Annotated in this window: 47 protein-coding genes and 1 tRNA gene (2 of these 48 cut by a window edge); 35 read left to right on the top strand and 13 right to left on the bottom strand. The window is 42.1% G+C overall.

Translation table 11 applies throughout. The features are described 5' to 3' along the window. From BN3283_RS08395 to BN3283_RS08385, 3 genes are all read right to left on the bottom strand, one after another. Positions 1–1,366, bottom strand: the 5' portion of a protein-coding gene (locus tag BN3283_RS08395) for a nucleoside kinase (RefSeq protein ID WP_059026369.1). It extends 305 nt beyond the left edge of the window; 1,366 of the gene's 1,671 nt are visible here — the first part of the coding sequence; the start codon lies at positions 1,364–1,366; the stop codon falls past the left edge of the window. 72 nt (positions 1,367–1,438) lie between these two features. Continuing rightward, positions 1,439–2,365 carry a lytic transglycosylase domain-containing protein gene (locus tag BN3283_RS08390; RefSeq protein ID WP_041504315.1) on the bottom strand — a complete coding sequence of 309 codons (927 nt, stop codon included), beginning with the start codon at positions 2,363–2,365 and terminating at the stop codon, positions 1,439–1,441. A 102-nt stretch (positions 2,366–2,467) separates the two neighbouring features. Next, entirely contained in the window at positions 2,468–3,799 is a 1,332-nt protein-coding gene (locus BN3283_RS08385) for an MATE family efflux transporter (protein ID WP_041504316.1), read from the bottom strand. A gap of 114 nt (positions 3,800–3,913) precedes the next feature. Here BN3283_RS08385 and BN3283_RS08380 point away from each other — a divergent pair, with 114 nt between their 5' ends. Together BN3283_RS08380 and hydG are read left to right on the top strand one after the other, a co-directional pair. Continuing rightward, a complete protein-coding gene (locus BN3283_RS08380; protein WP_059026368.1) occupies positions 3,914–4,363 on the top strand; it encodes a GatB/YqeY domain-containing protein in 450 nt (149 codons plus the stop codon). Positions 4,364–4,519: 156 nt separating this feature from the next. After that, entirely contained in the window at positions 4,520–6,019 is a 1,500-nt protein-coding gene (hydG, locus tag BN3283_RS08375; RefSeq protein ID WP_082032919.1) for a [FeFe] hydrogenase H-cluster radical SAM maturase HydG, read from the top strand. A 40-nt stretch (positions 6,020–6,059) separates the two neighbouring features. On the opposite strand, the gene BN3283_RS08370 is transcribed toward hydG, so the two are convergent. The 3 genes from BN3283_RS08370 to BN3283_RS08360 all read right to left on the bottom strand — a co-directional run bounded on the left by BN3283_RS08370 (position 6,060) and on the right by BN3283_RS08360 (position 10,328). Further along, positions 6,060–6,809 carry a hypothetical protein gene (locus BN3283_RS08370; protein WP_059026367.1) on the bottom strand — a complete coding sequence of 250 codons (750 nt, stop codon included), beginning with the start codon at positions 6,807–6,809 and terminating at the stop codon, positions 6,060–6,062. A 114-nt stretch (positions 6,810–6,923) separates the two neighbouring features. After that, positions 6,924–8,312, bottom strand: coding sequence for an MltF family protein (locus BN3283_RS08365; protein WP_059026366.1), 1,389 nt, complete (start codon positions 8,310–8,312; stop codon positions 6,924–6,926). Between the two features lie 36 nt (positions 8,313–8,348). Then, the gene (locus BN3283_RS08360) at positions 8,349–10,328 is read right to left on the bottom strand and encodes a putative porin (protein ID WP_041505169.1); all 1,980 of its coding nucleotides are present in this window, start codon (positions 10,326–10,328) and stop codon (positions 8,349–8,351) included. Between the two features lie 78 nt (positions 10,329–10,406). Here BN3283_RS08360 and BN3283_RS08355 point away from each other — a divergent pair, with 78 nt between their 5' ends. The 9 genes from BN3283_RS08355 (at position 10,407) to BN3283_RS08315 (ending at position 18,165) form a co-directional block, all read left to right on the top strand. Next, positions 10,407–12,113 carry a glutamine--tRNA ligase/YqeY domain fusion protein gene (locus BN3283_RS08355; RefSeq protein WP_059027217.1) on the top strand — a complete coding sequence of 569 codons (1,707 nt, stop codon included), beginning with the start codon at positions 10,407–10,409 and terminating at the stop codon, positions 12,111–12,113. An 89-nt stretch (positions 12,114–12,202) separates the two neighbouring features. Further along, a complete protein-coding gene (locus BN3283_RS08350) occupies positions 12,203–13,072 on the top strand; it encodes a YitT family protein (RefSeq protein WP_041504321.1) in 870 nt (289 codons plus the stop codon). A 119-nt stretch (positions 13,073–13,191) separates the two neighbouring features. Beyond that, entirely contained in the window at positions 13,192–13,656 is a 465-nt protein-coding gene (locus BN3283_RS08345) for a hypothetical protein (protein ID WP_147625565.1), read from the top strand. A 149-nt stretch (positions 13,657–13,805) separates the two neighbouring features. Continuing rightward, complete coding sequence (locus BN3283_RS08340; protein WP_059026364.1) at positions 13,806–14,447, top strand: MBL fold metallo-hydrolase; 642 nt, start codon at positions 13,806–13,808, stop codon at positions 14,445–14,447. 1 nt (position 14,448) lies between these two features. Beyond that, entirely contained in the window at positions 14,449–15,156 is a 708-nt protein-coding gene (locus BN3283_RS08335) for a 5'-methylthioadenosine/adenosylhomocysteine nucleosidase (protein ID WP_041504324.1), read from the top strand. A 12-nt stretch (positions 15,157–15,168) separates the two neighbouring features. After that, on the top strand, positions 15,169–15,648 hold the full coding sequence (locus tag BN3283_RS08330) for an S-ribosylhomocysteine lyase (RefSeq protein WP_059026363.1): 480 nt from the start codon (positions 15,169–15,171) through the stop codon (positions 15,646–15,648). Position 15,649: 1 nt separating this feature from the next. Next, the gene (locus BN3283_RS08325) at positions 15,650–16,507 is read left to right on the top strand and encodes a metal ABC transporter solute-binding protein, Zn/Mn family (protein WP_059026362.1); all 858 of its coding nucleotides are present in this window, start codon (positions 15,650–15,652) and stop codon (positions 16,505–16,507) included. Between the two features lies 1 nt (position 16,508). Further along, positions 16,509–17,261 carry a metal ABC transporter ATP-binding protein gene (locus BN3283_RS08320; protein WP_059026361.1) on the top strand — a complete coding sequence of 251 codons (753 nt, stop codon included), beginning with the start codon at positions 16,509–16,511 and terminating at the stop codon, positions 17,259–17,261. Between the two features lie 103 nt (positions 17,262–17,364). Next, positions 17,365–18,165, top strand: a complete 801-nt coding sequence (locus tag BN3283_RS08315) for a metal ABC transporter permease (protein WP_059026360.1) — start codon at positions 17,365–17,367, stop codon at positions 18,163–18,165. A 41-nt stretch (positions 18,166–18,206) separates the two neighbouring features. On the opposite strand, the gene BN3283_RS08310 is transcribed toward BN3283_RS08315, so the two are convergent. Continuing rightward, positions 18,207–18,794, bottom strand: coding sequence for an indolepyruvate oxidoreductase subunit beta (locus tag BN3283_RS08310; protein ID WP_041504329.1), 588 nt, complete (start codon positions 18,792–18,794; stop codon positions 18,207–18,209). 43 nt (positions 18,795–18,837) lie between these two features. Next, on the bottom strand, positions 18,838–20,430 hold the full coding sequence (locus tag BN3283_RS08305) for a thiamine pyrophosphate-dependent enzyme (RefSeq protein ID WP_059026359.1): 1,593 nt from the start codon (positions 20,428–20,430) through the stop codon (positions 18,838–18,840). Between the two features lie 366 nt (positions 20,431–20,796). On the opposite strand from BN3283_RS08305, the gene BN3283_RS08300 reads away from it, so the two are divergent. Next, positions 20,797–22,722 (top strand): SpoIIE family protein phosphatase, encoded by a 1,926-nt coding sequence (locus tag BN3283_RS08300; protein WP_147625564.1) that lies wholly within the window; start codon positions 20,797–20,799, stop codon positions 22,720–22,722. A gap of 40 nt (positions 22,723–22,762) precedes the next feature. Here the strand turns inward: BN3283_RS08300 and BN3283_RS08295 are convergent, their stop codons facing one another. From BN3283_RS08295 to BN3283_RS08285, 3 genes are all read right to left on the bottom strand, one after another. Continuing rightward, positions 22,763–23,683, bottom strand: a complete 921-nt coding sequence (locus BN3283_RS08295) for a DUF368 domain-containing protein (protein ID WP_059026357.1) — start codon at positions 23,681–23,683, stop codon at positions 22,763–22,765. A 27-nt stretch (positions 23,684–23,710) separates the two neighbouring features. Further along, complete coding sequence (locus BN3283_RS08290) at positions 23,711–25,273, bottom strand: DUF4301 family protein (RefSeq protein ID WP_059026356.1); 1,563 nt, start codon at positions 25,271–25,273, stop codon at positions 23,711–23,713. A 113-nt stretch (positions 25,274–25,386) separates the two neighbouring features. Next, on the bottom strand, positions 25,387–25,638 hold the full coding sequence (locus BN3283_RS08285; RefSeq protein ID WP_041504334.1) for a DUF8828 family protein: 252 nt from the start codon (positions 25,636–25,638) through the stop codon (positions 25,387–25,389). Between the two features lie 204 nt (positions 25,639–25,842). On the opposite strand from BN3283_RS08285, the gene BN3283_RS08280 reads away from it, so the two are divergent. From BN3283_RS08280 to BN3283_RS08240, 9 genes are all read left to right on the top strand, one after another. Beyond that, positions 25,843–26,508, top strand: a complete 666-nt coding sequence (locus tag BN3283_RS08280; RefSeq protein WP_059026355.1) for a CBS domain-containing protein — start codon at positions 25,843–25,845, stop codon at positions 26,506–26,508. A 30-nt stretch (positions 26,509–26,538) separates the two neighbouring features. Next, positions 26,539–27,426: an NAD kinase gene (locus tag BN3283_RS08275; protein ID WP_059026354.1), complete on the top strand. Its 888-nt coding sequence runs from the start codon at positions 26,539–26,541 to the stop codon at positions 27,424–27,426. A gap of 69 nt (positions 27,427–27,495) precedes the next feature. After that, positions 27,496–28,239, top strand: a complete 744-nt coding sequence (gene uppS, locus BN3283_RS08270) for an undecaprenyl pyrophosphate synthase (RefSeq protein ID WP_059026353.1) — start codon at positions 27,496–27,498, stop codon at positions 28,237–28,239. 5 nt (positions 28,240–28,244) lie between these two features. After that, on the top strand, positions 28,245–30,800 hold the full coding sequence (locus BN3283_RS08265) for a BamA/OMP85 family outer membrane protein (protein WP_059026352.1): 2,556 nt from the start codon (positions 28,245–28,247) through the stop codon (positions 30,798–30,800). A gap of 107 nt (positions 30,801–30,907) precedes the next feature. After that, positions 30,908–31,423 (top strand): OmpH/Skp family outer membrane protein, encoded by a 516-nt coding sequence (locus BN3283_RS08260; RefSeq protein WP_041504339.1) that lies wholly within the window; start codon positions 30,908–30,910, stop codon positions 31,421–31,423. A gap of 94 nt (positions 31,424–31,517) precedes the next feature. After that, entirely contained in the window at positions 31,518–32,342 is an 825-nt protein-coding gene (murI, locus tag BN3283_RS08255; RefSeq protein ID WP_041504340.1) for a glutamate racemase, read from the top strand. A 23-nt stretch (positions 32,343–32,365) separates the two neighbouring features. After that, on the top strand, positions 32,366–34,576 hold the full coding sequence (locus tag BN3283_RS08250; protein ID WP_059027216.1) for a RelA/SpoT family protein: 2,211 nt from the start codon (positions 32,366–32,368) through the stop codon (positions 34,574–34,576). A gap of 83 nt (positions 34,577–34,659) precedes the next feature. Continuing rightward, the gene (locus tag BN3283_RS08245) at positions 34,660–35,112 is read left to right on the top strand and encodes a Fur family transcriptional regulator (protein WP_041504341.1); all 453 of its coding nucleotides are present in this window, start codon (positions 34,660–34,662) and stop codon (positions 35,110–35,112) included. A 91-nt stretch (positions 35,113–35,203) separates the two neighbouring features. Next, positions 35,204–36,472: an adenylosuccinate synthase gene (locus tag BN3283_RS08240; RefSeq protein ID WP_059026351.1), complete on the top strand. Its 1,269-nt coding sequence runs from the start codon at positions 35,204–35,206 to the stop codon at positions 36,470–36,472. A 30-nt stretch (positions 36,473–36,502) separates the two neighbouring features. Here BN3283_RS08240 and nhaD read toward each other — a convergent pair whose 3' ends face one another. Continuing rightward, positions 36,503–37,909: a sodium:proton antiporter NhaD gene (gene nhaD, locus BN3283_RS08235; RefSeq protein WP_059026350.1), complete on the bottom strand. Its 1,407-nt coding sequence runs from the start codon at positions 37,907–37,909 to the stop codon at positions 36,503–36,505. A 76-nt stretch (positions 37,910–37,985) separates the two neighbouring features. On the opposite strand from nhaD, the gene BN3283_RS08230 reads away from it, so the two are divergent. Then, positions 37,986–38,648, top strand: coding sequence for an MgtC/SapB family protein (locus tag BN3283_RS08230; RefSeq protein ID WP_041504344.1), 663 nt, complete (start codon positions 37,986–37,988; stop codon positions 38,646–38,648). A 37-nt stretch (positions 38,649–38,685) separates the two neighbouring features. Here the strand turns inward: BN3283_RS08230 and recQ are convergent, their stop codons facing one another. Beyond that, positions 38,686–40,860, bottom strand: a complete 2,175-nt coding sequence (recQ, locus tag BN3283_RS08225) for a DNA helicase RecQ (RefSeq protein ID WP_059026349.1) — start codon at positions 40,858–40,860, stop codon at positions 38,686–38,688. A 237-nt stretch (positions 40,861–41,097) separates the two neighbouring features. On the opposite strand from recQ, the gene BN3283_RS08220 reads away from it, so the two are divergent. From BN3283_RS08220 to BN3283_RS08160, 13 genes are all read left to right on the top strand, one after another. Beyond that, entirely contained in the window at positions 41,098–42,063 is a 966-nt protein-coding gene (locus BN3283_RS08220) for a KpsF/GutQ family sugar-phosphate isomerase (protein WP_041504346.1), read from the top strand. Positions 42,064–42,119: 56 nt separating this feature from the next. Further along, entirely contained in the window at positions 42,120–44,615 is a 2,496-nt protein-coding gene (locus BN3283_RS08215; protein ID WP_059026348.1) for a DUF5686 and carboxypeptidase-like regulatory domain-containing protein, read from the top strand. Positions 44,616–44,720: 105 nt separating this feature from the next. Continuing rightward, positions 44,721–45,452 carry an LPS export ABC transporter ATP-binding protein gene (lptB, locus tag BN3283_RS08210; protein WP_041504347.1) on the top strand — a complete coding sequence of 244 codons (732 nt, stop codon included), beginning with the start codon at positions 44,721–44,723 and terminating at the stop codon, positions 45,450–45,452. A 62-nt stretch (positions 45,453–45,514) separates the two neighbouring features. Then, a tRNA-Leu gene (locus tag BN3283_RS08205) sits at positions 45,515–45,596 on the top strand. A 79-nt stretch (positions 45,597–45,675) separates the two neighbouring features. Continuing rightward, positions 45,676–47,028: a trigger factor gene (gene tig / locus BN3283_RS08200; RefSeq protein ID WP_059026347.1), complete on the top strand. Its 1,353-nt coding sequence runs from the start codon at positions 45,676–45,678 to the stop codon at positions 47,026–47,028. A gap of 119 nt (positions 47,029–47,147) precedes the next feature. Then, entirely contained in the window at positions 47,148–50,474 is a 3,327-nt protein-coding gene (locus BN3283_RS08195; protein WP_059026346.1) for a SusC/RagA family TonB-linked outer membrane protein, read from the top strand. Then, positions 50,474–51,928 (top strand): RagB/SusD family nutrient uptake outer membrane protein, encoded by a 1,455-nt coding sequence (locus BN3283_RS08190; RefSeq protein ID WP_059026345.1) that lies wholly within the window; start codon positions 50,474–50,476, stop codon positions 51,926–51,928. Before BN3283_RS08195 ends, BN3283_RS08190 begins: the two co-directional genes overlap by 1 nt. 5 nt (positions 51,929–51,933) lie before the next feature. Further along, the gene (locus BN3283_RS08185; RefSeq protein ID WP_286137604.1) at positions 51,934–52,626 is read left to right on the top strand and encodes a DUF4843 domain-containing protein; all 693 of its coding nucleotides are present in this window, start codon (positions 51,934–51,936) and stop codon (positions 52,624–52,626) included. Beyond that, complete coding sequence (locus BN3283_RS08180; protein WP_059026343.1) at positions 52,626–54,140, top strand: PKD-like family lipoprotein; 1,515 nt, start codon at positions 52,626–52,628, stop codon at positions 54,138–54,140. The genes BN3283_RS08185 and BN3283_RS08180 overlap by 1 nt, the downstream gene beginning before the upstream one ends. A gap of 142 nt (positions 54,141–54,282) precedes the next feature. After that, the gene (locus tag BN3283_RS08175) at positions 54,283–55,176 is read left to right on the top strand and encodes a cation diffusion facilitator family transporter (protein ID WP_041504353.1); all 894 of its coding nucleotides are present in this window, start codon (positions 54,283–54,285) and stop codon (positions 55,174–55,176) included. A 9-nt stretch (positions 55,177–55,185) separates the two neighbouring features. Next, positions 55,186–55,812, top strand: coding sequence for a DUF5715 family protein (locus BN3283_RS08170; RefSeq protein ID WP_059026342.1), 627 nt, complete (start codon positions 55,186–55,188; stop codon positions 55,810–55,812). Positions 55,813–55,995: 183 nt separating this feature from the next. Beyond that, entirely contained in the window at positions 55,996–57,096 is a 1,101-nt protein-coding gene (gene ychF / locus BN3283_RS08165) for a redox-regulated ATPase YchF (RefSeq protein WP_059026341.1), read from the top strand. Between the two features lie 67 nt (positions 57,097–57,163). Beyond that, positions 57,164–57,671: the beginning of an NCS2 family permease gene (locus BN3283_RS08160; RefSeq protein WP_059026340.1), read on the top strand. Its footprint extends 794 nt past the window's final position; the window shows 508 of its 1,302 coding nt (coding positions 1–508); the start codon lies at positions 57,164–57,166; its stop codon lies beyond the right edge, outside the window.

Raw genomic sequence — 57,671 nt, 5'->3', positions numbered from 1 at the left:
GGTATTTATGATCGCGAACCATCCGTCGGATCAAACGATTGTCCTTGGGGTTTATGATATTGTGGTTGTCAATGGATATTGAAGTTAATGCCGAAATAAAGATTTTGAAAAGATTTTCTTGGGGCAGGAACTCCGTCAAACGAGGATTCAGACCATGTATGCCTTCCACTATAATCACGTTATTCTTTGAGATCCTGAGTTTTTCTCCGTCGTAAAAACGTTGTCCCGTTTCAAAGGAGAATTTTGGAATCTCGACCTCATTTCCTTGTAGTAATTGCAGGATATTATCGTTGAACGTGTCGATATCGAGAGCGTCAATGGTTTCGAAATCGTATTCTCCTTTTTCGTCTCTGGGGGTATTTTCCCGGTCGACGAAATAGTTATCTAAGGATAAATTTACGGGTTTGATTCCATTGACCATGAGTTGCACGGCCAATCGTTTGCCAAATGTTGTTTTACCGGAAGATGAAGGACCGGCGATCAGGATTACCTTTACCTTTTTGTGTTTCTTTTTGACTAAATCCGCTATTTGGGAAATTTTTTTCTCGTGGAGAGCTTCACTTATTTTGATCATGGCTCCCACTTGTTTATTTTCTATAATTTGGTTCAGATCTCCGATTTGAGAAATTTCCAGGATTTTTCCCCATCTCTTGTATTCACTGAAAATGTTGAATAATTTCTCTTGTGGGATTAAGGGTGAGATTTCCGTCGGATTGTTTCTGTCGGGTAACATCAACAACATACCGTCTTTATAGGAGATCAGATCGAATACTTTCAGACAACCCGTGGTTGGAGCAAGAGTTCCGTAGAAATAATCCGAGGTCCCGTTAATGGAATATACCGAAGTATACATCTTGCCGCGGGTGGAAAGCAAGAGTTTTTTGTCCTTCAATCCTTCCCGTTGAAAAAGTTTTATAGCTTCTTCCGTGGGGGTCTCCCGGCGTATTATCTCCGTGTTTTGTTCGATGATTCTGGTCATTTCTTCTTTCAGACCCAGGATTGTTTCGGGCGTAAGAACCAGGTCCTTATTTGCGATCCGGCAAAACAGACCGTTGGAGATAGAGTATTCGACAATCAACGTCTTTTTCGGGAAAAGCGTTTTTACGGCTTTATAGAGAACGAAAATAAGAGAACGGATATAGATGCTATAACCGTCGAGAGAGGTAACGTCTATAAAGTTTATCCATTTGGGATTGTAAATCTCGTAATGTAAATCCTGTAATTCGTTATTGACTAACGCACCGAGTATATTTTGATGGTTCTGGGGGAATACGATTTGTTTGAGTTCTTTCAAACTGCATCCTGTGGGTATTATATATTCTTGTTTGTTATTTTCACAATAGATCGTTATTTTATTTTTTTCCATAGCATTGAATATTTTATTTTTTAGGGAACTCATACTTACGAAAACAGTAATGCAAATTGTGTGCCGCTTCGATTATCTGTATTTTTCAGGCTGTCGGGGAATCGCAATATAATAACTTTTCTTTCCGGAAGCATGTAAAGTGTTTGCCCTGAGCCAAGGATTAAAACGTTTTAAAGTTTTGTAAGATATTCCGTGAGTGTTGGCAAAGTGAGCCAGATCTTTGATGTTTTTATTGACTTTGACTTCTTCGCATTTTTCTACTTCATATTTCTCCGATACGTGAAAATCGTATAAATGGGGGTTCTCTATGATTTGTTTCATCGCCATGATCCGGAAGACATATCTTCCCGTCTCTTCTCCTAAAAGAAGGTCATAATAATTGTTCTCTTTTTGAAGATTGATTTGTCTTGTTAACATGTTCATTCCGGCATTGTAGGAAGCAGCGGCCATTACCCAAGTACCGAATTTCTCTTTTGCTTTTTTCAGGTACGCGCACGCTGCCCGCGTCGATTTTTCAATATGATACCGTTCATCTACAATTTTGTTCACTTCCATACCCAGCTCTTTGGCCGTACCGCTCATGAATTGCCATAAGCCGACGGCTCCTGCGGGAGAGACGGCCAAGGGGTTCAGGCTACTTTCGATGACGGCGAGGTATTTGAAGTCATCCGGTATTCCCTCCTCTTCCAATATGGGTTCTATGATGGGAAAATACCGGGAGACATTCTTTAATACCTGAATCGTATGGGAGTGTAAATAGGTGTTGACGATTAGTTCCTTGCGGAATGCTTCTGCAATGTCGGTTCTTTTTAAAGGTACATATTCGCCTGCCAAATCGAATGTTTCCGGACAATAAATATCCGACGGCTTCAACATAGGAACAACCTTGGATACGTGTTGTATCTCTAACGTGACAGGACGGTAAATAAGGTAAATGACGGCAGCCGTATCGAGTAGTACGATAAGGAACAGGATTTTTATAATGGTTTCTTTCTTCACTTCTTTTCTATTTTAATTCTCGAATATAATATATTTATACCTATTTTCCTTGCAGATGTAGTCATTGACAGGTACTTTTTAGGTTAATATAAATTCCCTTAATTATAATTTGTGCTTTTGCCAGCGGAAATGTTTCATATAGAGTAACGAGATAAAGCCGATACACAAGCCGTAAGTGACTTCCACCGTCCATACAGATTCGACTGACGTTTGCAGTACGCTTGCCAAAAACCAAATCTGGGCAGTATACAGGATAAGTACGAAGGTCTCGAGGATGAGAGCGTGAGAGGTATTTCCCGTTCCGGAGATAGCTTCGAAAAAGGTGATGCCGAAACAAAGGGCGAGTGCGGCCAATCCGACGACATACAGGGAGTTGACGGATGCTTGTATCAGTTCGCTGCTATCCGAATAGATGGACAGTACTTGTTGTGGAAATAGATAACAGATGGCTAATATCGGGAGAACACTTAGCATGGAGAGGCGAATGACCTTTGTGAGCATGGGCATAACCTCTTTTTGTCTTTGTTCTCCTATTAGTCTGCTTGTCAATGTATTGGCTGTGGCCCCGAAGCCGAATACCGGAATGACGATGAGCATATAAACGCTTCGGACTACAATGGTAATGGCGATGGGCCGTTCGCCCATATGCTCCACCAGGATGAAAAAAATAAACCAGGTCCCGAAAGAGAGAAGTTTTTGTAGCATGGTGGGAAGAGCTGTCTTTAGAATCGTTCCCATAAGCCATCCTTCTATTTTGTGAAAACTGAACAGGGCATATTGTTTGAGAGGGAGTTTAAGTAGGGTATACAGGGTGAAAAAAAGAAAGGCGGAAATTTCTGCCATAACGGAAGCAAGGGCTGCTCCACCGACTCCCAAGTTTGGAAAACCGAATTTCCCGAAGATCAGAAGGTAATTGAATAGCACGTTTACGGTAGCCATAACGGCTGTCGAATACCCGATGATCTTGGTATTGGATAATCCGATATATAGGGCCCGGTAAAGGAAATTAAAACAAACGAAAATAATACCGTAATGCCGGAATGACATATATTCCATGGCGGCAGCATATATATTGGGTGAGTGGATTGCTGTTTCCAACAGCTCTTTGGTAAAATAATGCTGTACAAGAAAAAGGGACGTACCTAAAAAAGCGACGAAAAATAACCCGTGCTCGAATACGACTCCGATTCGATTAAGCCTTCCTTCTCCGAGACGTCTTGCCACGATAATTTGGATACCGATGGAAAATCCCCAAGCTAAAGTCGAAAAGACGTAATAGTAGATTCCGGCTATGGCTGAAGCTCCGAGAGCTATCTCGCTGACTCTCCCCAGAAAAGCGGTATCGGTAAGTGTAATTAAAGTTTGTGCCAAACTTCCCAATATGATAGGATAGGCGATGTTCCATATGATTTTGTTGCTTATGCTTGTCTTCATCCATGTTTTATTTGAGATACAAAATTACACCTTGTTTACGAAAATTGAAAGCGGGAGATTGAAAATGCGAGAATTTAATAGTAACTTCGTAAGTTCAAAATTAAAAGATATCAGATGACAATAGAAGAAAGAGTTAGCAAGGGCATCATGGAAGCCATGAAAGCTAAGAACACGGTACGTTTGGAAGTATTGAGAAATATAAAGAAAGTGTTTATTGAAGCTAAAGCCGTTCCGGGGGCGGGAGATTCGATTCCCGACAGCGAAAGTGTGAAGATCATACAGAAATTGGCCAAGCAAGGTAGGGACGCCGCGGTTATTTATAAGCAGCAGGGTAGGGAGGATCTGTTTTCCCATGAAATGGCGCAGGTTGAAGTACTGAATGAGTTTTTGCCCCAACCGTTGACGGAGGAAGAGTTGATAGCTGCACTGAAAGGGATTATAGAGAAGACGGGAGCCACGTCGGCTAAAGATATGGGCAAAGTAATGGGAATTGCTACCAAAGAGTTGGCTGGCGTTGCCGAGGGAAAAGTTATTTCGGCAAAAGTCAAAGAGTTGTTGGGTTGATCGCTTACGAGTAAAAAGGCATTGATTTTCTCTATCTCTCCATCGAAAATAAGAATAGGATAATACTGTAATAATATAAAATTAATGCTGATCTTTGTCAACAGGAAAAGAATCTGCGATTTATACTCGTGTGAATCGTAATATAAAAATATAGAGATGGACGTAAAAGATTGGACAAAAAATGTGATTAAACAGGCTGAAATCGATAAATACTTGGTCAATGGAAAAGATTTTATCGATGAAGTCGAGATATTTGAGGAGCTTGAACGCCAAAAAAATCCCGACAAGCAAAAGGTGCGTGATATTATAAAAAAGTCGTTGGAGATTAAGATTCTGACTCCTGCCGAAACGGCTACTTTGTTGAACGTGGAGGATCCGGAGTTATTGCTGGAGATGCAGGAAGCGGCCTTGGAAGTTAAAAGACGGGTATACGATAATCGTATCGTTTTTTTCGCTCCCCTGTATCTGTCGAATCTGTGTGTAAATAGTTGTGTGTATTGTGGTTTCCGTGCAGAGAATAAGGAGGAGAAACGGCATGTTTTGACTATGGATGAGGTACGCGAGGAGACGGCAGCCGTTATTGACGAGGGACATAAGAGGATGATAGCCGTCTACGGAGAACACCCGAAAAATAGTGCCGATTATATGGCTGATTCCATTTCAACGATCTATGCAACTAAACGGACGACTCCTACCGGGAACGGGTTTAATAATATTCGTCGGGTGAATGTGAATGCGGCGCCCATGGAGATAGCGGATTTAAAAAAGTTGTGGCGTGCCGGTATCGGTACCTATCAGGTATTTCAAGAAACTTACCACCGTGGACGTTATGCCGAACTACATCCGGCTCATACGATTAAAGGAAATTACGGGTGGAGGCTTTACGCGATGCACCGGGCTATGGAGGCCGGTATCGATGACGTTGCTATTGGAGCCTTGTTCGGTTTATACGATTGGCGTTTTGAAGTGATGGGGTTATTGTATCATGCTTTGGATCTGGAACGGCAATTCGGTATAGGACCTCATACGGTTTCCTTCCCTCGAATGCAGCCTGCTCCTGGATCTTTTATCAGTGAACATTCACCATATTTGGTAACGGATGAGGCTACAAAGCGGTTGGTAACTGTTATACGTCTGGCTATTCCTTACACGGGATTGATCGTGACGGCCAGAGAGAATCCCGAGTTCAGGAGAGAGTTGATTCATATGGGATGTACGCAGACTGATGCTTCTTCTAAAATAGGTATTGGAGCCTATTCGAAGAAATTGCGTCAAGAGGAGAATTCGGATAAAGTCCAGTTTATGCTGGGAGACCAGCGAAGCTTGGATGAGGTGATTCGGGAATTGGCCCAGGATGGAATGATTACCTCTTTCTGTACGGCCGGTTATCGTTGCGGGCGTACGGGGGACAAGATTATGAATTTGTTGGAAAAAGGTGTGGAGGGAAAATTTTGTAAGCTGAATGCCGTCTTGACGTTCCGGGAATATCTGAATGATTATGCTTCTCCTGAAACCAAAGCGATCGGAGAACAATTGATTGAAAGGGAATTGCAGGAGATAGAACACACCTCTTTCTTTACGGATAAGAAGTTGTTACCCACGTTCAAATCCTATTACGATCGTATAGCTAAAGGGGAACGTGACTTATACATGTAGTAAAGGACTCTTTAATATTAAAATTGCCTTTTTGATTCATTCAAAAAGGCAATTTTAATGTAATGCGTTCGGCTTCTTTTTGTCTTTTAATCCTCTCTTTTTCTCCTCGCCGGAAAACATATACTAAACCGTAATATTCACATTTCTTACGACGTTCCTCCTCGTCCTCTATTTCCATGTAATAGTTTTCTATTTCATTCCATAAGGTTAAAATATACTCATCCGCTTCACTACGGAATTGAGCTACTTCTGCGCAACAACGTGCCGAGTTCTGTTGGAATTGTTTTTGAGAAGCATATCCCTGTTTAAAATTTTCATAATTGACTTTTACTAAAGCGATGGAAGGGCTATAGACAGGATTACCTCCTCCGTTACGGGTCCGTTCCTGTTCTCCGTTGATAATCTTGGCTCCCCATTCCAATAAATCCTGTTCGCTAATCAGGGGAGGGAGTTTCGAATTGTTTTCATCTAACCCGTAAAAGGTTCTGGCCGAGGATTTCAATTCTCCGCGGGCAATAGTAAAATTCAATACCTGTAAAAAATGGGATATGTATAATTTTGCTTTTCTGGTGTATTCAGCGTATTTTCGGCTGTTAACGTTTTGTTTGTCTCTCGCGACCTGTGAATTGGTAATGGCCGTTTTGAATTTGGGTAAAAAGAACTCTATTTTTTGTTTCAACGAAGGAGAAAAAGGCAAATCGTTGAAATCCGAGGATGCTTCGTTCTTCAATGCTGTTTCCAAAGCACGTATCCTGGCCGCATCCGTATTGGGTAATCTTCTGTAAGGCATGATATTCCTATAATTATAAAGTATGACAAGTTCTAAATGCGAAGGTATGAAAAAAAGATGTGGGAATCAATAATTCGTACAATGAGTTTTGTTAAATTTGACTGAGTTTCAATTTTATTCCGGAATTGTGTTTTTGTAATGGGAATAATTTTCGAGGATATTATTTACAAAATCATAAGCTTGTTTGCCGTCACAATACCCATGCCGGATTAATGTATCCCGATAGAACTCGGGATTAGACTTGTGGAGTAGAAAGTAATCGACATTATTATTCCATACATAGGGATTCTTATTGTACGCTTCGGCTAATTTCATCGCATCTATGACATGTCCGGGGCCGGCATTATACGCGGCTAACGTGAATTTGATCAGGTCTTCTTTTTTCAACGGGTATTTGGAAAATATTTTTTCCAAGCGTTTGAGATAAGTTGTTCCTGCGCGGACATTATCCTTAGGATTGGTATAATCTTCGATACCGAGAGTGAGGGCTGTTTCCGGCATGACTTGCATTAATCCTACGGCTCCTAACCATGAGACGGCTTCCGGATTAAATCCGGATTCTTGGAAAATAACAGCGGCCAATAATCGCCAATCCCATCCCATCGTTTGGGCTGCTTTTTTTATGATGGGATCAAAACTCGATATCTTGCCGTTTTTTAATTTGTAGTATTTGGAATTGTGCAGGGAGGTCACGTAGCTACTATTGAAATATCGGTTGTATAGAACATTGAATTTGCCGCTTTTTTTAATGTTGTTTAACCACGCGTTTAGTTCGTCGGTAAGGAGAATTCCGTTTAGTGCAGTCCCCCAGGCAATGGGAAATTCGTCGGATAGGCCCAGGCTGTAATCCAGATAAGGCATGTAATGTGCGGCTATTTTGGCAATATTATGGTCTGTAACGGTGAATTCCGCTTCCATGTTTTCTACCATGACCAGAATGTCTTCATACGTCGCCTCCGTTAGGGGAGAGATATTGAATTCCGAATGTAACGAGTCTTTCAACTGTTGTAAAAATTCTTCATAGAAAGTACCTTTTTGGATGTAAATGTCTTTACCCGATAGTTGCGATAGCGAATCGACGTGTTCCTTTCGTTTTTTATTTTGTACAAGTACACTATGGGTTTTGAATAGAGGATTCGTGAAAAGGATTCTTTTCTTCCGGTTTTCGGTGACGGATAGACTCATGGCAATCAGATCGTATTTCCCTTCGTTCAATTCCTGAATGCACTCTTCCATGTCCGAGTTTACTTCGACATGCAGCTTTACTCCGAGATATTCGGCAAAATCTTTGACGAGTTCGTAATGAAAGCCTTTTGTGACACCTTTGTAAACATAGTAGTCGGTCGTGTTATAGTAAGTGCAGACATTCAATACGCCTCGCTTCGTGATTTCTTCCAATAGACCCGACCGGGGAAATACAAAAGGCTCCTTTTGTTTTACTTTGCAAGCGTTTAAGCAGCATAAGAAAAACAAGATGTATGTAATCTTTTTTACAACGTACATACAACAAATATAGGAAATGATCTGTAAATTATCAAATTAGTCAAAGAAATTCCATCTTAAACCAAATTTTACGGTTGCCGGTCCGATGGCGTAATTGGTAGCCGAAAGGTAGTTCCGGTTGCCGAAGAATTCATTGAAATGATCGTATTTGACAAAAATATCCGCCCGTTTTATATTTAACGTGAGGAATACGTCCATCTTGGGATAATTGCCGATTTTCTCTTTCCTTTGGTTATAAAATTGCATGATGGAGGGCATATAGGCGTCTGCATAGAACTTGGTCGTGTAGAAAACATCGATACCGAATTGCAGGCCTAACACCCTTTTGAATAGACGATTTTGATAATAGTTGTGGGAATATAGGGCAATCTGGGGAAGTGCAAGTATATCTTCCTTATTGCTGACCTGATAGTAGACTTTTTGATCGAAATAAAAATTGCCTAACCTGAAATTTTGTTTTACCCAAGCCGTGAATACCATTAAGTTCCCGTCGTATTGCCGGGGCATGGCAGTCGTATCCAGATAGATGTATCCTTTGGTATTGTTTAAGGCGATGCCGACTTCTGTACGGCGACGAATATTCCGGTATTTTCCTTGTAGTTGGTAGGAATGAATTTTTCCGAAGTTATTTTTCCAGATGTTATGATTTCCCATGTAAAGCTCATAAAATGGGTTGGGGGTTTTATTTTCCAATGATGCATTGATCGTTACCGACGAATTTTTTCCCCGGTTCAGGTATTGTGTGATCTCTCCCTGTAAGTTATAATCCGTATTGTAGTCGCCGAATAAACAGTAGGCGGCCCATATGTCGAAATTAAACAGGGAGTTGGTGTCTACGTTAAAGGTTCCGGCTGTCAAATAAGTCCCCGTGTACTTACTGCTTCCGAAATCGTTCGTTGTCGTATCCTGATCTATATTGATTCGTTGGTGATAATTCAGGTACTTGAAATTTAATCCGGCGTATATACCCGGTAAGTATTTGTACTTGGGATGTTCATTCACGATGAGTTTGGTCGTGATCTCGAACCGTTTGTTGTTGACGATATCCGCATTGGACATGCTGTCGATATAAGTGTTCGGGAAAAAGGATGTTTCTACGGATTTCTCCTTGAATTTGTACTGGTTATCTTGAACATTAAAGGATAATACCGCTTTCATCGGATAGACGATGGTCGTGTCCGTACGGGCGGAGTCCCGTTGGGTAACGATCTCTTTTCCCTTCCCGATGTTGTATTGGCCTAAAGTATAAAGATTGAAATTATAAAAATTGTTTCGAGGTTCACTGACGAGATTCGTCGGGATTAATTGCGAATCCAAGGTCGTATCCCGTAAAAAGTAGAGATCCTGAATTCCTCCGTTTTCAGTATAGTGGCCGACATTTTGGTTGATGAAAAAAGATATGGCTACCCGTTTTAGCTCGTAAGAAGAAAAGAACGAGAGATTGTAGGTTTTGGACTTTTGGTAAGAGTAAGCCCCGAGTCCCGATATGATATTGTAGCGGAAACCGGCACTCCAATAAGGACGGATGTTTTGGACGTGCCATACGTCTAACAGGTCTTCTGATTTGGTACGGCCTCCTCCGTTGAAGTAGTTGAGTTGGGTGAAAGGGGTTGTCGTGTTGTATTCCAAGGCGTCTTCCGGTTTGAAGATATAAGCTCTTACCCGGTTCAGAGGGAAAAAATCTTCGCTTTCGATCCGGTTGATAAAGATATTGGATTCATAGGCCGAAGGTAAATTGCCCAAGTAGGTATTGGAAACGCTTTGTTTAAATATGGGATTGAAGTTTTGGATTCCATCCGTAAGAGTGTCCAAAGGGATGAATTTTTTATAAACACCGTTGTGCATCCATCTCCAAGTCATACGATAATGTTTGACATCGGGCTTTTCTACGGAATCTTGTTCCATTCTTCTGTCCCGGGGATCTCTTTCCTCCTCGTTGTCATAGTCATAATCGCTCTGTGCCAGCGATATGATAGAGCTTAGACAAAATATGATGATATAAAATAATTTTTTCATGGCCTGCAAATATACAGAAACTTTTAAAACTCTCATAAATTAATTACCTTTGCGACTCGTATGTTAAATAATTTTAGTATGGATAAGAATCATCTCGTATCAGAAGAAGAGAATGAAGTGAAATCATTGAATTTCATAGAACAGATCATAGAAGAGGAGCTGGCAGAGGGCAAGAACGGAGGACGGGTGCACACGCGTTTTCCGCCGGAACCTAACGGTTATTTACATATCGGCCACGCGACGTCGATTTGTCTGAACTTCGGTTTGGCGGCCAAATACAACGGGAAATGCAATTTACGTTTCGATGATACCAACCCGTCGAAGGAGGATGTGGAGTATATTGATTCGATATTGGGGGATATCCGGTGGCTGGGATTTCAATGGGAAGGAGAACCTCATTACGCTTCTGATTATTTCCAACAATTGTATGATTGGGCGGAAAAGATGATTATGGAGGGAAAGGCTTATGTGGACGATCAACCGGCAGAAGTAATCAGCGCCCAACGGATGACGCCTACCGAACCGGGAGTAAACAGTCCTTACAGAGACCGGACTCCGGAAGAAAATCTGGATTTGTTCCGGAGAATGAAAAGCGGAGAGTTTCAGGCCGGAGAGAAAGTGTTGCGGGCCAAAATAGATATGGCCTCTTCTAATATGTTGATGCGCGACCCGATCATGTATCGTATTATGCACGTGGCTCACCATCGTACCGGCGATCAATGGTGTATTTATCCCATGTATGATTTTACGCACGGGCAAAGCGATTACCTGGAAGGGATCACTCATTCCATATGTACCTTGGAATTTGAAGTACATCGACCGTTATACAATTGGTTTTTGGATCAGTTGATCGAAACCGAATATCGTCCCCGGCAGATCGAATTCGCTCGTCGCAATCTGAGTTATACGGTGATGAGTAAACGTCGTTTGTTGGAGCTGGTGCAGAAGGGAATCGTGGCCGGATGGGACGATCCCCGCATGCCGACTATCTCCGGTTTGCGTCGGGCCGGGTATACTCCCGAATCCATTCGTAATTTTGCCGAAAAAGTGGGCGTTGCCCGCCGGGAAATAGTCGTGGATATGGCCTTGTTGGAGTTTTGTATACGGGAGCATTTGAATAAGGTGGCCCCTCGGGTAATGGCCGTGTTGGACCCCGTGAAGGTAGTTATCGATAATTATCCGCAAGGACAGACTGAATACGTGGAGATCGAAAATAACCCGGAAGACGAGAGTGCCGGAACACGGGCAGTCCCTTTCTCCGGAGAACTCTATATCGAGCGGGATGATTTTATGGAGAATGCTCCGAAAAAGTTTTTCCGTATGACGATCGGAAATGAGGTCCGTTTAAAGGGAGCTTATATCGTAAAATGCGAAAGCGTGGAAAAAGATGAGGAGGGAAACGTGACGACAATCCATTGTACGTATGACCCGGATACGCGGAGTGGTAGCGGGATCAATAGCAACCGGAAAGTAAAGGGGACTTTGCATTGGGTTTCCGCGGCGGAAGCTATCGATGCGGAGGTGCGATTGTACGATCGCCTGTTCAAGGATCCGGATCCTGCCGGGCATAAAGATATTGATTTTAAGGAATTTTTGAATGAAAACTCTTTGAAGGTGCTTACTCGTTGTAAGCTGGAACCGAGTTTGAAAGAGGTGAAGGAGGGAGATCGTTTCCAATTCCAGCGACTGGGATATTTTTGTGTGGACAAGGATTCGCAGCCGGGGAAATTGGTGTTTAACCGTACCGTGGGATTGAAGGATACTTGGGCAAAACAGAATAGTTAATTACTTGATATTAATGAGATGTACGATTTGCAATGCCGGCTTTTTCCGGCGATTGTAAATCGTAATTTGTACTTTAAAATTAAAACTAAATGTTGTCGAAAAAGAAAGTTGTATCGGAAGTCAGGGCATATGTATTGATTACGATAGGTCTGATGATGTATGCTTTTGCCGTGACCGCCTTTTTAGCTCCTCAAAAGATTGTAGGAGGCGGGGTGACGGGTATAGCTACGATTATTTATTTTTTATCGAATGAGTTGATTCCTATCGGTGTCAGCTATTTCGTCATCAATTTCTTGTTGGTGGCTATCGCCATGAAGATATTGGGTCCCAAGTTCGGAATTAAGACGATCTACGCGATATTCATGAGTTCTTTTCTATTGGGAATACTGCAGAGTTATATCCGGGAACCTCTGTTGGAAGATCGTTTCATGTGTGCCATCATCGCCGGTATCATGTGCGGTGCCGGAATCGGAATTTCTCTGGTAAACGGGGGAAGTACGGCAGGAACGGATATCATAGCCATGATCATAAATAAATACCGGAATATCAGTCCGGGTAAGATTATCATGTATATCGATGTGGTAATCATCGGTTGCAGTTATTTTATCGAAGGGAGTTTTCAGGATATTATGTACGGTTACGTGGTCATGGGAGTGGTTTCTTATACCATCGATATGGTATTTACCGGGCAGATGCAATCCGTGCAATTCCTTATTTTTTCGGATAAATACGAGGAGGTGGCTAATTCCATTACCCATGATCTGAAGCGGGGGGTGACTGTTTTGGATTGTTTGGGCTGGTACACGGGATCGGCCCGAAAAATGTTGGTAGTGGTGGTCCGTAAAAGCGAGATGCAAAATATCATGCGGGTGACCAAATTGGTCGATCCGGAGGCATTTTTAACCATGAACACGGTAATGGGGGTTTACGGTAAGGGATTCGATACCTTAAGACCTTAACCCTGAATATTATTTTAGAAAATCCTCCCCGGTTTGCAATAACAGATCGGGGAGGATTTTTATGACTGTTTATGTTTGCGGAAGTGGTTATTGGATGTAAAGATTAATGTAAAAATAGTATGATAAGGTTTTTTGTAATGGTTATTTTCTTTTTCCCTTTGCTTTTGTTGCAAAGTAAAGAGGAAGGAAGTATTCCGGTGTATGTTTTAATAGGAAAAAATTCTGAAAAAATACAATACATGAAAGAATGTAGGGAAAATTATGGCTACATAGTTTATAGTTTTACTTTTAGAGATGTATCTGATTTGGAATGTATTTTTATTAGGCATACCAATATGCGGGAAGATTATTTAAATGATACATTAATCAAATCCCGTTCTTTTTTGGATAGTATCTCTTATTATGATGAAAAATGGTTGTTGTCTTCCCCCAAAGTCGATATTTTAGATAATTGGAGGAACCGGATTTATGTGATTGATACAACCAGCTTAGGACGAGACTCGATTGTTTTGCGCCGATTTGATTTTTCGGCAGAAGAACCTACGGATGATGTCATCATGGAGGAGGAATTTAAATTTAATTAGATAATTTATTTTTTCTTTGGATCGTCCTTGGTTGTACTTAAGCGATGCGGGAAGATTTTTGTTTTATGATTTTTTGATTTTCATCAAGTCATCCTCCGTTATAAATCGTAAATCGTATTATCTTTGTAAGAGATATAAAATGGAGAGAGATGGAAATAAAGGTATTTGTAAATAATCCGTGGCAAGAGAACACGGTCGTATTGTATGATGAGACGGGTGAGGCCGTGGTAATAGATTGCGGATGTTTTTCGGAAGAAGAACGTCTGCGGGTGAAGGATTTTTTAGCGGATCATCATTTGAAACCGGTTGCGTTGCTGGATACCCACTTGCATATAGATCATATTTTCGGGAACGATTTTATGTTTAATGAATACGGTTTGTCGGCTCAAGCTCATCCCGCGGATGCTTTTTGGGTAGAGGATGCGGAAAAGTATGCGGCCATGTTGGGGGTACGGGGGATTACTCCGCCACCGGCCTTGGGTGATCTTTTGGAAGACGGCCAGATCGTTCGTTTCGGTCATTCGGAATTGGAAGTCATTCATGTCCCCGGTCACTCTCCGGGTGGCGTTTGTTTTTATAGCAAAAAGGATAAGTTGTTGATTTCCGGTGATGTGCTATTTGAGGGGAGTGTCGGACGGGCGGATTTACCGGGTGGCAATATGGCGGAACTTTTGGATGGGATACGTGCTAAATTGTTTGTTTTACCCGATGATGTACGGGTAATTCCGGGACATGGAAGGGAGACAACGATCGGAGCGGAAAAGAGATATAACCCTTTTTTTCAGGTTTGAGATGAAAACGATTGGAATTATGGTGGCCATGAGTTCGGAATACGAGCTGGTCAGGTCGCTTTTAACGGGAAAGCAAGAGAAAGAGCATCATGGGATATGTTTTTTGGAAGGACAGGTAGAGGGGTGTCGGGTTGTTTTGGTGAAGTCGGGGATCGGTAAAGTATGCTCGGCCGTGGGAACGGTTCTGTTAATTCGGGATTATGTTCCGGATGTCATTATCAATACCGGGGTGGCCGGGGGAATCGATCCGCTTACTCGGGTGATGGATATTGTGGTCGGAAAGCAGATGGTATATCACGATGTTTGGTGCGGAGAAGGAAATGAATACGGGCAAGTACAAGGATTACCGTCCCGGTTTGTATCGGATGAGGAGCTTTATCGGGTTGCGTTGGATATTCCTCATGAAGGACAGGTATATGGCGGGTTGATTTGTAGTGGGGATCAGTTTATTACGGATCAGGCGGCTTTAGCTAAAATAAAAAAGAGATTTCCGGAGGGTTTGGCCGTGGACATGGAATCCTGTTCTATCGCTCAGGTCTGTTATTTGATGGATATTCCTTTTTTAAGTTACCGTATCATTAGCGATACCCCTGGAGTGGAGAATCATTCCGGACAATATCGAAACTTTTGGGAAGAGGCCCCTAAACGTTCTTTCGCAATGTTGAAAGAGTTGATTACGCGTGTCGGAAAAATGAAAGCAAGGATATAAAATGGAAGAATAATGAAAAAGATACCGAGTTTTACCATAGATCATATTCGTTTGTTAAGAGGAATATATGTTTCTCGGAAGGATGCAGTCGGAAACGAGCTGGTTACGACCTTCGATATCCGAATGAAAGAGCCGAACCGGGAACCGGTATTGGGCCAAGGAGAGTTGCATACTATCGAACATTTGGCAGCCACTTATTTGAGAAATGACCCGCAATGGAGAGATAAAATTATTTTCTGGGGTCCGATGGGTTGTTGTACCGGAAACTATTTTTTGGTAAAAGGGGATTTGCATCCTCAAGACATAGTGGAGCTGATGCGTGAAACGTTCCGTTTTATCCGGGATTTTGAGGGTGAGATTCCGGGAGCGGCACCTAAGGATTGCGGAAATTATTTGTTACATAATTTACCTATGGCCCGATATGAAGCGGCTAAATACCTGACGGAGGTCTTGGATGTGATTGAAGAAAAAAATATGGTATATCCGGAATAGTATGAAATGGATTTGGGGAATAGTGCTGCTGTTATGTATTGTCGCTTGCGGTACAAAGCAGGATAAATCCAAAAATATCAGTGTGAGCATATTGCCGCAAAAATATTTTGTAGAGCGTATCGCGGGGGATTTCGTACGAGTGAACGTGATGATTCCGCCCGGCGCCAATCCTGCTATAAGCGATTTGACATCCGAGCAGTTGAAAATGCTGAATAATAGTTCTCTCTATTTTGCAGTCGGGTATTTGCCGTTCGAGCTTACTCATATTTACTCCTTATTGAAAAACAGGAGGGATATTCAACTGATAAAACATACTGACGCTATCGAGCTTCCGGAAAAGGAGTTTCCGGCGCATAAACATGGAGACGTGGAAAGTTTGGACCCGCATATTTGGATGTCGCCAACTTACGCCAAACAGATGGCTCGAACCATACGGGACGTTTTGAGTGATAAGTTTCCGGAAAAAAAGAATCTTTTTTCGGAAAATTGCGATCGCTTTATGCAGGAGATAGATAGTGTGGATCGGGAAGCCCGTCGGATTATTTTATCCAAACGCAATAAATTGTTTTTGATATATCATCCGGCTTTAACTTACTTTGCCCGGGATTACGGAATGGAACAAATAGCGATAGAAGACGAGGGTAAAGAGCCTAATCCGGTTCATGTGAGGACGATTATTGATCGTAGCCGGGAAAAGGGAGTGCGGGTTGTTTTTATTCAGAGTCAGTTCGATGAGGCTAATGCGCGTGCTATCGCTACGGAGATCGGGGGAGAGGTAATCTCTATAGATCCTTTGAATCCGGATTGGAAGGAAGAGATGAATGCTTTATTGAAGATTATTGATCTGAAAATGGATTGATATGGACGATATTATAGAATTGAGAGGAATAAGTGCCGGTTACGAAGGGCGTGTGGTTTTGCAAGGAGTGAATTTAGCCGTTCGTAAAAACGATTTTATCGGTATTATCGGTCCTAACGGAGGGGGTAAAACCACTTTGTTAAAAATTATTTTGGGTTTGATAAAGCCGTTTTCCGGGGAGATTATTTATCATACCTCCAAGCAATCATTATTTGGTTATCTGCCGCAAAACAGTCGTTTTGACACCCGTTTTCCCATTCAGGTGGAGGAGGTGGTGTTGTCGGGGCTTATGTCGGAAAAAGGAATATGGAAATCTTATTCGAAAGAGGACCGTTTGAAAGTGGATGCATTATTGGAGACCTACGGTATGTCGGCTTACCGGAAAACTCCCATCGGTGATTTGTCGGGCGGACAGATGCAACGTGTTTTTTTATGTCGGGCCATTATTTCGTCACCTAAAATCCTGATATTGGATGAACCTTCAACCTATGTCGATACGAATTTCGAAAAGGAGTTTTACGGATTATTGGAAGAGTTGAATAAAAAGATGAGTATCGTGATGGTTTCCCATGATTTGGGGATGATATGTTCTTACGTGAAAACGATTGCCTGTGTGAATGGGGGCTTACATTATCATGAGTCGAATCTGATTTCTCAGGAACAGTTGAAGATGTATAATTGCCCGATAGAGTTGATCTCTCACGGGACGGTGCCTCATCGGGTGTTATTGAAACACGAGAAAGACGGGGAGTAAAAATTAGAGATGGGGAATGATATGAAATACAACTTATTAATAATCATGAAAATATCATATTTTTAGAATCTAAAATCTACAATTGTAAATTTAAAATTAGAAGATGTTCGATTTATTGGAGTACGGATTTTTTCAGAATGCCTTAGCCGGAACGATATTAATCGGGATAAGCTGCGGTTTGATAGGAACTTATATCGTGGCTAAGCGAATGGTTTTTATTAGTGGGGGAATCACTCATGCTTCCTTCGGAGGTTTGGGATTAGCTTATTTTTTGGGTATCTCACCCCTTTTGGGCGCTGCTGTATTTGCTTTGATTGCCGCTTTCTGCATTTTGTATTTATCCGATAACAAGCGTTTCAAAGAAGACTCTTTAATCGGTATATTTTGGTCGGCCGGAATGGCTATCGGAGTACTGTTTATCTACTTGACACCGGGCTATGCTCCGAATCTTCTTTCTTATCTTTTCGGTAATATATTGACTATTACCGGGGATCAACTTATGATGGCATTGTTGCTCTGTGTAATGATTTTTCTTTTTTTTATGAAGTTTTATCGTCCGCTTTTTTATATCGCTTTCGATAAAGAGTACAGTCGGACCCATTATATCGCTCTTTCTTCGATAGAGATCGGAATTACGGCCTTAATTGCTCTTTGTATCGTTCTTTGCATGAAGTTGGCGGGAATCATTCTTGTTATCTCTTACCTGACCATGCCCCAGGCTATCGGAGGTATGTTTTATAAAAATTTCAAACAACAGTTGATACTCTCTACCTTAATTAGTTGTTTAGGATCTGTCGTGGGACTTTTTCTTTCCGCTTTTTTGGAGATCCCTTCCGGGGCTGCTATTGTCCTCTGCTTTTTAGTCGTTTTTCTGTTCTGCTATTTGATTAGACGCAAAAAGTGAATCCCGGGCACGGTTCTCAAGCGTACCCGGGGTATTGTTATTTACTTGATGTAGTTTTGTGCGAATTGGCGTCCGGCACGTAAGGCTTTTAGATTCATTTCCACGATATCGGCTCCTTTCCGTTCGAAGATTGCTGCAATTCCTTTTTCGAGGTATTCGAAAGGAATCTCTATAAAGGGTGATGCGGCTCCTAACATGACAAAATTACTGGCTCTGACATTTCCGGCTGCTTCTTTTGCGATGGTATCGGCATCGATGATTACCTGGTGAGGTAATGCCTTTAATGTTTTCATCAGCTCTTCGGTATCCGGGTAGTTCGGAATATTGATGAACGGCGTGGAGTTGGTTACCACGTATCCGCCTTGTTTCAGGTAAGGCAAATAACGTAAAGCTTCCATAGGTTCAACCGAAAGAATGATGTCAGCTGAGCCTTTGGCAATCAGATCGGAGAAGATCGGTTGATCCGATATTCTCATATAGGATTGAACATCCCCGCCCCGTTGGCTCATCCCGTGGGTTTCGGCCTGTTTCATGTATAAGTTATTGGTGAGGGCTGCGGAACCTAAAGCGGCAGCGATTGACAATATACCTTGTCCTCCTACACCGGCTAATATGATATCTGTCTTCATAATTTTTAATTTTAAAATGGATTTCCAATTGATCCGTTATCTTTTATTTTTTCTTTTTCTTGGCATCGCGGGAAGCTTTTTGGATACAAACTCTTCTCGGAATGATCACGGATACACCCTTGTATTCTATCTCGTCGCGAATAATCTTACAAAGTTCATCGTGGTTTTTCGGAACAGGAAGCAAAACCCGGATGTGTTCCGGCTCTACTCCAATACCGCGACAGATGGCTTCAAGATGTCCTAAGGCGGAGGATTCCTGTCCTCCAGTCATAGAGATGGATTCGTTGTCTGAAATAATGATGGTAATGTTGGATTTTTCATTTACGGCGTCCAAAAGCCCCGTCATCCCCGAGTGGGTAAAAGTAGAGTCTCCGATAACAGATACGGCGGGATATAATCCGGCGTCCGCGGCACCTTTGGCCATAGTGATAGAGGCTCCCATATCTACGCAGGAGTTAATGGCTTGGAAAGGAGGAAGGGCACCTAAGGTATAACATCCGATGTCCGAGAAAACCCGTGCGTTGGGATATTCGGCCACGACTGCATTTAACGCGTTATATACATCCCGATGGCTGCAACCTACGCATAAGGCGGGAGGGCGGGGGGCTACTATTTCCGGTACGGGAGCTCCTTCCGTTACGGGTATTCCGAAAGCCTTGGCGATCCAATCCGGATTCAATTCTCCGTCGCGGGGAAGCGTGCCGTCCAAGCGTCCGTGTACTTCTTCTTTTTCCAGGTATCCTTTTAGTAATTCTTCCATGATGGGATATCCCTCCTCGATTACCAGAAGTTTTTCACAGCTTTCAGCCAATCGGGTAATCATTTTTCTGGGGAGGGGATACTGACTAACCTTAACTACCGGATAAGGGCATTTTCCTTTAAATACTTCCATCAGGTAATTGTAACCGATACCGCAGGCAATAATCCCCATGGATTTGTCGGCCCCGTCGATGTAGCGGTTGAATGCGGAACGGTCGGATTCTTCTTCGAAAGCGGTTTGTTTTTCTAATAATATCTTGTATCTTTTTTTTGCGATGGCAGGTAATAATACGAATTGGCGTTTGTCTTCCGGCAGGTGCAAGTCGTTTTCCTTGACGGCCTCTCGGGTTTCGACTCCGGCACGGGAGTGAGCCAGGCGGGTAGTGATACGCATCATTACGGGGGTTCCCATTTTTTCGGAAAGTTCAAAACCGTAGCGGGTCATTTCGTATGCTTCCTGTTGGTTGGAGGGTTCTAACATGGGAATGAGTGCGAACTTTCCGTAAGCGCGGGAGTCTTGCTCGTTTTGAGAAGAGTGCATGGACGGATCGTCGGCAGCCGTGACCACCATTCCGCCGTTTGCCCCGGTAATAGCCGAGTTCATGAAACAATCGGCAGCGACGTTCATTCCCACGTGTTTCATACAAACCAATACTCTTTTACCGGCGTAAGACATACCCAAAGCAGCCTCCATGGCTGTTTTTTCGTTAGCGGACCACATCCTGTGAACGTTACGGGCGATAGCCTGTTTGGATTCTTGAATGTACTCAGTGATCTCTGTTGATGGGGTTCCGGGGTAAGCATATACTCCGGAGATTCCTCCGTCTATAGCACCTTGTGCAATAGCTTCAACACCTAATAATAGTTGTTTTTGCATAGTGATAAGATTATGATATTAAGTTTTTGTCGATTTTTATAATGGAAAAACGGTTTCACGATCTACAATCGTGAGACAATGGGGCGTTCGGTTTATAGTCCTCCGAACAGTTTAAGAACACCTACAATGTAAGCTAATACGAAATAATACTCTGACGGACGATACATCACGCGTTATTTAAAACGTTTTCAATACTCATTTCGGTGCTAATGTAGCATTATTATTTAACAAGAGCAAATTTTTATATCGTTTTACCTGATAACTCTATTTTAAGCATCCAACGAGTCTGAAAAATAAAAAAATAGAGTCAAATACCTGTTTTTCTTGAGGGAATTCGTTAATTTCGACCAATTAATCACTGAGATCATGTTTAAACGTATAGAGAGGTCATTTTCGGCTAAGTTGAGTTTTTATTTGATAGCCTCTATGACTGTTTGGGCGATTGTTATGTTTAGTGTTTTTTATCACTATGCCGTGTTGAAGTTGGAGCGGGATGTAGACGAGCGTATATGGAATATTGCTGAAAAATCAGATTTGCGATTGACCACTCTTTTGCGAGGGGTGGAGAAAATTCCGAAAAATATGGCTTGGATGATATCCAATGGGTTCTTGGATGCGGATTCTATCTTCAGTGTTACTCGCCGGGTGGTGGAAGACAACGATGAAGTTTTTGGTTGTGCCATTGCTTTTGAGCCGAATTATTTCAAGTCTAAAGGATATTATTTTGCTCCTTATTCTTACATGAGCCGGGATTCGGTGATAACCGTTCAGTTGGGAGATGTCGCCTATAACTATTTTGAAAAGAGATGGTATGCCCGTTCCAAGAAATTCGGTATATCGCGATGGAGTCAGCCTTATAGGGAGTTTGGGGATCATGATATAATTACATCCACGTATTCCGTTCCGATGTACGATAGTAAGAGACGTTTTATCGGTATTTTCTCTGTCGATTTGTCGACTAATTGGTTGACCGATCTGGTGGATTCTATTAAGCCGTACCCGAGTAGTTATGCTATTGTTATTGATAGCTTAGGGAATTATATTGTTCATAAGAGGGAGAAAAATATGGTGGAAAGGACCATTTTCGACGTGGCCGAAGCGATGTCCGATACGACGGCAATGTTGGTTGCCAAGCGGCTTGCGGCGGGTAAAAAAGGGAAGATGCGGATGTTGGATAACGATGAAGATGCCTATGTATATTATATGCCTTTAAATGCGACCGAATGGTACATGGCAATCGTTTGTCCCTACCAGGAGATCTATCGCGAATTTTTTCAGTTTAATGTTATCTTATGGGTGGCTTTTTTGATTATTATATTGATGCTTTACATCATAAGTTCCGGAACGATTAGGCGTCTGACTGCTCCGTTGAAAGATTTCGCTCAATCGGCCCGGACGATAGCCTTAGGAAGGTTTGATACGCCTTTGCCCGTCATCCATTCGAGGGATGAGATGGCAGAGTTGCGGGATTCGTTTGAATACATGCAGCAACAGTTGACGATGTTTATCGAGCGCTTACAGCAGACCACTTCGGCAAAAGAAAAGATAGAGAGTGAATTGCGTATTGCTCACGATATTCAGATGGGGTTACTTCCTAAACCGGCTGTTGCCTGTCCCAAATGGGAAGGGGTGGAACTTTATGCCGTTCTGAACCCCGCGCGACAGGTCGGAGGTGATTTTTATGATTACTTTGTAATTGGAGACGAACTTTGTTTTGCGATAGGGGATGTGTCGGGAAAAGGAGTTCCGGCTTCTTTATTGATGGCTACTACATTGAGTTTGATGCGTTCCATCTCCTTTTCGAATTTCGAACCTCAATACGTGACGAATTTTATCAATCAGGGGTTATTGCGTTCGGGACAGCCGGATCGGTTTGTCACTTTTTTCGTCGGAATGCTTCATTTGAAGAGCGGGAAGTTTAAATTTTGCAATGCAGGTCACTCTTTACCCGTTATGATCCAACCGGACCATTCGGTTCGGATTATGGAGATGGAACCGAGTCTTCCTTTAGGCATATTGAAGGAGTACGAGTATAAGGAGTACAATTGTTCATGGGAGCCGGGAGCAAAGATGTTGCTCTATACGGACGGAATTACGGAAGCGGAGAATGTCGGACATAAGCTTTATTCGCCAGAGCGACTGTTGGAAACGATTCGAAACCATGCTTCTTCCTCTTCGAAAGGAATGATCGAAGCTATTCTGATCGATGTCAATGAGTTTGTTTCGGGAGCCCTTCAATCTGACGACCAGACCTTGTTAAGTATATCTTTTTATCCGGAAACAGAAGAATAGACGACCTTGTTCGTGCATGAATAAGGTCGCCTGTCCCATGTCATTTTTTTAACGCTACGGCCATTCTTTCGATCCCCCAAATCAGTAAGAACCCGAGGACGCACATGAGTATGGCTTGCCATGTATAAGGATCGCTTACCTGCATTTGTTCGAAGGTATGGGGCAGAACATTTTTTTCCGTTTCGAATATCTCTCCGTTGATGAATTCCGGATTGTTGATTTTCCAGGGCCATATTTTATTCAAAGATCCGATCATAAACCCGATCAATAACGCAACCGTCAGTCCGTGATAATTTTTTAATAGCCAAGAAAGTAAATGAGAAAATGCGATTAATCCGGAAACGGCTCCTACTAAAAAAATAAGTAGTATACCGATATTGAAATTACTAACGGCGGTGATGATATATTCGTATTTCCCGAGTAAAAGGAGAATGAACGCTCCGGATATTCCGGGTAGGATCATGGCACAAATGGCTATAGCTCCCGAGAGTAAGATAAACCACCAGGTCTCCGGTGTCGTGGTTGGGGTAAGTACCGTGATCGTGTAGGCTATTACACCTCCTGCTAATAACGAGAGTACGGTAAAGGTGTTCCAGTTTTTAACTTCTTTAAAAACTAAAAAGGCGGAGGCTATGATTAGTCCGAAGAAAAAAGACCAGACATGAATAGGATATGTTTCTAACAGGAATTTCATTAGTTTGGCTAAGGAGAATATGGATATAGCTATTCCGGCAACCACGGAAAATAAGAAATTACCGTTTATATGTTTCCATAATTCTTGCCATCTGAAGGTGAACAGAAGTCGTAAAGCTTGTAAATTAATGGAGCGAATGGAGTTGATTAATTCTTCATATATTCCGGTAATAAAAGCAATGGTGCCTCCGGATACTCCCGGTATGACATCAGCCGCACCCATCGCACATCCCCGCAAGACAAGTAATAGATAGTTTCTTTTTTGCATATATTTAAATTAAAAATGTTTTTTCGCTTATACGCTGAACACGTTGCGATGTTCAAAGCGCAGCAAGTCAAATACGGTTTTTACCGGGGTAAAAGTTGACAAGGGAACTTCGACGAAGAGCGTGTTCCAGTTTGCCATGGCTCCATTCCAAAGTCCGGGTAATTCCTGAACTTCGATTTCCTGGCCTTCATAAGATTTTTTGGAGATGAATCCTTGTGTCGCATCGATGAACTCATTTAAATCGAATTTTTTTCCGCGATAATTATAAGTACTGCATACGATATCTACCGGATTGAAATGAGTCGCTTTGGAAAATATTTTTTTCTGTTCCTTATCCTTTAGATCGATTTGGGCACTTTCCAAGATCATTAGGCGGCTTCCCGTATCGCCGCCGACCCAGAAAGGTCCTCCTCCGGGTTCTCCTTCATTTTTAACCATACCACATACGCGAATGGGGCGATCCAGTAAATGTTTCAGGTATTTGATTCGCTCTTTGGCAGAGGAGAATGTAAATCCTTCCTTTAGTTTGTATCCTAAATTCTCACTTATGAAGTTTTCGATCTCGTTCAATTTTTCTTCCGTTAAATTATTCCTGTTTTTAGTCAGAATCTTCAGGTAACCGAATACTTTTTCCTGGACATCGAGCAATAGTCCGGCTAAGATCTTTTTGTATTTGATCGTGTCGGCTTTGTTCCTGTCCGGAGCTACGTTGTCGATATTTTTGATAAAGATCAACTCTTCTTTCAAATCGTTCAGGTTATGGATTAAGGCTCCGTGTCCTCCCGGCCGGAAAACGATGTTTCCCTGGGCATCGCGTAAAATATTTCCATCTGCATCCAAACTAATCGTATCCGTTGAGGGCTTTTGAAGGGAAAAAGAGATCTTGTATTTTATGTTGTACTCTTTTTGGTAATCCTTTAGAATGTTTTTTAACAGTAGTTTGAATTTACCGAGGTGCTCTTCGGAAACTGTAAAGTGCAGATTGGCTGTTTTCCCGTTGTTACAATACAATGCGGCTTCCACGAGATGCTCTTCCAATGCGGTTCGGATATGATCCTGATAAATATGAAAATCAATAAGGCCCTTGGGAGTCGAATTGTAATTCAACCCTTTTTCTGTCAACAGATACTCTAAGATTTCAGAGAATTGATTTTTCCACAAAAGCTTATCGACATCTAACATGTCTTTATAAAGGGCTTCCTTCAGATGAGGATAGAAGGGGAATTCTTTTAGTTTCTCGAAGAAGGAGAATATGGTTCCCGGCTCTTTGTTTTGTCGGAAATTCAGGTAATCTTCGTCGCTTCCCGTGTAGGTATTATAGAATGTGTTTAAGGTTTTGAACATTCGCGAAGCGGAACCCGAAGCCGGAACCATTTTAACCATATCGAGAGCGTCTTTTTTATTTTCGAAAATTGAAATATAATTGTTTTCCTCTTCTTCTGTTAAACTTTTTATCCCGTTCCGAAGAGTGGCCGCATCTTGAAGTTTGACAAATCCGAAACCTTTCTTGAAATTTTCGATTTGTTTATCAATTTGTACGAGTTTGATGCCCCGGTGTCTAAATTGTTTAATATCGTTCTTTGTATACATAAATTTCAAATTTGAAAGGTTAGTAATAGTTCCGTAATGTACGAATGAATTGTGAAATAGTATGCGATTAATTGTTAAATTAAACAAAAAGCACGGCGGGGCCGCGCTTTTATTTAATTTTCATCTTCATCGTATAGGTCTTCTTGGTTGTCCAGCTCTTTTTCAAAGAAATCTTCTGCTTCTTCCAATAGACTTTCTACATCATCGATGCAAAGAGGCTCTTCGTCAATCCAGTAAATACGTTGATTACTATAGAAGCCGTCCATATCGCATTGTATGATACAACGAGGTTTTTCTGTATGTACAACATACAATAGATCAGATGCTTCCTGTGAATTGTCTGCGATGAGAAACTTCGGTAACATAATGTTTATTGTTTTAAAAATTCAAAGGCAAATATAAAGAATAATTGAAAATTGAAAATTGAAACCCGAAAATTATTTTCGGGTGAACAGGAAGTAGAGAAAAAAGCGTATCTTTAGGGCATAAAAAAGAGATAGAATTTAAAGTTCAAGAAGGGAGGAACGAATGCTCTTTTGGGGTAACGTCATATATTCAAGGAGTTAACAATGATTGCATTAAAAATATTATCACAGGTTATTCCCGTATTGAACCGGGAAGATCGTTGTTCTCAAGCATTGGGGTGGATGGAAATTTTTAGAGTTTCTCATTTGCCTGTTGTTGAGGGAGATGAATATTTGGGGTTATTAGAGGATGAGACAATATATGCTCATGGAAATTTGGAAGACCCTATCGCATCTTTGGAGATTCGTAGGGAGTCGACGTTTGTATATGAGGATACTTATATTTATGATATTGTCGGTGTGGCTTCAGCCGGAATGTTGTCCGTTATCCCCGTGTTGAGCCGGAGTGGAAAATACAGAGGAGTTATCCTGCCTGCTGATATTTTGTATCAGGTTGATCGTTTGTTAGGTGCTAATTTACCCGGTGGGATTATTGTTTTGGAGGTAAATAATATTGACTATTCTTTAGCGGAGATCGCTCAAATTGTCGAGTATAATGAAGCGAAAGTCGTCAGTTGCTGTGTAACGGGAGGTGGGGATACTAACAAAGTGTATGTCGTCTTAAAAGTGAATACTTCTAATTTGGAACCTATACTGGAGACTTTCAACCGATACCAGTATTCGATAAAAATTACCTTTGTGAACGGCGAGGAGTACGGCGAAGAGTTGAGGGAGCGTTATGGTCAATTGATGAGATATATGGAGATGTGAAGAAGCATCTGATTAAATTTTGTAGGTGATATGAAAATAGCAATATTCGGGAGGGTGGTGGAAACTCATTTTTTCCCTTTTTTGGAGAGCATGTTGGAAGATTTAAGAAGGAGAGGAGCCATGTTGAGTTGTTACCGTCCTTTTTATTCTTTTTTGGAGCGGCGGAACGGGGATATGGCGAAGTATTTCGACTCCACTTTCGACTGGGTTTTGTCTAAAGGGGAGGTCGATGTGTTATTTAGCGTGGGAGGAGACGGAACATTCCTGAACTCCGTTATCTATGTAAGGGATAGCGGTATACCTATTTTAGGCATTAACAGCGGACGATTAGGTTTTTTGGCCAATATCGCTCAGGAGGAAATTTCTCGGGCCGTGGCAATGCTTTGCGCTGGAGATTTTGAAATCGAACGGCGGGATCTGATCCACCTGGATATAGAAGAAAATCCGTTTTCAGATTTCAATTATGCATTGAACGAGGTTAGCGTGTTGAAAACGGAGCGATCTTCTCTTTTGAAAGTACACGCTTATATAGAAGGTGAATATTTGACCACTTATTGGGCCGATGGTCTGATTGTAGCGACTCCGACCGGTTCTACCGCTTACTCTTTGAGTGGCGGGGGGCCCATCGTGTCTCCTGCCTGCGACAATTTAATTCTGACTCCGGTAAGTCCTCATAATCTGAGCATCCGTCCCTTGATTTTACCGGGAAACGTGAGGGTCAAGCTACAAGTGGAAAGCAGGTCTGCAGACTTCATGCTGAGTTTGGATTCCAGGATGCATAAGATATCGAATATTCGTGAATTGTACATATCTTCAGGGAATTTTAAATTGAATGTGGTTAAAATGCCGGATCACAGTTATTATGAAACACTGAGGAATAAATTGCGGTGGGGTGAGGATTTGCGAAACGAAAAGTGAAAAATAGTAAAAAGTGTGAGAGGATATGGAGAACTCTTGTAAATTTGCAATCTCATCTGGTGAAAAATTATGATAGAAGAAATCAAACACAAAAGGAACGTGCCGGATCATGTGGCCATTATCATGGACGGTAACGGAAGATGGGCCAAGAGTCGGGGGTTGGAACGATGGCAAGGACATAAAGAGGGGGTGGATACGGTAAAAAGAGTTGTGGAGGCAAGTGGGGAAATCGGACTGAAATACTTGACTCTTTATACCTTTTCGATAGAAAATTGGAATCGGCCTAAGGAAGAGATAAGTATGTTGATGGGATTGATGGTTGATGCCATTCTTGCCGAGACGGACAACCTGATGAAGCAACAAGTACGGGTAATGGCTATCGGTAACCTGTCGGATTTGCCTGAAGCGGTATATCGGAAATTGAAAAATTTGATCGCTCTGACGTCGGAAAATACAGGGGTGACGCTGGTACTGGCATTGAGTTACGGAGCCCGATGGGAGCTTTTGGAGGCGGCGAAACATTTGGCTAAGGATTATAAGAACGGAAAAATATCTGATTTAGAGAGTATTGACGATGAGAACTTCGCGTCATATTTGACAACGGCCGGGATTCCGGATCCGGATTTGTTAATTCGGACAAGCGGTGAATGTCGGTTAAGTAATTTCCTTTTGTGGCAATTGGCGTACACGGAACTATATTTTATTGACAAATTTTGGCCTGATTTTGAAAAAGAAGATTTATATTTGGCCATTCGTAATTTTCAAAAACGAGAGAGACGCTTCGGAAAAACCGGAGAACAACTAAAAAAGTGAGTCAGATGATAGGAAAAACAGCGTTTGTACTGATATTTATATTTTGTTTTAATTGGGTTGAGGCCCAAGTTGCGGATTCGACAAAAAAAGAAATCGAGATTTATTATTCTGATCCTAAATCGTACGAGTTGGCCGGGGTGGAGATAACCGGTACGGGCGGAGGTTATGATAAGGATATTTTATTGCAGATGTCCGGATTGACTGTCGGACAAAGGATTACCATACCCGGAGATGCGATAACAAAAGCTATACGGAGATTATATGATCAGGGGATTTTTTCTGATATCTCTATCTCCGTGGACCGGATCGAAGGAGATAAAGTATATCTGAATTTGTATATTCAAGGAAGTTATAGGCTTTCGAAAGTACTGTATGTCGGTTTGAAAAAATCGGAAGAGACAAAAGTACGGGAAAAATTAGCTCTTATGCCGGGTATCCAGGTAACAGAGAACACGAAAGTCAATATAAAAAGAGGTATTGAGAAATATTTAAAAGAGAAAGGGTATTACAATTCCTCTATCAAGATTATTCAAAGAGATGATCCTGCCGTGGAGGGGAGTGTGATATTGGATGTTATTGTCGAGAAGAATAGCAAAATTAAAATTTCCGATATTATTATTACGGGGAATAAAGAGATTAAAGCCCGGAAATTAAAAGCGGCGATGAAAAAAACAAAAGAAAAATCTTTTGTTAATTTCTTTAAATCCGCTAACTTTATAGAGAAAAATTATGACGAAGACAAATTTAATCTTCTGAGCAGATACAATGAAAAAGGGTATCGAGATGCCGTTATCCTGTCGGACTCGATCGTTCCGGTTTCGCCGAACAGGGTGAAGATTTATATTAATCTGGAAGAAGGGAATAAATATTATTTTAACGATATTACTTGGGTGGGTAATACCAAATACGAATCGTGGCGTTTATCTTCACTCTTGAATATCAAGAAGGGAGATGTCTACAATAGCAAGTACCTCCAAGAACGGTTGTATATGGATGAGGATGCAGTAAGTAATATATACCAGAATAACGGTTATCTTTTTTCGAGACTGGATCCTATTGAAACGATTGTCGGCAATGATTCGATCAACTTGGAAATTCGTGTGATTGAAGGACCTCAGGCCACTATTAACAAGTTAATGATAAGGGGTAATACCCGTACGCATGAACATGTGATTCGTCGGGAATTATACACGTATCCGGGTGAGCTGTACAGTCGGCAAGATGTTATTCGGAGTATTCGGGAGTTGGCTAACATGGGACACTTCGATCCGGAAAAGATCGATCCTAAATTCGAACCGCATCCGGAAGCCGGAACAACGGATATTATTTACAATGTATCAGAAAAACCCAATGATAAGATCGAGTTATCCGGAGGTTGGGGGGCCGGAATGATCATCGGTTCGTTAGGATTGACATTCAACAACTTCTCTATCCGGAATATTTTTAATTGGGATTCCTATCGTCCTTTACCGCAAGGAGATGGACAAACATTCAGTTTGAAAGCTCAAACGAACGGTAAGTATTATACCTCGTTCAGTATCTCGTTCCGGGAACCGTGGTTAGGAGGGAAGCGTCCGAACTCGCTGAGTGTTTCGGCCTATTTTTCCCGCCAGACAGGTTATTCCCGTAATTATTATAATTCTTATTACGTGAACTCCAATAAATCCAAGGATTTTTATAATTCGAGCGAGTTGATGTTGACTTACGGTATTAGTGTCGGGCTGGGACGGAGAATTACCTGGCCGGACGATTGGTTTACAATGTATAACGAGATCTCTTATCAACGTTACGAGTTGAAGAATTGGCCCTATTATATTTTTAGTGACGGAAATTCCAATAATCTATCTTTTGCAACCGTGTTGAAGCGGAGTTCGATAGATAACCCTTTGTATACGAAACAGGGAAGTGAATTTACCTTGTCCTTGGCTTTTACTCCTCCTTACTCTTGGTTTGATAATCGTGATTACGCGACGGAGAAGGACCGGATAAGGTATAAATGGATCGAATATCATAAATGGAAGTTTAGCGGGAAAGTTTATGTCCCTTTGACGGATGTGAACAAACCTCGTCCTTTGGTCCTTTATGCGTCCGTTCAATACGGTTACCTGGGACATTACGATAGTGATAAAAAATCCCCGTTCGAAGGATTCGAAATGGGTGGAGACGGAATGTCGGGATATAGCTTGTACGGCCGTGAATATATCGGGTTGAGAGGATACGAGAACGGATCGTTGACGAATGCGGGGTCGAGCTTTATTGCACCGAATGCCGCGGATGCGAGTCTTTATTCCAAGATTACCATGGAGATCCGTTATCCTATTTCGTTGGCACAATCGGCGACTATTTACGCGTTGGGATTTTTGGAGGCGGGAAACTCATGGTATAAATTAAAGGATTTTGAGCCTTTTAACCTGTATCGTTCTGCCGGGGTCGGTCTACGCGTATTTTTGCCTATGTTCGGTTTGTTGGGTATAGACTGGGGGTATGGATTTGATGAAGTGCCCGGTCGTCCGGGAGCCGCCGGATCGCAAATACACTTTGTACTCGGTCAGGAATTTTAGTTGACATAATCTTTTTTTTTGTAATTTGTTAGGTTAGATTAATAAGATAAAAGAGTGAAAAAGCAATTAATTTATTACTTTTGTAAATCATCAAATAGACAAACATTATGAGGAATACAATGAAATTTTTTGTTTTTGTAGCATTTATTTTTGCTGCACTTACAGCTTCAGCTCAGACGAGTCCTATAAAGTTAGGGCATTTAGATACGGATAAGCTGTTAAGTATAATGCCGGAATTTAAGGATGTACAGACGAAAATACAACAGAAATTTGAGGCTGCAAGGAAAGAGTCTGAGGATATGCGTGCGGAGTTTGCCAAAAAGTATCAAGAGTATCAGCAAAATGCGAAAACGTGGACTGATATTATCAGAGAAACGAAAGAGCAGGAATTGCAACAAATGAATCAAAGAATACAGGATTTTGATACGAATGCAGGTGAAAGATTGGATAGAGAGAGAAACGAGTTGATGGCTCCGCTTCTTGAAAAGATTAAAAAAGCGATTACCGAAGTGGGAAAAGAGAATGGGTATACCTATATCTTTGCAGCCGGTGCATTGCTGTTTGCAGCTGATAATAGCGATGATGTATTGCCTTTGATTAAGAAGAAACTCGGGATTCTATAAAGTCGATCCGATATAAAAAGCCGCCGATGGCGGCTTTTTTTTTGTTTAATATCTCGAAAAAGGTTATATTAGCACCTATATATAGAAAAGAAGTATGAGTTGTCCAATAGGGGTTTTTGATTCTGGTTATGGAGGGCTTACGATATTGAAAGATATTGTGAAAGAGATGCCTGGATACGATTATATTTATTTGGGCGATAATGCTCGGACACCGTACGGAACCCGATCCTTTGATGTCGTTTATGAATATACCCGCCAGGCGGTTTTTAAATTATTCGAAATGAATTGCCGGTTGGTCATTCTTGCCTGTAATACCGCATCGGCCAAGGCTCTTCGTACGATTCAGCAGGTGGATTTACCTTTGATTGACCCGGAAAGAAGGGTGCTGGGGGTTATCCGTCCCAGCGTGGAGGCTGTTCCCCGTTTTACGACGAACGGGCATATCGGGGTATTGGGGACCAAGGGTACCGTGGCTTCCGGTTCCTATCTTATGGAAATTGCCAAGATACATTCGGAAAAGGGACTCCGGGTTACGCAACAGGCATGTCCCATGTGGGTTCCTCTGGTGGAGAATGACGAAATAGATTCGCCGGGGACGGATTATTTTGTAAGAAAATATGTTCAGGAGCTAATGGAAAAAGACCCGATGATAGATACGATTATATTGGCCTGTACCCATTATCCGCTGTTAAGAGAGAAAATAGATGAGATTATACCCGAGGGCGTGACTGTCGTTGAGCAGGGGGGCTTGGTGGCCCGAAGTTTAAAAGATTATTTGGAACGTCATCCTGAAATTGACGGGCGGCTTTCCAAAGAGGGGAAAATCATATATTATACTACTGAAAAAGGGGGTATGTTTGACCGGATGGCGGCTTTATTCCTGCAATCGGACGTAACTTCCCGGCATATAGAGATATAACCGTGACCTAAATCATGATGGATATGACAGAGCAGGAAATAATAGAGGCAGCTTTCGAGGATTTATTGAATTCCATGCGGAAGGGGACCACTGAAGAGAATAAGAAGTTAATTCGGGTGGCGTTTGAGTTTGCCAACGAGGCGCATCAGGGGGTTCGGAGAAAATCCGGAGAACCTTATATTCTTCATCCGATTGCTGTGGCCAAAATTGCGACGAAAGAGATCGGTTTGGGAACGAAGTCGGTGATCGCCGCTTTGCTGCATGATGTCGTGGAAGATACGGACTACACGGTAGAAGATATATCCAATCTGTTTGGGCCTAAAATCGCTTCTCTCGTGGATGGATTGACGAAAATCAGTGAGGTGATGGGATCGAATACCACGAAGCAGGCCGAAAGTTTTCGAAAAATGATCCTTACTTTGGCTGATGATGTTCGTGTGATTCTGATTAAGATTGCCGATCGTTTGCATAATATGCGCACGTTAGACTCCATGCCCGAACATAAGCAGGTGAAAATAGCGGGAGAGACGTTGTATATTTATGCTCCTTTGGCTCATCGTATGGGACTGCATGCGATAAAAACCGAATTGGAGGATTTAAGTTTGAAATATGAAAATCCGGAAGAGTATAAAGCTTTAGAAAAACGGATTCAAGCCTATAAAACCGAAAATACGAATCTTTTTCAGCAGTTTATTATTCCTATACGGGAGCGTTTGGCGGAGAATGGTTACCGGTTTGAGATTACGGCACGTACCAAGAGCGTCTATTCTGTTTGGTCTAAGATGCAACGTCGCCATATCTCGTTTGAGGAAATATACGATTTGCTGGCGGTACGTATTGTTTTCGTTCCCAAAAGTAATCAACCCGAAAAATGGCAGTGCTGGAACATATACTCCCTGATTACGGATTTGTACAGTCCCAAACCCGAGCGTATACGGGATTGGGTCAGTGTTCCGAAAGCGAATGGATATGAGGCATTGCATCTGACGGTAATGGGACCGGGGGGACGGTGGATTGAGGTTCAGATTCGTTCGGAACGTATGGACGAAATCGCGGAACGGGGATTAGCCGCCCATTGGAAATATAAGGGCGATACGGATGCTAATTCCGAATTGGATAAATGGCTGGCTGGGATCAAAGAGATGCTGGAACAACCGGGGACGGACGCTTTAGAGTTTCTGGATGAATTCAAAATGAATTTATACGCGAAAGAGATCCGGGTGTTTACTCCTAAGGGAGATATGAAAACTCTCCCCAAAGGAGCAACGGCTTTGGATTTTGCTTATGATATCCATACCGAAATCGGAAATTCCTGTATCGGGGCAAAGGTCAATCATAAGTTGGTTCCCATGAGTCATGTTTTACAAAGCGGAGATCAGGTGGAGGTATTGACGAGTGATAAGCAAAAGCCTCAGGGCGATTGGCTTGATTTCGTGGTTACGGCCAAGGCGAAAACGAATATAAGTGCGGCTTGCAGGAAGGAAAAGAAAGAGCAGATCCGGAATGGCGGAATGATTTTTGAGAAATTGCTGGAGGATATGCGTCTACCCGATTCCCCAGAGACGATGAGGAAAGCACTCAATCATTTGAAATTGAATGCAAAAGAGGATTTGTTTGTTAGCTTGGCTAAAGGGCATCTGGATGTGGAAGAGGTGAAGAGGGCATTGAAAAGAAAATCGGAAAATAAATTTGTAAAATACTGGAAATTACAGTTTTTCAAAAACGACAGATCAGATGCGGCGAAAGAAGGGGGAGCGGGAGATAAAAAGAAAAAGGATGAAAAGGTCTTTAATGATGTCGTGGAGGATGCCTCCGATTTTATTATTGCCCCTTGCTGTAATCCTATTCCGGGCGATGATGTCGTCGGAATGAAGATCGACGATAAGATTACCGTTCATAAACGTAAATGTCCCGAAGCCATTCGTTTAATGTCCCGTTACGGGGATCGAATTGTGCCTGTCAAGTGGGTTAGTCATAAGATTATGTCTTTTTTAGCCGTGATTAAATTGAACGGTATTGATAGTATGGGGATCGTGAGTGATATTACAATGATTATTTCTAAGGAGAATAACGTGAATATGCGCACGGTGCATTTTGAAACGAAAGACGGAATATTCGAAGGAATGATTCATTTATACGTACATAATACGGCGGATTTAAACAATCTGATGATGAAAATAGCTTCGTTGAAAGGAGTGGAAAACGTATCTCGAGTGGAGAATATAGACCTTTAATTAAAATTCTTCTAAATTAGATGAGCATGTTTTCGAGATTTGTTGTAATTTAGCAAAGTCATAAATCAAGTGCTTTGGACTCAATGGAAAAAATAAAGGAGACGGTAAAAGAGATTTTTACTACTTACTTGCAGCAAAAGGGACATCGTAAAACACCGGAACGATATGCTATTTTAGATGAGATCTATTCTCATACAGGACATTTCGATATCGAATCTTTGTATGTTTTTATGAAGAATAAAAATTACAGGGTAAGTCGGGCAACTTTGTATAATACGATTGATTTGCTGTTGGAGTGCAAACTGGTGATAAAACATCAGTTCGGAAATAATATTGCCCAGTTTGAAAAAGCTTACAACAACAGGAAACACGAACATATTGTATGTAAGGTATGCGGAAAGGTGGAAGAGTTTGCAGACCCTCGATTGGAGGAGATCGTTGAGCACGTGGAGGATAAATATGATTTTTCGGTTCATCATCATATGCTTTATATATATGGTGTCTGTCACGACTGCAAGTTGGCTGCTTCGAAATAAATATTACCTTTGTACGTTTGTTTTTTTAGTAATTGTTTTATAATCCAAAATCGTTGTGCTTACGCGGCGATTATAATTAAAATAGTATCAAATGAAAGTAGATGTATTGCTGGGGTTACAGTGGGGAGATGAGGGAAAAGGAAAGGTCGTTGATGTTTTGACGCCTCATTACGATGTGATTGCTCGTTTCCAAGGAGGTCCTAACGCGGGACATACGCTGGAATTTAACGGTGAAAAATATATTCTTCGTTCTATCCCTTCCGGAATTTTTCAGGGGGATAAAATAAATATTATCGGGAATGGTGTCGTGTTGGACCCTGCTTTATTTAAAGCGGAAGCAGAGGCACTCGAGGCGTCCGGCCATGATTTGAAGAAGAGATTGCATATATCTAAGAAAGCCCATTTGATCCTTCCTACACATCGTTTCTTGGATGCTGCCTATGAGGTGGCTAAAGGAGATGCCAAAGTGGGGACGACAGGGAAGGGAATCGGACCGACTTATACGGATAAGATCAGTCGTAATGGCGTTCGCGTAGGGGATATTTTACATGACTTCGATACTAAATACGCGAAAGCAAAGGCTCGTCATGAACAGATATTGAAGAGTTTGAATTTTTCATACGATTTGTCTGCCGTTGAAAAAGAGTGGTTTGAGGGAATCGAATATTTGAAACAATTTCAATTGGTAGATAGCGAACATGAGGTCAATCATTCGTTGAAAGCCGGAAAGTCTATTTTGGCGGAAGGGGCACAGGGAACGATGTTGGATATCGATTTCGGTTCTTATCCTTTTGTGACCTCGTCCAATACCGTTTGTGCCGGAGCTTGTACCGGGCTGGGGGTGGCCCCGAGCCGTATAGGAGAGGTTTACGGTATTTTTAAAGCCTATTGTACCCGTGTCGGAAGCGGTCCTTTCCCCACGGAGCTGAAAAACGAGGTGGGAGATCGGTTGTGCGACCTGGGACATGAGTTCGGATCCGTTACTGGAAGACGTCGTCGTTGCGGTTGGATTGATTTGGTTGCGTTAAAATATGCCATTATGATAAATGGTGTCACGCAACTCATTATGATGAAAAGTGACGTGTTGGATTCTTTCGATACCATCAAAGCCTGTGTAGCTTACGAAATTGACGGAAAAGAGGTAGAGGATTTCCCTTTCGAAATCAATGATAACATCAAACCGGTTTATGTGGAACTTCCCGGTTGGAAAACCGATATGACCCGGGTGAGTTCGGAAGATGAATTTCCTGAAGAGTTTAATAACTATTTGACTTTTCTCGAAGAAGAGACGGGAGTGCCGATCAAGATCGTTTCCGTCGGACCGGATCGGGAACAAACGATCGTCCGTTATCAGGAGTAATATAAAATGGAGTGTCCTCCGACACTCCATTTATATTTTCTGTAAGATATAAACGGCGATACCACCGAGATAACCGAGGAGGGCGATCCATGTGATATGTTTGAGATACCAAACGAAATTGATACGTTCTAACCCCATGACCACAACACCGGCTGCGGAGCCGATGATGAGGATGCTGCCCCCGACTCCCGCGCAATAGGCCAGGAGTTCCCAAAAGGTACCGTTCGTGACGAAATTCATTAAATAGGGCGTGAGGGGTTGTGTTTCCGGGGTAACGAGAGGATACATGCCCATGGCGGCAGCCACTAAAGGAACATTATCGATGATGGAAGACAGTAATCCGATGATACCGTCGATAAGGTAGACATTGTCCAGTTTTTCGTTCAGGAAGGTGGCCATATGATTTAATATTCCTACTGTTTCTATTGCGGCAACGGCCAAAAGGATGCCAAGGAAAAAGAGGAGGGTCGAGTAATCTACTTTGGGGAGTATGGCCGAGACTCGGTAAGGGAAAGTCGTAGCGGGTGTTTTTTTGCGGTTGTAAAGAATCTCAAGGTATATCCATAACATGCCTAAAGCTAATAGGATGCCGACAAAAGGCGGTAAATGGGTTATGGATTTGAAAACGGGGACAAACAGCAAACCGACGATTCCCAGTAAAAGAATAATAAATTGCTCGCGATGGGAGACGGGTAAATTGTTGCCGGTAGTTGATGATGCGTTGGAAACGGTAGCCGTATCTCCTTTGATTTGAAAAGAGACGATGATCAGGGGTATCACGATAGAGATCAGGCTGGGAAGTAGAAGTTGTTTCATAATGCGAGCGGCGGTTATGTTGTCGTGTATCCAGAGCATAATAGTGGTGACGTCTCCTATGGGAGTCCAGGTTCCGCCTGCGTTAGCGGCGAGGATGACGATGCTTCCGAATATCCATCGTTCCGTTCGATCCGTAATCAGGCGACGTAACAACATGACCATCACCATGGCTGTCGTCAAATTGTCTAATACGGCCGACATGAAAAAAGTAAGAAAGGCGATAAGCCACAATAACTTTCTTTTACTTTTTGTTTTTATCTGCTTGGTAATGATGTCGAAGCCATGATGCGTATCGATGATCTCGACGATTGTCATGGCCCCGAGTAAATAAAATAAAATTTCGGCAATATTCCCTAAATGGTCTATTATTTGCAGGTTAATAAGATACTGAATGGCTTGTTCCCGGAGAGAGAGAGAATGCAGAGAGGGATTTGCCGTAACGTATTCATGGAAAGAAGTGTTGTTGGCCGAGATAATGATTTCCGGGCCTGCAAAGATACAAAGGGTCCAGAGTAGCATTCCTAACACTAAGGCCGTAGCGGTTTTATTAACCCCAAGGGAATGTTCGAGGGCAATAAACGTGTAACCTATGATGAATAGTAAGATAGCAATTGTGATCATATTCTTTTGTTTCTGATAAACATCATACGTTATTTTGCGTAAATTTGTTGGTATTCATAAATAGAAAAGAGAGGATATGATTTGGGATTTTATTTTTAGATTATTTGTCGCGGGTGTTTTAGGTGCGATTATCGGTTTGGATCGGGAATACCGGGCCAAAGAGGCTGGTTTTAGAACACATTTCTTGGTCGCTTGCGGTAGCGCTTTGTTTATGATTGTTTCAAAATATGGTTTTGAAGATGTTTTGGGAGATAAGGGTATAGGTTTGGACCCCAGTCGTATAGCTGCACAGGTGGTGAGCGGGATAGGTTTTCTGGGGGCCGGTACTATTATTATTCAGAAACAGTTTGTACGCGGCCTGACGACCGCGGCAGGGGTATGGGCAACAGCAGCTATCGGACTTGCCGTGGGAGGCGGAATGTATTGGCTGGGTGTCGGGGCTATGGTTTTGACTTTGCTGGGACTTGAAGGGTTGGGGTATTTGTTTAAGAGGATAGGGTTACGGAGTGTATTGTTGGTGTTCACGACAAGCGCGCGTGAAAATATTAAATTGGTCACGGATGAGATCGAACGCAAAGGACATACTATCGCGAGTTATTCGACGGAAACCGGACAATTAGGTGATTCTTCGACTTACCGGGTGACTTTAATTATAAAAACGAGAAGGGCAGGGGATGAAAGTTTGTTATTTCAGTATATGCAACATCTTCCGGATATGATGATAGACCGTATGGAATGAAAAAAAACTGCCTTACAGGGCAGTTTTTTCTATTGGTTTAATTTCCATGTTTGGAATGGAATTTCAAACGCATCAACCTCAGGTCTTCTTCCGCATAGTCCCCGTCGAACTCATCATAAGCATCTCCGATATTGTCGCTCTTGGCTTCCATGAAATAATCGAATATTTCCTGTTGCTGCTCTTCATCGAGGATTTTGTTAATATAGTAGTCGATGTTCAATTTGGTACCTGAAAATACAATAGCCTCCATCTCTTTGATTAATTCCTCAAAAGATAATCCTTCTGCGGAAGCGATGTCTTCCAGATCGATTTGGCGGTCGATATTTTGTATGATGTATACCTTAAATTTGGATTTATTGGCGACGGTTTTAACTACCATATCTTGAGCCCGTTCGATTTCGTTGTCATCCACGTATTGTTTGATCACCTCGACGAACTCCTTACCATATTTTTGAGCCTTTCCTGTTCCAACTCCTTGTATGTTAGCTAACTCTTCGAGGGTAATCGGATAGTTGATACACATGTCTTCCAGTGACGGGTCCTGGAAAATAACATAAGGGGGCAGATTGTTTTTCTTGGCTATCTTTTTTCTTAAATCTTTCAGTATGGCAAATAATGTGCTGTCTAACGCTGAAACACCCCCCTTTTCCTGAAGTTTCTCTTCAGATTCTTCAAAATTATGATCTTCCATCAGCATAAAATCTTTAGGTTCTTTTAAAAATTCGTGTCCTTTTTGAGTTAATTTAATGACACCGTATTGTTCAATATCTTTTTCTATATAACAGCTAACTAAGGCTCTTCTGAAAACCATATTCCAGAATTGGGGAGTTTTTTCAGAACCGATACCGAAAGATTCCAGTTCGTCGTGATGATACGATTTTATAGTAGAATCGGTTTCTCCCATCAGAATATTTACCAGATGCTCGACCTTGAATTTCTCTTTAACTTCCAGAATCGTATTTAAAGCGTCGATCAAATATTCTTTCCCTTCGAATTCTTTTTTGGGGAACAGGCAATTATCGCAGGAACCACAATTTTCTTCCTCGTAGGTTTCACCGAAATAGTGTAACAGGACTTTTCGCCTGCATAGGGAAGATTCCGCGTAAGAGACGGTTTCTAACAAAAGTTGTTTACCTATCTCTTGCTCCGCAATGGGTTTCCCCTGCATGAATTTTTCTAATTTCTGAATATCTTTATAACTATAAAAAGTCAGGCAATAACCTTCTCCTCCGTCTCTTCCCGCGCGTCCGGTTTCCTGGTAGTATCCTTCCAGACTTTTGGGTATATCGTAGTGGATAACGAATCTGACATCCGGTTTGTCAATGCCCATACCGAAAGCGATCGTTGCGACAATGACGTTTACCTCTTCCATTAAGAATTTATCCTGATTCATACTCCGGGTTGCCGCATCCATCCCCGCGTGATAAGCGGCTGCTTTGATGCCGTTCACACATAAGACTTCTGTCAGTTCTTCTACCTTTTTTCGGCTCAGGCAATAAATAATGCCTGATTTACCCTCGTTGTTTTTAATAAATTTGATGATGTCTTTTGTCGGATCGATCTTCGGTCGTACTTCGTAATATAGATTAGGACGGTTAAAAGAAGATTTGAATACTTGGGCATCCAGCATATCTAAGTTTTTCTGAATATCGTGTTGTACCTTCGGTGTTGCCGTTGCCGTTAAGGCGATTATGGGAGCTTTCCCTATTTGTTCCACGATAGGACGGATTTTCCGGTATTCCGTACGGAAGTCATGCCCCCATTCGGAGATACAATGTGCTTCGTCCACGGCAAAGAAAGAGATATTGACTTTACGGAGGAATTCGATATTACTTTCTTTGGTTAATGACTCCGGAGCTACATACAATAATTTTGTTTTGCCGTTGAGTACGTCTTCTTTTACGCTTAATATGTCGTTTTTACTGAGAGAAGAGTTCATGAAATGAGCTACGCCTTCAGATTCGCTAAAGGAGCGCATTGCATCCACCTGGTTTTTCATTAAAGCAATCAGCGGAGAGATTACAATCGCTGTCCCTTCCAGAATGAGAGCGGGCAGTTGATAACATAAAGATTTTCCCCCTCCCGTAGGCATCAAAACAAAAGTATTGTTTCCTGCCAGTACATTCTTAATAATCTGCTCCTGATTCCCTTTAAAATTATCAAAACCGAAATACTCTTTTAATTTAGCATGTAAATCAATTTGCAATCCCATGATTTTATTAAAAATTTCTACACACCTCCATAGGAGGGAGTGCAAATTTATAACTTAATTTTTTTGTACAAACAAAATAGGCGATAATAAATCTATTCCTACACATTTTTGGGGCAATCGTAAAAAAATAATACTTTTGCCCTTAGTAAAGTTATAGACAAAAACCGAGTGTGCAATAAATTTTGATTTTTTTTTTGCTGAAACTCGTTTTTTTGAAATTAATAAACGAAAAGGAGCATGGTAGACATAAAATCAATCGCCTTGAATGTGATTCGGGATGAGGCCGAAGCTATTCAGAATCTGTCCCGATACATAGATAAAGACTTTGAGGCTGTCGTAAAATTGATTTACGAGAGCAAAGGACGCGTCATTGTTACCGGTATCGGTAAAAGTGCCATCATAGCGACGAAAATTGTAGCGACCCTAAACTCAACGGGTACTCAGGCTATATTTATGCATGCCGCTGATGCTATTCACGGTGATTTGGGAATGATCCGGGAGGAGGATGTGGTTATCTGCGTTTCAAAAAGTGGAAATACTCCGGAGATAAAGGTACTCGTCCCGTTGATACGGAATATAGGTAATCATAACATCATAGCCATGGTCTCTAATACCGATTCTTTTTTGGCACAAAATGCGATGTATGTTTTGAAGGCAAAAGTGGAAAAAGAGGCCGGTCCTTTAAATTTAGCCCCGACAAATTCAACTACGGCACAATTAGTGTTAGGAGATGCATTAGCAATGTGTCTGATCGGTTGCAGAAGTTTTTCTAGTCGGGATTTTGCTAAATATCATCCGGGAGGTTCTTTGGGAAAACGTTTGTATTTAAGGGTCGCAGATGTTTTTGATAAAAATAATCGTCCTTGTATCAAGAAGGAAGCGGGAATTCGTCCGGTGATTTTAGCGATGTCGAAAGGAAGATTGGGAGCTGTTGCTATTGTGGACGAAAACGAGAAACTAATAGGGATTATTACAGACGGTGATTTACGGAGAATGATGGAGAAATATGAAGATGTCGACGGATTGACGGCAAACGATATTATGTCGAAGTCTCCGAAGACTATTTTTGAAGAGGAGTTGGCTTATAACGCCTATCGGTTGATGGAAAAAAATAGTATTACTCAACTGGTCGTTGTTGACGAGAAGTTACGTTATAAGGGAATCGTTCATTTACATGACATATTGCGCGAAGGGGTGGTTTGATGGGATCATGATTTTAAAGGTGGCAATGAAAAATTTAAAAGTGGGAGATTTTGAATATGATAAAACGCGCAAAATTCATTCTATTTTTATTTTTGTCTTTATGGATTACCGAATTATCGGCACAAACAACTAAAGTACGCGGACGGGTGACCGATGCCAAAACGGGAGAGCCTTTACCTTTGGTAAGTATCTCTTTTGTCGGAACTACGATCGGAATTACCACGGATTTTGACGGATATTATACAATTGAAACCCGCGCTGAAGTGTCGGAGATTATGGCGGCTTATCTTTCTTACGAGCGGCAGGTGGTAAAGATAAAGCCGGGGGCATTCAATACGGTGGACTTTAAACTGGTACCGGTTGTTACGGATTTAGAAGAAGTGATGGTGACTCCGGGGGAGAATCCTGCTCACGCTATTTTGCGTAATATCTCTAAAAATAAGAGACGAAACAACCCGGCCGAGAAGGACTCTTATCATTGTTCCACTTATACCAAAATGGAACTGGACGTGGCCAATATAAAACCGGAGTTTAAAAATAAAAAACTGCAAAAGAATTTCGGCTTTATATTTCAATATATCGATACCTCTGTTATAACGGGTAAAGCTTATCTGCCCGTTATGATTTCGGAAGCTTCAGCTGACTATTATTATCGGAAAAATCCCCGCTTAAGCAGGGAAATTGTAAAAGCCAGTCGTATATCGGGCATAGAAGAAGATTATACCCTGGCCCAATTCACGGGACATCTGCACGTGAACGTGAACCTGTATGATAATTATATTAATATTTTTGAAGTAAACTTTGCCAGTCCTTTAAGTGAACACGGATTGATGTATTATAAATATTTTTTGGTGGATAGTGTTCAAAAGGAAGGGAGAAAGATATATAAGATTCGTTTCCATCCCAAGGGAAAATCGATTCCGGTTTTCGACGGAGAGATCAATATCGATTCTTTGACCTGGGCTTTGGAGTCCGCTACCTTGCGTATGGTAAAGGGATTAAATGTAAACTGGATTCGAGATTTGGTGATTGAAAATACCAACGAGCTGGTGAATGATTCGACCTGGTTTTTGAAACAGGACAAAATCATGGCGGATTTTACCGTGCAAATGAAGGATTCCTCTAAGTTGATATCTTTTATGGGACACCGGCAAATCGACTATTCAGATGTAAGGATTAACGAGGATATTCCGCCGGAAATTGCCAGGTTGGATAATGATATGATATTGAGTGAGGATGTGTTGAAGAATGATGAGAGTTATTGGCAGTCGGTGCGTCCTTATCAGTTGAGCGAACGGGAACAGAATATCTATAATATGGTAGACTCGATAAAGAATGTGCCTTTGTATCAAAACATATATGATTTGATCAATACGGTGCTGTTCGGTTATTATCCGGTGAAAAAAGTGGAGTTGGGACCTTATTATAAGTTATTCAGTTTTAATAAGCTGGAAGGTGCAAGATTCCAGCTGGGAGCCCGTACCACGAGTGAATTCAGCAAGAAAATACGCCTGAGCGGTTACGGTGCTTACAGTACGAAAGACAATGAATTTAAAGGTGGGGGGAGTGTGGAGATCGTATTCAATACGTTGCCGACTTCCAAAATGACGATCGGGGGTAAACATGATGTGCTTCAATTGGGTGCGAGCGAAAATGCTTTCACTACCGGAAATATTTTAAGTTCTATTTTCTCCCGGGGTAATAATGAAAAATTGACGCTTATCAATCAATTTGATTTACGGTATGAAAAAGAGTGGTGGTCGTGGTTTACCAATACTTTTGCCTATGAGTACAGACAGATGTTTCCTACCCCTTATGTGGATTTTTTCCGTCCGGATAGTATGGAGGTAAGCCAGATCCGTACCTCACAATTCCGCTTGGGATTGCGTTTTTCTAAAAATGAGGTAGTGGTACGTAAGACTTTCGACAAGATGTCTATGGGGTCTAAATACCCTATTGTCAGTATGGATTTGATCGCGGGTGTAAAAGGGGTTTTTAACAGTCAATACAATTATCAACGTTTGGAGCTTTCCGTTAAACATGATTTTACGATTGCTCCGATAGGTTACAGCGACGTTATGTTGTCCGGAGGGAAAATATTCGGAAAAGTTCCCTATCCTTTGTTGAAATTGCATGAAGGAAATGCGACCTATTTTTATGATCCTTATGCTTTTTCTTGTATGAATTTCTACGAGTTTGCCTCGGATTTGTGGGGAGCTGTTTTCTGGGAACATCATTTCCGGGGATTTTTCTTGAGTAAAATTCCGTTAATGAAGCGGTTGAAGTGGCGCGAGGTGGCGACGGTAAAAGCGTTGTGGGGATCTTTGTCCGATAAAAATAACGGAAGCCGACCCGACACGGAAGCTTTGTTGCTCTTTCCCCAAGGAATGTCTTCGGTTTCGAAACCTTATATAGAGGCTGGGTTCGGTGTTGAAAATATATTTCGATTTATTCGTATCGATGCCATGTGGAGAATAACTCATCGGAAGGATAAAGATAGGCAGGACGTGGATAATTTTGCCATTAATTTTTCCTTGCATTTGAATTTCTGACGGAGAGTTATCGTATAGGCAAATTGTCACTTTTGATCATTTTTGGGTGACGGCTTTTACTTTTACGTCGAAAAGAATTATCTTAGCGCGATAAAACTGAATAATATGAAATTAAGGGCTGAGGATCTGGTAAAAAAATACAAAAGCAGAACCGTCGTAAAAGGAGTTTCGGTAAACGTGGAGCAAGGGGAGATCGTGGGGTTGTTAGGGCCGAACGGGGCAGGAAAGACGACCTCTTTTTATATGATCGTAGGTTTGATCAAACCGAATGGCGGACGTATTTTTTTGGACGATACGGAAATTACGACGGAGCCGGTGTACCGGAGAGCTCAACTGGGAGTCGGTTATCTGGCGCAGGAAGCTTCCGTGTTCAGACAACTGAGCGTGGAAGATAATATCAAAGCCGTACTGGAGATGAGTAAGTTCCCGAAAGATTATCAAAAGCAACGTTTGGAAGAGATGTTGGATGAGTTCGGGTTGCAGCATATTCGAAAAAGCAAAGGTATCCAATTGTCGGGGGGAGAACGTCGGCGTACGGAGATTGCGCGGGCTTTATCCATTTCTCCGAAATTTATTTTGTTGGATGAACCGTTTGCCGGTGTCGATCCCATTGCCGTGGAAGACATTCAGAGCATAGTACAGAAATTGAAAGAGAAGAATATCGGTATTTTGATTACGGACCATAACGTACAGGAGACCTTGTGTATTACCGACCGGGCTTATCTGCTGTATGACGGACGTATATTGCAATCGGGTTCAGCGGAACAATTGGCGGAAGATCCGGAAGTGAGACGCGTCTACTTGGGAAAGAATTTTGAACTAAGAAGGAAAAAATAAAAAAAGGTTTAAAAATTTTGGAACTGATAAAAAAGCACTATATTTGCACCGCAAATTAGCAAGCGGGCGTGGCGAAATTGGTAGACGCACTAGACTTAGGATCTAGTGCCGCAAGGCGTGGGGGTTCGAGTCCCTTCGCCCGCACTTGAGAAAGAGCTGGCCGCCTTCATTTAGGTGGCTTTTTTGTTTGTTTTATCATTATTATCATTTATCATAGAGAAGTATGAATATAACACAAACCCAGATCGATGACCTTAACGCAACTCTTAAGGTTCAATTAGATAAGGATGACTACGCTACCCGCGTGAACGATGCATTGAAGGAGTATCAGAAGAAAGCAGTAATTGACGGTTTTCGTAAAGGTAAAACTCCCTTTGGGATCATAAGGAAGATGTACGGTAAGGCCGTGTTGATAGAGGAGATCAATAAATTGATAGGAGAAGGGCTGACCAAATATATTCAAGACAATACACTGAATTTGCTTGGGGAACCGCTTCCTAACGAAACGGAAGGACAGGATTTGAATTTGGATCAGGAGAATTTCGAATTTACTTATGATATTGCATTGGCTCCCGTGATGAATGTGAAGTTGAGCAAGCGTGAGAAAGTACCTTATTATACGATAAAGATTGATGATGAAATGATAGACAAACAGGTCGAGAGTATCTGTAAAAATAGCGGAAGTCTTGAGGTCGTTGATGTTGTTGAAGGGACAGAGTATTTGAAAGGTGAGCTGATCGAATTGGACGAAAACGGGAAACCGAAAGAGGGAGGAATTCGCAATGAGGATGCTTCTGTTTCCGTGTATCATATGAAGGACGAAGAGGCTCGTAATGCTTTTATCGGGGCAAAAGCGGGAAGTGAAGTTATTTTCAATCCGGCAAAAGCTTATCCGAATAAGACTGATTTTGCCGCCATGTTGGGAGTAAGCAAGGAGGAGGCCGAGAAAGTTAAGTCTGATTTCTGTTTGATTGTCAGTGAGATAAAAAGATATGTCGATGCGGAAGTTAATCAGGCATTGTTTGATAAATTATATGGAGAGGGTGCGGTAAAGAGTGTGGAGGAGTTTCACGCTAAAGTAAAAGAAGATTTAGGAAACCAGTTTAAGGGACATAGTGAATATCGTTTCTCTGTGGATGCTCGCGATAAAATGCTGAAAAAGAATGAGGATGTTGTTTTGCCGGAAGCTTTTTTGAAACGTTGGATGGTGGCTACGAACAGGGAGATGACACCCGAATCGGTAGAGAAGGACTTCGATTCTTATCGGGAGGAGTTCAAGTGGCAGTTGATTAAGACTGCTATGGTTAAGGAGTACGAAATAAAGGTAGAGGATGAGGATATGAAAGGAATGGCTCGTGAGATTGCGGCAGCTCAATTGCAACAATACGGATTGTACGGTCTGACCAATGAACAGTTGGACGGTTTTGCCGTTCGTTTGTTGGAAGATCAAAAGCAACGTGCCAATATGTACGAGAGAGCTTTGGAGAACAAAATCTTCGCTACCGTGAAAGAAGGTGTAAAATTGGAGGAGCAGTTGGTAACGATGGATGAATTCGGGAAATTGTTTGAGAAGTAATTTTTTTTCAATGATAGAAAAAACTGCCGGAAAATTTTTTCCGGCAGTTTTTTTATGTTTCCTATTGTTTTTAACATGTTTTGTTTTTAAAATGGAATAGATTACTCTATTTTTGCTGTATGAATAAAGTCTTGTATCTGATCTTGTTATTGCAATTTGTTTCGTGTTTTACTTTTGCTCAAGCTCGGCATCCCGCTAATATAAGAATAAGTGCAGATTTTAAAGATACCCCCATTTTAAAGGTATTGGAAGAGATAAAGCAAAAGAGCGGAATCAGTTTTTTATGTAATCACGAACAAGTTCGGGAACTTCCTCCCGTTACCAAACGTTTCCGGTCGGAGACGATAGAGAATATATTGAAATTTTGCCTGAAAGATTCCGGACTTGATTTTCAGTTTGTCAATCGTGTTATTATTATTACTCCCATGGAGCCTGAGATGATAAAAAAAATGGAGATTTCCGGTCGGGTATACGATATCTCCGGACTTCCTTTACCCGGAGTAACCGTGAAGTTGGATGGGACTGTTGTCGGGGTCTCCACGGATCGAGAGGGGCGATTTCGGTTGGATATTTACCCTCGTGAAGCGGGAGTTCTTCTTTTTTCTTTTGTCGGGATGAAACCGCGAAGGATTCCGATTATTCAGGGGCGGACAACGGGTATAAGTGTCTTTCTGGAAGATGATCCGGAATTGATAGATGAAGTGGTGATTACCGGTTATTCTAATTATGCGAAAGGTAGTTTTACCGGAAACTCCACAACTATTTCCGGAGATAAATTGCTGAGGGTTTCAAAAACCAATCTTTTGAGTGCCATTCAGACGTTTGAACCTTCTTTCCGAATCCATGGGAATAATGAATGGGGATCAGACCCGAATACCTTGCCGGAACTTTACGTGAGGGGACGGTCGGGTATAGGAGTCACGGAGTTAAGTAAGGAGGATTTGACGAAGTCGGCCTTGGAAAATAATTCCAATTTGCCGACGTTTATTTTGGACGGTTTTCAGATTGATATTCAGAAAGTGTACGATATGGATATGGATCGGGTGGAGAGTATCACGATTTTGAAAGATGCGGCGGCAACGGCGATGTATGGTTCCAGGGCCGCCAATGGTGTTATCGTTATTACCACTCGGGGAATACGGCCGGGAAAATTGCATGTCGGCTATCGTATGAATGGGGAGGTGGCGTTTCCTGATTTGTCTGATTATAATCTGATGCATGCGGCAGAAAAAATTGAAACCGAACGGTTGGCAGGTTTGTTCGAACCGGATAATGCCTCTTCTGAGGTAGCGGGACTTGCAGAGTATAATAGTAAGTTGAAACAATTGGCTAAAGGAGTCGATACCTATTGGCTGTCGAAACCGGTACGTGCGGTTTTCAATCATAAACACTCGCTGGTTGTGGAGGGGGAGACCGGAAACCTGCGGGTGGGGGTGGACTTTCTTTATCACCAACAGAACGGTGTTATGAAAGGTTCTTTCCGGACCCGGACCGGTGGAGGTTTAAACCTCGATTTTCGTTATCGTTCTTTGCAACTTCGGAACAGGATATCTTATTACGCTGTCCGGTCGGAGGATTCCCCTTATGGGGTATTTAGCGATTATACGAAACAGCTGCCTTACGACGAATATCGGGATGATAAAGGAGACGATCTGCCTTATTTACAAAATTGGCATTCCGGCCCCTTGAAACTGAATCCTCTTTATGAAGCCGGTTTAAAGAGTTTTGCTTATTCGAATTATGATCAATGGATCAATAATTTCGATATAAACTGGTACGTGAATGATTACCTCTCTTTTAAAGGAGGAATCAGTGTGAGTCACCGGACTTCGGAGCGGGAGGAGTTCACGGATCCGCGTTCCTTGAAACCGGTAAATCTGGAGAGTACATTGAAAGGCTATTTGGACATAAGAAAGGGAAAAGCTCCGGAGTGGAATACGAATGCTTTGGTAACCTATGACAGGTCGGTGGGGGTACATTATATTCATATGACGGTAGGAATAAATATTCGTTCTTCCCGGACTGAGTATATATCTTCTGCTTACCGGGGATTTGCTTCAGGGGATTTACATTCTCCCAATTATGCCATGGAAGTCGTTGTAAAACCGACGTTGGGAGAGGTGACCAAAAGACTTTTGGGTGTATTCGGGAGTCTGAATTATGCTTATCGCTCGATCTATTTGTTTGATGTTGCCGGGCGTGTGGACGGTTCTTCCGAATTCGGAAAAAATAGACGGTTCGCCCCTTTTTGGTCGTTGGGTGCGGGAATCAATCTGCACCATTGCTCTTTTATGAAAAAATGGTCTGCTGTGGATCGTCTGAAGGTAAGGATGAGTTACGGGCAGACGGGGAAAGTGGATTTTCCCGCCTATTGTGCCATCTCCACTTACGAGGTGACCTTGGATGACCTGTATAAAACGGGTTCCGGGGTTTTGATGAAGACTTTGGGAAACCCTAATTTGAAATGGGAACGGACCAATACGATGGATATCGGAATGGAACTGGAACTGTTTAAGGGGGTGTTGGCTTGTAATCTGAGTTATTACGATAGTCGCACGCGCGATTTGATTACGGATGTGACGATTGCTGCCTCTTCCGGCTTTCCCTCTTACAAAGATAATTTGGGAGAGGTACGGAATCGGGGAATCGAATTGTCATTGAGTGGAAACTTGATAAATAAATCCGATATTCATTTGAATGTGTACGGTAATTTGTCGCATAATCGGAATCGAATAATGAAGATTTCCGATGCCTTGAGAGAGTATAATCGAAAAGTTGACGGGTACTATGGAGACTATCACGAGGGGCTGAGTGATTTAAAATATACCCGTCCATTGTTGAAATACGTGGAGGGGGGATCTTTAACCGCCATTTGGGGAATGCGCTCTTTGGGAATCGATCCTTCCACGGGGAAGGAGCTGTTTCTTGGTCGACAAGGAACGATGACCCAGGAGTGGAAGTCCGGAGAACAAGTTGTCATTGGAGATTACGAACCGGATGTTCGCGGAGCTTTCGGGTTTAATGTAAAATACAAGGGATGGACATTATTCGCCTCTTTTCTTTATGAGTTCGGAGGACAGCGATACAACGAGACCTTGGTTCGAAAGGTGGAAAATGTAGATATTGCCGAAGAGAATGCAGATCGTAGGGTTTTGTTGGAAAGATGGCGTAAACCGGGGGATAAAACATTTTTAAAAGATATTCGGAATAGGGAGTTAACCCGGCCGACTTCCCGTTTCTGTCAGGATTATAATGTACTCTCTTGGGATGCGGTGTCGTTGGGATATGATTTGGATCGAATAGGGACGGAACGTTTGGGAATAGAAACCATGAGACTGGAATGGAGTATGAATGATGTGTTTCGTTTCTCCTCCATAAAAGAAGAGAGAGGTATCTCTTATCCTTTTGCCCGGAATATGAGTCTTACTTTAAAAATATCTTTTTAATGAAATCGGTATTGTGGATAATAGCTGTTTTGATCGTATTTGCGTTTACCTCTTGTGAAAAATGGTTCGAGGTAACTCCGGCCGGAGAGGTGGCGGAGGATGATCTGTTTCGGAATGCAGAAGGATTTCGGAACTCTCTGAACGGAATATATCAGGGTATGAGCAGGGCTTCACTTTACGGCCAGGAGTTGTCCTGGGGTTTCATCGATGTGTTGGCACAGTATTATGACGTGAAAAATTGCAATGATATCGGTTATCGGGTAGTTATTGATGCGGATGATTACAATTATTCTCACGCGACCGTTCGGCCGAGATTGGATACGCTATGGATAAATGCCTATCATTTGATAGCCAATTGCAACACCCTTCTAAAACGGGTAGAAAAGGCAGATTCATCTTTGTTTAGGGATGGAGGCGGGGAGTTGGAGAGGCGATTGATAGAGGGAGAAGCATTGGCTATTCGGGCTTTTCTTCATTTCGATATATTACGGCTTTTTGCTCCGGCTCCTCTCGTTCATAGTGGAGAAAAGCGGGTGCCTTATTGTGATCAGGCCCCCTCTGTTAATTTTCCTCGTTTAACAACGGAGGAGGTGTTGGAGAAAGTCATCCGGGATTTGGAAAAAGCCAAAAGGTTGACAGCTTCGTTTGATACCCTTTACCAAACTCAGATAATGTTGGTGGATTGTCGTTTAGGAGATTCGAAATTGGCCGGGGTAAGCGATTTCCTGTCTTTTAGGGGGTATCGGTTAAATTATTATGCTATATGCGGGGTATTGGCCCGGGTGTATCTCTATCAGGGAGATAAGGCGTCGGCGATGAGAGAGGCGGAGAAAATGATTTACTCTTCTCTCTTTTATTTTTCAGAACCGTCGGAAGCTAAAAAGGGGAATTTAAAACTATATGATGATGTTATTTTCGGACTGTATAATAATAAATTGGTTGATATATACGGAGCTTTGAATGATGAGGGGCGTACCTCTTACTCCTATCTTTTTTTGAAAGATCGAGAAGAGCTCCGGGATGAGGATCCGGATGACGTGAGGGTGGGCGAAAGTTTGGTGGTTAAACGAAAGGATAGGGACGTATGTGGTAAGTATTTTTACGTGGCTCCTCCGGCTTATCGCTTAAACAATAAATTGATACCCGTATTGCGTCTGAGTGAATTGTATCATATCTATATCGAATGTGTATATGATTTGGTCGGAGAAGAGAGAGCAAAGGCGGTGTTCGCCTATTTACGCTTTTGCCGGGGATCCCGACGGGAACTCTCCTTGGGGAGTAAGGAGCGGCTTTATCGCGAACTACTGTGGGATGCCCGCAAAGAGTATACGGCTGAAGGACAGTTGTTCTATATGTATAAAAGACTGAATCGGAATATTACGGTTGATGGTAAGACCTATGGAATGTCGAAGAATTTTGTATTTCCTCTTCCGGAGGTAGAGACTAATATATGATGAAAATGCGGAAAATAGGATGGATCGGTTTGTGGATTCTTGTTTCTTGTTCTTGTGGTAAGTCCGAAATGAAAATGTTCGGCGGAAAGAATTATGTCTATTTTGCCGGACGTTACGATCGGGATAGCGTCGAGGTATCGTTTTATTTTCATCCGAATACGGAAGTGTTGAGTATCCCGGTTCATTTGAAGGTCTCCGGAGATTTGCTGACTGAAGATAAAACATTCGTGATTGAAGCGGACGAGTCTTCGACGGCGGAAATTACCGATTATACTTTGCCGGAGTGGAAATGGAAGGCGGGGGAGGTTGAAGATTCTTCTTTTCAGGTGGTTTTGCACTATTCGCCTAAATTGGAGACCCGAGTTGTCCGTTTGGTTTTGAAAGTCGTGGGGAATGAAAACTTTTTACCGGGGGATATGCCTTACCGGAAAAAGATCATTCGATTTTCTGCTTTAAAATCAAGGCCGTTGTGGTGGAATGATAAGATTACGGACGAATATTTGGGACCTTATACGGAGAAAAAATTGGATGTTTTCATGGAAATTACCGGGGTAGGCGATTTGACAGGACTGGACGAAAACAGAATACGTTCTCTGGCGGTTCAGTTCAAGTATAAACTTATTGAAGAGGCAGAAAAGGGGAATATTATTCAAGATGAAAACGGCCCCATGTATAAAACGGTAAGTGTAAGCGTGTAATGAGAAAAATTGTTTTAGGAATAGGGATATGTTGTCTCTTGTATGGTTGTTACAAGGATAAAGGAAATGATGACTATGTTCCCGTCAACGAAATCGTCATTCGGGGAATCTCGGCCCTTTATCAAAAGAATGCGGGGGAAATATTGGAGATAAAACCGGAAGTTTGTTATAGTTACGATACGATGGCTCCGAAGCATTGGGCTTATCGATGGAAGATCCAAAGGGGTAAAATAATAGGTAATCAGCAGGATTTGCGTTATCTGGCTGATACGATCGGAGAGTTTGAATGCTATTTTAGCGTTAAGGACAGCGTCAATGGTATTGAGTATGTTAAGGAGTTTATGTTGCGGGTGACGTCCCGTTACAATAAAGGATGGATGATATTATCCGAAAAGGATCAGATTTCCCATCTTTCGTTTATTCAGGAGAGGAGTCGGGGAAAAGGGACGGAGTATACGGCCTATCCGGATGTGTATGAGGTCGAAAACGGGGATGTGTTGGGAAGTTCCCCGGTAAAGTTACGAGAACATTGGCCGGGGAGTGATTATTCGGAGGCGGCCGGGGAAGTGATGGTCATGCAGAGAGGCGGACAGGGGTGTGTGGAATTAAACGACGTCTCTTTCCGGAAGGTGATGCATACGCGGGATGAGTTTCTTGAAAAAAATTATCCGCCGGGTTTTGTCATTAAGGATGCGCTTCACGGGATTTGGTCGGGTTATTTGCTTAGTGAAGATGGCGGTTTGTATTTTCGGAAGTATTTGACGAATGAAATATTGCATAGTGGAGCTTTTATGCAATTTAGAGCGGCTTACGGGGGAGAAGAGCTTCAGGTCGATCGGTTGGTGCTTACCGATTATCAAAAGGTCCCTTTCTTTTTGTTGTACGATGGACGGCATAGAAGATTTTTGTGGATTTCTGATGCTGGAAAAGATGCGACTCGTATTGAAAAATTATATTATAGGGAGGAAAGACCGGCCGCATTTATGGATATCACGGGATTACCTTCCGGAGTAGACCTGTCGTATATAGGCTATTTGAGCGAGGAGTACAAGAGTTGTGGATTTTTAGTACTGTTGCGACGGAATGATGAGGTGATTGTCCAAACTTTTTCTGTTACCCTTGATCGGGAAATTATAAATCCCTATGCGGTGAAATTCAAACATCCGGATCTTTTGGATGGAAGAAATGTAATGACCCTTTTGCCTAAGCGTGGGTATTTGCTTTTTTCGGGTGGTATGGACCAGCGGGGGTTATATTGTTATGATCCTGTTTCTAATGATATCAGGCAAGTATATCTATTTGATAGTCCGGTATGTTCGATAGCTTATAATTCGGACGTGACAGACCGGACGAATACCCGGATCGGGGTAGGGTTGGAAAATGGGACCTTCATGGTTCTGGACGCCTCTTCCGATTCTATTATGACAGGTCTTGTCCCGTTATATACTTCAGCTACTTCTTTTGGACGAATCGTCGATGTTGTTTATAAAATGCAACTTAAAAGTGCTTTGTAAACTGCTTTCGTCTCTAAAGTAGTATCCTTATTCTTTGGATTACGAGAATTGAAGCAGGATTATAAAGAGAGGAAAAACATGGAATCGTTTTTAAGTAAATGAGCTATTATTTTTATCTTTGTTCAAAATTATTTGACAGGAGATGGATGAGAAAAATCGGGAAAAAGAGATCTATCGGGTAACAATCATAGGTTCTGTTGTAAATTTTTTATTATTGGCTTTTAAATTTATTGCCGGAATATGGGGGAAGAGTAGTGCTATGATAGCGGATGCCGTACACTCTTTATCCGATTTCGCGACGGATGTGGTTGTTCTCTTTTTCGTGAAGGTCTCCGCAAAGCCGAAAGATGAGGGACATGATTACGGACATGGAAAATACGAAACGTTGGCGACAACGATTATCGGGTTGATATTGTTATTGGTCGGGACCGGTATCTTTTGGAACGGGTTGAATCGTATTTTGGCCGTGACGAGGGGGGAGGAGATTGGCAGTCCGGATAGGATCGCTTTAATAGCGGCTATTGTTTCGATTGTTTTAAAGGAGATTTTATATCGTTATACCCTTTCGGTGGGGAAAAAAGTAAATAGTCAGGCTGTCGTCGCTAATGCCTGGCATCATCGTTCGGATGCATTTTCCTCAATCGGAACGGCTTTGGGCATTGGCGGAGCTATTTTTTTAGGAAAAGAGTGGCATGTTTTAGACCCGGTTGCTGCGGTTGTCGTGAGTATTTTTATAATAAAAGTTTCAATTCAGTTGATGACTCCCGCTTTGAACGATTTATTGGAACGCTCTCTCCCGGAAGAAGTGGAAAAAGAAATTTTGACCGTTATAAGTGAAGATGTGCAGATAAAGGACCCTCATAATTTGCGAACGCGTCGTATAGGAAATGATTTCGCCATAGAGATTCATGTACGTGTCAACGGTGAATTGACGGTGAGGGTGGCTCATATGATTGCAACGGGAATCGAAGAGCGTCTGCGAAAGAAATACGGTCCCCGCACGCATGTTGCGGTGCATGTAGAACCGGAAAAATAACGTGGAGCGATGCAGGTATACAGGTTGTTTATTTTTATGTATTTCGTTTCGTGCGTGCTCGTTTCGTGCGGAGAGAAAAAAACGAAAAGGCCTTTTGTATATTTTAGAAATTATTCCCGTACGTTCAATGATTTGAATAATAGGCATATCGATGCTGCTAAGCGCTTGGGAATAGAGCCTCTTGCTTCTTCTGGTGAATTTAAAAGAGCAAGTAGAAAGTTGAAAAAGATCTCTTCCTGCGGATTGTATCATGTGGATGAGTTGACCCATTCGATCCCTTATTTGGTTCCGGAGGCTTATGATTTGCTGGAAAAAATTGCAGAGAATTTTAAAGATTCGCTTCGTGCCAAAGAGCTTCCGGGACATAAACTTATTGTTACGAGTGTATTGAGGACAGGAACAAGCGTTAACCGATTGAAGAAGAAGAATCTGAATGCCAGTTCTAATTCGGCTCATATATACGGGACTACTTTTGATATCGCTTATGCTCGTTACAAGCGAAAAGGGGCGAAATCGGAGACCAGGGATAAGTTGAAAACCGTATTGGCCGAAGTACTCCGAGATTTACGTAAGCAAAAAAGATGTTACGTCCGTTACGAGTATAAACAGGGCTGCTTTCATATAACGGTACGGTAAAGGTTTTAATTGTAAATTCAGCAATTCATACCCATGTACAGACAAGACAGAAAGTATGGTAAGATGCTGCTTTAGCTTAAAAATTGATTATCTTTGCGGACTCGCGCAAGCAGAAGGAGAGAAGGATCTTGTTATTGCTCGATAGCTTTAATTTAATGTATAATTAATTGATAATAATATATTATGAGTCTACAATGTGGAATCGTCGGTTTACCGAACGTGGGAAAATCGACCTTGTTCAATTGTTTAAGTAATGCGAAAGCCCAGTCTGCTAATTTCCCTTTCTGTACGATAGAACCGAATGTAGGGGTAATAACTGTGCCGGATAAGCGATTGAATAAATTGGTGGAATTGGTACAACCTCAAAATGTAGTACCAGCTGTGGTCGAGATCGTGGATATTGCCGGATTAGTAAAAGGGGCCAGCAAGGGAGAAGGTTTGGGGAATAAGTTTTTGTCTAATATTCGGGAAACGGATGCTATAATTCATGTTTTGCGTTGTTTTGATGACGATAATATTGTCCATGTGGATGGAAGCGTTGATCCGGTAAGAGATAAAGAGATTATAGATACGGAGTTGCAGTTGAAGGATTTGGAGACGGTTGAAAATCGATTGTTGAAAGAGGAGAAAAGGGCGAAAACCGGAGGAGATGCCTACGCGAAAAGACTTGTGGAAGTATTGTATCTTTATAAAGAAGCACTGGAGAGAGGGGAGTCCGCCCGGTCTGTTAAATTGACCGACTTACAACAGGAGGTTGCTAAGGAGCTGATGTTATTGACGAATAAACCGATTTTATATGTTTGCAACGTGGACGAAGTATCTGTTGTAAAGGGTAATAAATACGTGGAGGCGGTTCGAGAGGCCGTGAAGAACGAGGGTGCGGAGGTTTTGGTGATTGGAGCGGCCATTGAAGCGGATATAGCCGAATTGGAAACGTACGAGGAGAAACAGATGTTCCTTGAAGATTTGGGGTTGGAAGAGGCAGGAGTCAATAAATTGATCCGGACGGCTTATAAGCTGTTGAATCTGAGAACTTATTTTACGGCAGGACCGAAGGAAGTTAGGGCGTGGACGTTTAAGAATGGAATGAAAGCACCCCAAACCGCCGGCATTATTCATACTGATTTTGAAAAAGGATTTATTCGGGCGGAAGTTATTAAATACGAGGATTTTATTGCTTTCGGGTCGGAGGCTAAATGCAAGGAGGCGGGAAAAATGTCCGTGGAGGGAAAAGATTATGTCGTGCAGGATGGCGATATGATGAATTTCCGGTTTAATGTATAATAGGTGGAAGAACGATAATCAAAACGGTTTTGCTTTTTAAAGGCATAACCGTTTTTTAATTGTGCTTATGAAGACGTTGACTCGATTATTCGGTTTTGATCCGCGTACGATGCGTGTAAAGACAGAGGTAATGGCCGGAGTGACCACTTTTTTGACGATGTCGTATATTTTAGCAGTAAATCCAGATATGCTGTCTGCTGCTGCCATGGATAAAGGTGGGGTTTTTACGGCAACGGCATTAGCCGCGGCTGTCGCTACTTTGTTAATGGCCGTATTGGCCAAGTTGCCCTTTGCTTTGGCTCCCGGAATGGGACTGAATGCTTTTTTTGCTTATACTTTGGTACAGGTCATGGGATTTTCTTGGGAACAAGCGTTAGCTGCTGTATTTATCGAGGGAATAGTCTTTATTTGGTTGACACTTTTTAATGTGCGTGAAATGATAGTGAATGCTATCCCTGCCTGTTTGCGTCAGGCCATTTCCGTGGGCATAGGTTTGTTTATTGCTTTTATCGGGTTAAAAAATGCAGGGATTGTGGTCTCTGATCCGGTTACCTTTCTTGCGTTGGGGAGGTTTA

Origin of the sequence: Gabonibacter massiliensis, assembly GCA_001487125.1 — a bacterium.
In the GTDB taxonomy this organism is placed as follows: domain Bacteria; phylum Bacteroidota; class Bacteroidia; order Bacteroidales; family Marinifilaceae; genus Gabonibacter; species Gabonibacter massiliensis.
The sequence above is the reverse complement of the archived record's forward strand: the minus strand, read 5'-3'. Positions and strand labels throughout refer to the sequence as shown.

What these genes read in the sequence shown, in the direction of transcription:
- BN3283_RS08385 (WP_041504316.1), bottom strand. Translation starts at nt 3,799, where the DNA reads ATGAAGACAAGCATAAGCAACAAAATCATATGGAACATCGCCTATCCT.
- BN3283_RS08380 (WP_059026368.1), top strand. Translation starts at nt 3,914, where the DNA reads ATGACAATAGAAGAAAGAGTTAGCAAGGGCATCATGGAAGCCATGAAA.
- hydG (WP_082032919.1), top strand. Translation starts at nt 4,520, where the DNA reads ATGGACGTAAAAGATTGGACAAAAAATGTGATTAAACAGGCTGAAATC.
- BN3283_RS08370 (WP_059026367.1), bottom strand. Translation starts at nt 6,809, where the DNA reads ATGCCTTACAGAAGATTACCCAATACGGATGCGGCCAGGATACGTGCT.
- BN3283_RS08365 (WP_059026366.1), bottom strand. Translation starts at nt 8,312, where the DNA reads ATGTACGTTGTAAAAAAGATTACATACATCTTGTTTTTCTTATGCTGC.
- BN3283_RS08360 (WP_041505169.1), bottom strand. Translation starts at nt 10,328, where the DNA reads ATGAAAAAATTATTTTATATCATCATATTTTGTCTAAGCTCTATCATA.
- BN3283_RS08355 (WP_059027217.1), top strand. Translation starts at nt 10,407, where the DNA reads ATGGATAAGAATCATCTCGTATCAGAAGAAGAGAATGAAGTGAAATCA.
- BN3283_RS08350 (WP_041504321.1), top strand. Translation starts at nt 12,203, where the DNA reads ATGTTGTCGAAAAAGAAAGTTGTATCGGAAGTCAGGGCATATGTATTG.
- BN3283_RS08345 (WP_147625565.1), top strand. Translation starts at nt 13,192, where the DNA reads ATGATAAGGTTTTTTGTAATGGTTATTTTCTTTTTCCCTTTGCTTTTG.
- BN3283_RS08340 (WP_059026364.1), top strand. Translation starts at nt 13,806, where the DNA reads ATGGAAATAAAGGTATTTGTAAATAATCCGTGGCAAGAGAACACGGTC.
- BN3283_RS08335 (WP_041504324.1), top strand. Translation starts at nt 14,449, where the DNA reads ATGAAAACGATTGGAATTATGGTGGCCATGAGTTCGGAATACGAGCTG.
- BN3283_RS08330 (WP_059026363.1), top strand. Translation starts at nt 15,169, where the DNA reads ATGAAAAAGATACCGAGTTTTACCATAGATCATATTCGTTTGTTAAGA.
- BN3283_RS08325 (WP_059026362.1), top strand. Translation starts at nt 15,650, where the DNA reads ATGAAATGGATTTGGGGAATAGTGCTGCTGTTATGTATTGTCGCTTGC.
- BN3283_RS08320 (WP_059026361.1), top strand. Translation starts at nt 16,509, where the DNA reads ATGGACGATATTATAGAATTGAGAGGAATAAGTGCCGGTTACGAAGGG.
- BN3283_RS08315 (WP_059026360.1), top strand. Translation starts at nt 17,365, where the DNA reads ATGTTCGATTTATTGGAGTACGGATTTTTTCAGAATGCCTTAGCCGGA.
- BN3283_RS08310 (WP_041504329.1), bottom strand. Translation starts at nt 18,794, where the DNA reads ATGAAGACAGATATCATATTAGCCGGTGTAGGAGGACAAGGTATATTG.
- BN3283_RS08305 (WP_059026359.1), bottom strand. Translation starts at nt 20,430, where the DNA reads ATGCAAAAACAACTATTATTAGGTGTTGAAGCTATTGCACAAGGTGCT.
- BN3283_RS08300 (WP_147625564.1), top strand. Translation starts at nt 20,797, where the DNA reads ATGTTTAAACGTATAGAGAGGTCATTTTCGGCTAAGTTGAGTTTTTAT.
- BN3283_RS08295 (WP_059026357.1), bottom strand. Translation starts at nt 23,683, where the DNA reads ATGCAAAAAAGAAACTATCTATTACTTGTCTTGCGGGGATGTGCGATG.
- BN3283_RS08290 (WP_059026356.1), bottom strand. Translation starts at nt 25,273, where the DNA reads ATGTATACAAAGAACGATATTAAACAATTTAGACACCGGGGCATCAAA.
- BN3283_RS08285 (WP_041504334.1), bottom strand. Translation starts at nt 25,638, where the DNA reads ATGTTACCGAAGTTTCTCATCGCAGACAATTCACAGGAAGCATCTGAT.
- BN3283_RS08280 (WP_059026355.1), top strand. Translation starts at nt 25,843, where the DNA reads ATGATTGCATTAAAAATATTATCACAGGTTATTCCCGTATTGAACCGG.
- BN3283_RS08275 (WP_059026354.1), top strand. Translation starts at nt 26,539, where the DNA reads ATGAAAATAGCAATATTCGGGAGGGTGGTGGAAACTCATTTTTTCCCT.
- uppS (WP_059026353.1), top strand. Translation starts at nt 27,496, where the DNA reads ATGATAGAAGAAATCAAACACAAAAGGAACGTGCCGGATCATGTGGCC.
- BN3283_RS08265 (WP_059026352.1), top strand. Translation starts at nt 28,245, where the DNA reads ATGATAGGAAAAACAGCGTTTGTACTGATATTTATATTTTGTTTTAAT.
- BN3283_RS08260 (WP_041504339.1), top strand. Translation starts at nt 30,908, where the DNA reads ATGAGGAATACAATGAAATTTTTTGTTTTTGTAGCATTTATTTTTGCT.
- murI (WP_041504340.1), top strand. Translation starts at nt 31,518, where the DNA reads ATGAGTTGTCCAATAGGGGTTTTTGATTCTGGTTATGGAGGGCTTACG.
- BN3283_RS08250 (WP_059027216.1), top strand. Translation starts at nt 32,366, where the DNA reads ATGACAGAGCAGGAAATAATAGAGGCAGCTTTCGAGGATTTATTGAAT.
- BN3283_RS08245 (WP_041504341.1), top strand. Translation starts at nt 34,660, where the DNA reads ATGGAAAAAATAAAGGAGACGGTAAAAGAGATTTTTACTACTTACTTG.
- BN3283_RS08240 (WP_059026351.1), top strand. Translation starts at nt 35,204, where the DNA reads ATGAAAGTAGATGTATTGCTGGGGTTACAGTGGGGAGATGAGGGAAAA.
- nhaD (WP_059026350.1), bottom strand. Translation starts at nt 37,909, where the DNA reads ATGATCACAATTGCTATCTTACTATTCATCATAGGTTACACGTTTATT.
- BN3283_RS08230 (WP_041504344.1), top strand. Translation starts at nt 37,986, where the DNA reads ATGATTTGGGATTTTATTTTTAGATTATTTGTCGCGGGTGTTTTAGGT.
- recQ (WP_059026349.1), bottom strand. Translation starts at nt 40,860, where the DNA reads ATGGGATTGCAAATTGATTTACATGCTAAATTAAAAGAGTATTTCGGT.
- BN3283_RS08220 (WP_041504346.1), top strand. Translation starts at nt 41,098, where the DNA reads ATGGTAGACATAAAATCAATCGCCTTGAATGTGATTCGGGATGAGGCC.
- BN3283_RS08215 (WP_059026348.1), top strand. Translation starts at nt 42,120, where the DNA reads ATGATAAAACGCGCAAAATTCATTCTATTTTTATTTTTGTCTTTATGG.
- lptB (WP_041504347.1), top strand. Translation starts at nt 44,721, where the DNA reads ATGAAATTAAGGGCTGAGGATCTGGTAAAAAAATACAAAAGCAGAACC.
- tig (WP_059026347.1), top strand. Translation starts at nt 45,676, where the DNA reads ATGAATATAACACAAACCCAGATCGATGACCTTAACGCAACTCTTAAG.
- BN3283_RS08195 (WP_059026346.1), top strand. Translation starts at nt 47,148, where the DNA reads ATGAATAAAGTCTTGTATCTGATCTTGTTATTGCAATTTGTTTCGTGT.
- BN3283_RS08190 (WP_059026345.1), top strand. Translation starts at nt 50,474, where the DNA reads ATGAAATCGGTATTGTGGATAATAGCTGTTTTGATCGTATTTGCGTTT.
- BN3283_RS08185 (WP_286137604.1), top strand. Translation starts at nt 51,934, where the DNA reads ATGCGGAAAATAGGATGGATCGGTTTGTGGATTCTTGTTTCTTGTTCT.
- BN3283_RS08180 (WP_059026343.1), top strand. Translation starts at nt 52,626, where the DNA reads ATGAGAAAAATTGTTTTAGGAATAGGGATATGTTGTCTCTTGTATGGT.
- BN3283_RS08175 (WP_041504353.1), top strand. Translation starts at nt 54,283, where the DNA reads ATGGATGAGAAAAATCGGGAAAAAGAGATCTATCGGGTAACAATCATA.
- BN3283_RS08170 (WP_059026342.1), top strand. Translation starts at nt 55,186, where the DNA reads ATGCAGGTATACAGGTTGTTTATTTTTATGTATTTCGTTTCGTGCGTG.
- ychF (WP_059026341.1), top strand. Translation starts at nt 55,996, where the DNA reads ATGAGTCTACAATGTGGAATCGTCGGTTTACCGAACGTGGGAAAATCG.